Source organism: Pantoea dispersa, assembly GCF_019890955.1.
In the GTDB taxonomy this organism is placed as follows: Bacteria; Pseudomonadota; Gammaproteobacteria; order Enterobacterales; family Enterobacteriaceae; genus Pantoea; species Pantoea dispersa.
Map to the genome: position 1 here is coordinate 3,021,865 of NZ_CP082346.1, position 56,262 is coordinate 3,078,126.

The following is a 56,262-nucleotide window of genomic DNA, read 5'->3' on the forward strand; positions in this document are numbered from 1 at the left end:
TGCAGTATCCCGATCTCAACCCCAAAACGGCGGCGGTCGGGGCTTATCTGTTGTTTATGGCACTGAATATTCTCGGCGTGAAGCTGGCCGCGATGTTCGAACTGGTGGTGACGGTGCTGGCAGTGCTGGAGCTACTGGTGTTCATGGGCGTGGTATCGCCGGGTTTCAGCGTCGCTAACTTCGCCGCCAACGGCTGGGCCGGCAGCGACCATTTTGGCATGCCAGCGCTGTCCGGCATCTTTGCCGCCATCCCGTTCGCTATCTGGTTTTTCCTCGCCATTGAAGGCGCGGCCATGGCGGCCGAAGAAGCCAAAGATCCGAAGCGCACCATCCCAAAAGCCTACATCAGCGGCATTCTTACCCTGGTGGTGCTGGCGATTGGCGTGATGCTGCTGGCCGGCGGCGCGGGCGACTGGCGCAAGCTGTCGGACATCAACGATCCGCTGCCGCAGGCGATGAAGATGATCGTCGGGGAGCACTCTAACTGGATGCATATGCTGGTGTGGATCGGCCTGTTTGGCCTGGTCGCCAGTTTCCACGGCATTATCCTTGGCTACTCGCGTCAGTTCTTTGCCCTGGCGCGCGCGGGCTATCTGCCGCCCAGCCTGGCGAAGCTGTCGCGCTTCCAGACGCCACACCGCGCCATCATCGCCGGCGGTGTCATCGGTATCGCCGCCATTTACAGCGACGGACTGATCAATCTGCAGGGCATGACGCTGACGGCCGCGATGATCACCATGGCAGTGTTCGGCGCGATCGTGATGTACCTGATGAGTATGCTGAGCCTGTTTAAGCTGCGCCGCAGCGCACCGGACCTGGAGCGCAGCTTCCGTGCGCCGGGCTATCCGTTGGTTCCGGGCATCGCACTGGTGTTGTCGCTGGTGTGTCTGGTGGCGATGCTGTGGTTTAACCCGGTAATCGGCGGATTGTTTGTGGCGATCATGGTGCTCGGCTACCTTTACTTCCTCGCCACCAAAGCCCAGCGCGAGCGCGCACCGCAGGATTCCATGCTGGTCGGCGAGTAACAAACGCATTGCCCCTGCCCTTCAGGCAACGGAGGCGGGTACACAGAGCTCTTTGTGTACCCGTCTCTTTCTGCCCCACGCACTCAATCCATCCCACCACAGCACCGCTCCGGTCTTGCTGCTGTGATACCTTTTTTGCATGACGAAAATGACAATTCATTACGCGTAATCGGGGTGCAACAATCAAAAAAACCACAAAAGGAGCCACTATGCACACCCGACATTTATCGCAAACCCTGTCTGTCAGTTCGATCGGCTATGGTGCCATGGGACTGAGCGAATTTTATGGGCAGACAGACGACCACGCTTCACTGCAGCTGTTACACACGCTTATCGACCTGAATATCACGTTTATCGACACCGCGGATATGTACGGGCGGGGCCATAATGAGCGGCTGATTGGCCACTTTCTTGCCGGTCTGGATAACACCACGCGTGAGCAGTTTAACATTGCCACCAAGTGCGGAATCGATCGCCCTGCGGACCAGGCTTATGCCCGGACGATTAACAACCAACCTGACTACATCACCCGCTGCTGTAATGAATCGCTTAAAAGGCTTGGCGTTGAGCGCATCGATCTGTTCTATCTTCACCGCGTGAGCCAGGTTACGCCGATTGAAGAGAGCATGGAATGCCTAAGCCGCCTCGTTAAAGCGGGTAAGATCAACCACATTGGCCTGTGTGAAGTTTCTGCTTCAACCCTGCGCCGGGCCCATGCCGTCCACCCGATCGCCGCCCTGCAAACCGAATATTCACTGTGGACGCGCGATATCGAAGCTGAGATTCTGCCGGTGGTGAAAGAGCTGGGTATAGGTTTAGTTCCCTACTCTCCGCTGGGCAGAGGGTTTCTGACCGGAAAGTATCGTCATAACAGCGACTTCGCTGAGGGTGATTTCCGCAAAAATAATGCGCGCTTTAGTCAATCCAGCCTCGACCATAACGCCCAGCTTCTTGACGCGGTGCACCCGCTCGCTGAAAAGTACAGCTGCACGCCAGGGCAGATTGCGCTGGCCTGGCTACTGGCGCAGTACGACAAACTGATCCCCATTCCGGGAACGAAACAGACCCGCTATCTGGCGGAAAATGCGCAGGCCGCCGATATCGTGCTAGAGCAGGCAGATATCGCCTTACTGAACGCTATCCACCAGCATATTGAGATCAGGGGCGAGCGCTATTCTCAGGAAGGGATGAAAAGCATTAATGCCTGAAGCCATAACCGGGTAACGCCCGGTTATTTTTTCGGACGTCGCGCCGCCAGCCTGCTGCGCGTCCAGACCGATTAACCCCATATCCTGCTGATCTTTCGCGGGGTAGAATAACGTCTTTGATTACCCGGATGGACTCTATGGCGACGGCAGAGCACCTTATCAGCAACCATCTCCCCAGCGTGAAACAGCTTCAATGCTTTCTTGCGGTTGCGCACGAGCTGAACTTTCGCCGGGCCGCCGAACGGCTCAGAATGACTCAGCCTCCGCTAACCCGACAGATTAAGCGCCTTGAAGCCGTGCTGGAGCAGCCGTTGTTTAGCCGCAGCACCCATGACGTTAGTCTGACGGACGCTGGCCGGGCGCTGGTAATCAAAGCGGAGAAGATCCTTCAGGCGCTGAATGAACTCAAGCCTGGCTCGCTTTCTTCAGAAAAGCGCCTGCGTATCGGCCTCACCCGCACGCTGAATTTTGCACTGATTGCGCCCATTCACCAGCAACTGCTGAAACTGGACGCCGCCGACGATGTGGAAACGCCCAATCTGACGTCTGCGCAGTTGCTGCAGTGTCTGGCAAAAAACCGCCTGGACCTGGTACTGACGGGCGAAAGGGCAACCGGCCACGAAGATACCGTTCAGTACCAGTGGATCGGTCGTGAGCCGTTGCTGGTAGCAATGCCGGCCAGACATCCGGCCAGCCTGAAAGAAAAAGTCTCGCTGGAAGCGATCGGTGATTTACCGCTGTTCTGGTTTGCCAGAAGCGCCAATCCGTCGTTCTACGATAAATGTGAACGCTTGTTTTCACAGCTCCACACCCCGCTTAAAAGAGTTAAAGAGCCCGATGATTCACTGGTTATGCTGACACACATTGCCCGAGGAAAAGGCTTTGCCCTGATGCCGCAGTCGAAATGTACCTTTCATCAGGAAGGGTTGTGTTATCGCGCACTGGCTGACGATGAAGCGCAAAAACTGCATATCGATATTTATGCCGCCATCCGACTGAATGAAAACCGGCCAGCCGTGCTGCATGCGCACGATATCGTGTGTCACACCGGTCAGTTAAGCCAACACTGACCCGCTTCGGCCCCCTCTTCCGCTGGAAGAGGGGTAAGCACGCATAAAGCGTCGTTACGCTACCCTTTCACCGGCCACAGCCAGGCGGCACCGCGCACGCCGCTGGAGTCACCGTGCACCGCTTTCAGCACCGGCGTTTCGCACTCGCGGCCGAACACCCACTGTTTCATCAGCGTCGGCACCGTCTGGTACAGCCGATCGTTGTTGCTCATGCCGCCGCCGAGCACGATCACATCCGGATCGAGCAGGTTAACCACCTGCGCCAGCGATTTGGCCAGCCGCGTTTCATAACGGCTCATCGCCAGCTCGGCTACCGGATCCTGCTGCTCGATCAGCCGGATGATCTCCGCGCCCTTCAGCGCCTGTCCGCTGAGACGCTGATAATCAATGGCGAAGCCGGTGCCGGAGACAAACGTCTCAATGCAGCCCTGCAGCCCGCAATAGCACGGCACTTCCGCGCGATAGCGCAGTTCATCTTCATCCATCCACGGCAGCGGATTGTGCCCCCACTCGCCTGCGTTACCGTTACCGCCAATGCGTGATTCTCCGTTGATGGCCACGCCTGCGCCGGAACCGGTGCCAATGATCACCGCAAACACCAGCGGCTGGCCTGCGCCTGCGCCATCGACCGCTTCGGAAACCGCCAGGCAATTCGCGTCGTTGGCGATGCGCACGTCACGATTCAGCGCACGCGCCAAATCTTTGTCCAGCGGCTGGCCGTTGAGCCACGTCGAGTTAGCATTTTTTACCCGCTGGGTATAAGGAGAAATCGTGCCGGGAATGCCGATGCCGACCGTTCCCTGCTGCCCGGTCTGCGCTTCCGCCAGCAGGACTAAATCGACAATCGCCTGCACCGTGGCCGCGTAGTCGTCACGCGGGGTATTCACGCGGTGGCGAAACAGCTCCTCGCCCTGGTCAGACAGCGCAATCACTTCAATTTTGGTGCCGCCTAAATCAATACCGATACGCACGATTTATTCCTCATTATTCGTTCAGGTGACAGATACAGTAGAAGGCTGAATCGGGAAAGGCAATGAAACCACTCCGATGTTTCGCTATCATGCGCGCTGACTGTTTTAGACTTGTGCGCCCGATCGCACCCACGGTAAGGAATCCTGATGTTGTGGTTTAAAAATATGATGGTTTATCGTCTGAATCGGGACATCCCGCTGTCCGCAGACGATCTGGAAAAACAGCTCGACGCCTTCACCTTCACGCCGTGCGGCAGCCAGGACATGGCCAAAACCGGCTGGGTCTCGCCGATGGGCAACCGCAGCGAAGCGCTGACGCATGTGATTAACGGTCAGATAGTGATCTGTGCCCGCACCGAGCAGAAAATTCTGCCGTCGCCGGTGGTGAAGCAGGCGCTGGAAGCCAAAATTGAGAAGCTGGAAGCGGAACAGAGCCGCAAGCTGAAAAAGACCGAAAAGGATTCGCTGAAAGATGAAGTGCTGCACAGCCTGCTGCCGCGCGCCTTCAGCCGTTTCAGTCAGACCTTTATGTGGATCGACACCGTCAACAATCTGATCATCGTCGACTGCGCCAGCGCGAAGAAAGCGGAAGATACGCTGGCGTTACTGCGTAAGAGCCTCGGCTCGCTGCCGGTGGTGCCGCTGACGCTGGAAAATCCGATCGAGCTGACGCTGACCGAATGGGTGCGCTCCGGTGAATTGCCGGCGGGTTTCACCCTGATGGACGAGGCTGAGCTGAAGGCGATACTGGAAGATGGCGGCGTGATCCGCTGTAAAAAGCAGGATCTGGTTTCCGACGAGATCGCCACCCACATCGAAGCCGGTAAAGTGGTCACCAAACTGGCGCTCGACTGGCAGGAGCGTATTCAGCTGGTGATCGCCGATGACGCCTCGGTGAAGCGTCTGAAGTTCAGCGACACGCTGCGCGAGCAGAATGACGATATCGATCGCGATGATTTCGCCCAGCGTTTTGATGCCGATTTCATTCTGATGACCAGTGAGCTGGCGGCATTGATCAGCAATCTGGTGGAAGCGTTAGGCGGCGAAGCGCAGCGTTAAGCGGGCATCGCCGGCTGGAAGGATAGTACGGATGTGTTTAACGGTCGCCATGAATGGCGCCCCTGCAAATATGCTGATTCATACCTGTAGGGTCAGCATTTATGCTGACCGCAGCCCACACCCCATTCTGGCGCATAAAAAAAACCGGTAACGCCGCACAGGCTTTACCGGTTGATAATGGATGCTGCTTTAACGCTTAAAGATAGCGGCACAGGTAAGACGTTGGCTCCGCCACCTGCAGGTGGAATTCGCTGTGGCCCGGCACGTTAAATACCGATCCGGCTTCGTACCATTTCCACTCGGCTTCGCCCGGCAGCAGCACTTTCAGCGCGCCGCTCACTACCGTCATCTCTTCTGGCTGGCCGGTACCAAAGGTGTATTCGCCTTCCGCCATCACGCCAACGCTGGCCCGGCCAATGGTCACGCTGTCGAAACCAATGGATTTCACTTTTCCGTCGAAATACTCACTTACGTTGAGCATGTTACTTCCTCACAGCACATTAGGGTTACCGGCAGATTACAAGGGAACTCGCTGATCTGTCACGCGAATTAGCGCCGCCCGTCGCAAGTTGTGATCGGCCTCGATCAGACGATCAGTTCAGCCGCCAGTTTCGCCACCAGCACATTCGACAGCAGCACCGGAATGCCCAGCATGTTCTGCAGGAAATCGCGGTGTTTCTGGTGATAACCGATACAGTCGAGCACCACCACATCAGCGCCCTGCTCCTGCAAAGTCAGTCCGGCTTCCATCAGTTCGCTCTGCTGCGCCAGGTATGGGCTGGCGACGGCAAAACAGGGCGAGCTTTGCAGGTTACGCCATTTGCTGGCCTGCTCAGCGATCTGCTCCTCAACCGGCACCACGATACCGATTTTGTGCGCCTGTACGATGGCGCTGACCAGCGGCGGAATGATGCGATCCGGCTCCAGCAGCAGCGCCGACGTGGTTTTTAGCGTGCCGAACTCACCGGTACACAGCAGCAGAATGGTGTCGTAACCCTGCTGCTCCAGCGCGGTAATTTTACGCTGCAGTCCCTGTTCGACGGTGGCCGCCGCCAGCCGTACCTGTTCGCCGCTGCTCATGCGCGAAACCAGCACTTTATCGCCCGGCGCGGGAGCGTATAACTGCTCCACTTCGGCCAGCGTCAGGCCATCCAGCAGACCGGCATGCGCGACGGCGTCGGCGGGCAAATGCTCCTGCAGCAGCGGCAAAATATCGCTACGCGGTGACTGGCCAATGGTTAAGGTTACTAGCGACGGTTTCATCATCAGGCTTTCCGGCTGCGCAGGTGGCTGAGGCTACCATACAAAGATAGCAGCAGCGCGTACTCCTGCGGGTCATAAAACTGGCAGGTCTCACGGCCAAACTCTTTAGCCACTTCCACCGCAAAGCGCACGGTCGCCGCGATGTCCACTTCATGGCTGGCGCCGGTGCCGCAGCCAGGCACCACGGATTGCGCACAAATTGCGACGCCCACCACTGGCACATCGGTGGCGGTGGACGGTTGCAGGATGCTGTTGAGGTGATACACGCCGTTGCCGTAAGGGGTGATGTCCTGTGTAGTGATCGGGAACGTCACCGCAGGCTGACCGCTGGTCATCTCCATGATGCGCAGCAAATCTTCCGACACGCGCAGGATGTAGCCCTCTTTCACCGTGGGAGACAGCGCATAGCCCTTATGGTTGAGGATGCGGTTTCCTTTAGTGGTATCGATAGAGAGAATCGCGTCGACGCCCGCAACCACTTCGTTGTCATTCATGGTGATGTCGTCACAGGGCGAATCCATGAAGTCCACCGGCTCGTGCGGCCGGGTCGGCGCATCCGGACAAATATGGGTGGTTACGATCACGTCGCCAGCCAGCACGTCGCCTTTGGTTTGCATCTGTGCCAGCTTCAGCGCGCTGCTCACCGCAGCAACCGCACCGTCGGCGTCGGACACCATGCCGATGCGCGTCGGGCGCGCACCGATGCCGCCGAGACGGCCAATGATCCCCAGCGTCGGCGCGCTGCCGCCCCGGCTTTTGCCCTGGGCGCCCGGAATGTCGATGCGCACAAAATCGGTGCGCCCTTTTGGCCCGCTGACGCGCTTAAAGCTGGCTTGCACGCCAGGATAGGCGGCGAACAGATCGACCACCTGCTGGCCATCCACGCAGGCGCTGTCGAGTAACTCAAAAACCTGTAGTGTCTGCTGTAAACTCATCGCTAAATCCCTGGATTATTTCTTACTGCTACTGGCAAAAAGTGAGTGGAAGAAGCTGTACAGCGCGTCGCCCGCAATGAATCCAGCGGCCATCACCTCCATCGGTGAACGTCCACGCTCGCCCCACACGCGCAGGATCAGGACACGTAACGCAATCCCGACCAGCACCGCCCAGCCTGCGGCGGCGTTGTTGATTAACAGACCGGTGGCTAACAGCACGCCGAGCTGGCGCTTAGGCCCGCCGATCAGCTGAATAATCGCCCCCGGAATCGCCCACATCAGCAGGCTGCCGGCAATGCCCGGTTCAGCGCCGGCCTGAATGGTTTTGGCGTAAACGCGCGCCACCGGCGGCAGCAGGTTGTCGACAAAGAACAGGTTATGCGCATACCACACCACCGGAATTGCGATGACGAAAGCGATCATCGCGGCGATCAGCTGGATGCGGCGGCCCCACAGCTCCTGCTGCACATCGGCCCCGTTACCGCGCAGAATAAAGCCGGCCTTCAGGTCATAGCCCATATCAGCAAAGGCCGGACCGGTGGCCGCGGTGAAGCCGCACAGCAGGCACAGCGCCAGCGGCGGGAAGCCGAGCAGGATGCCGAGGATCAGGGTGATCAGCGCCACCGCGAAGGCCGGAAACCAGCCCGAGTGCATGGCGGCGATGCCGACAATCAGCTCATGCACAAAGGCGGCAAAGGCCGCGTAAATAATAAACAGCAGCAGCATCGGCAGGCCCATCTCGCTCCACAGCCCGCCACCCAGCGCCAGCAGTGCCGAGATTACGATATAGCCGACAGTCCCCAGGCCGAGCGCGCGTTTGACTTCGCTGTCGCTGCGGCTGACGTTGAGGTTGTCGTGACGGCGACTGCGAATCACCTGCACCACCTGAATCAGCGCCACCAGACCGGCTCCGACCATGACGCCGTGCGGAATGTACAGCGCATTAATATCAATACCGGCAACCGGTTGCGCATAGGCACGCAGCAGGAAGCCGATGCCGAGCATGGTCAGCGCCCAGATATTGCCAATGAATGCCGTACCAAAGGCGGACATCGGGATTTTCAGCATCGAGCCCGCGACGCCGCCCACGATTCCAGCCACCAGCAGCCACGCCTGGCGACCGCCCTTATCACCGGCTTTGATCGCTTCTGCCGCTGCCACGCCCGGTGGCCATGCATTGCTGGCCGGGAACACGCGCGTGTCGAACAGACGATACAGCAGCCACGCATCCAGCAGCATTGCCGCGCTGACGCCGACAAACAGCGGCAGCACCAGCTGCGGCTCACCCAGCGCCCACGGCACGGCAATCGGCATCAGCAGGCTGTTGGCAGCGCCGAAGGTGGCGGAAGAGATGGCGGTCTGTGCAAGGTTTTGCACTTCAACCGAACGGTAGCGGCGAAACCACTGCAGTGGAATGCGCGCCAGCAGCATGGCAAATAGCGCGCCGATAATAGAAGTATTGGGCGTTACCCCAATAGTTGTGATCAGCTGTACCCCAATGATGGCCCCTGCAACTGACAGCAGAACCAGCATCAGGCCCACGCCAATATTTTTTATTGGATTATCCAGACGCATATTATCCCCGTATTTTCACCCTGTAGAAAACGCGCAATGACATTGTGCCCGACACGCGGAACCTCAACGTTTTATTCATCGTTCCCTGATTATTGAAATAAGCAGGTCCGAAGACCTGCTATTTCCCCGGTGTGGCGCGAAGTATTACGCCTTGAAATCAAATTAGGGTTGTCCTGTTTTATTCAGGACGCTGCGCCGTATTTTTCGGCCATCAGTGCAGCCGTTGCGCGCAATTCGCTGAGCAGCGCTTCCGGATAACCCGGGGCCGCTTCCTGCGAAAGAAATGAGAGACAAAGTGCGGCACTTTCACCGCGGTGTTTATTGGTTACCGCTACGGCAAGCGAACTAATGCCAGGCAGCGTTTCATTGCGGGCCAGTGCCCAGCCCTGCTGACGAATCAATGCCAGCTCTTTGCACAGTGCATCGATGTTCAGCGGTGAATTGATCGACGCGGTTTGCCAATTATCGCTGAAGCGCGCGCGCACCTCGTCATCGCTCAGCTGCGCTAACAGCACGCGGCCGGTCGACGTGCCGGTAACCGATACCCGTGTACCAGGCGGCGTCACCAGCTGGGTAAAGAAGCGACCGTGGTACATGCGCATCACCAGCACATCGTCCCCGTCCAGCACCGAGATATAGCCCATGCAGCCGCTGCTGGCCGCCAGGCGCGCCATTGGCGCCGATGCGCTGTCAATCAGCGGTGTCGAAAGATAATGCCCGGCAACGGACAACAGCACGCGGCCAATCTGAAAACAGCGGCTGTCGGGATCGCGCTCCAGTAAACCTTCGCTTTCCATGGTCGCCAGCAGGCGCGACACGGTACTTTTCGGCAGCCCCAGCGCCTCCACCACCTCGGTAAAGGTCAGGCCGGGATGGCCCTGCGCCACGCCAAAGCGCTGAAACAGCTTAAGCACGGCGGCGGCATTTTCGAGTGTGGTCATGGCGCTGGTTTCACTATATGGAACTGAGTTCCTGTATCGATAACCTGAAAGTAAAACGCGACGGTTTATCGGTCAAGCGCAAATTTTGCACCGGACAAAACGCAGGCTATTTAAGGCAGCAGAAAATAAGGGCTAAAGGCAAAATAAAAAGACGTTATCAGGCAGGAGAGCGATTAAACAGAAAAGACGGCAGCTTTTATCGCCGTAATTAGCGCATCAGGGAAAATAAAAAATCTATTTAGCGACCGGACGTAATTAAGCTAAAGCGGGCATCCCTGCCCGCCGGGATTATTCTTTTTCCACATCTTCATAGCGGTCTTTGGCATCCTGCGCTTCCGCTTCCGATTTATGTTCGCTAATTAAGGTATCCGGACGTGGATGGTCGGCCCGTAATTCATACCAGGTGACGGTATTGCCCGCCTGCCCTTTTTCAACGGCAACAATGCGCGCTTCTCGCGGATAGGGTGGTCTGGTTGGCATCGTTTTCCCTCTTATGTCAGGTTTCCACACAGACAGCGATGATCCTCTGCCTGCTATTCAGTATAGACAATCGAGGATCGCTGTAAAAAAGAGGGAGAATTCTTAGGCAGTTAGCTGGCGCGGGCGAGAGACAGCGATTGCAGAATATGTTCCACCACCTGCTCCGGTGCCTGCATCGCGTTGACTTCATGGTGCGCGGCCTGACGATAGAGCTGCGCGCGTTCACGCAGGATATCTTCCATCTCTTCCGCGATGGGCCGGCCGGTCAGGGTCGGACGCTGTGCCGCTTCTGGCTGACGCTCCAGCCGATCGGCCAGCACGCCAGAGGGCGCGTTGAGCCAGATGACCTGGCCATGCTCGCGCATGAAGTGGCGATTGACATCAGCCAGCACCATGCCGCCGCCGGTGGCGATTACGCTGGCAGGCGCGGTAACCGCCCGCAGCGATTCACTTTCACGCGCGCGAAAGCTGTCCCAGCCTTCCGTCGCCACAATCTCTGCCACGCTGCGCTGTGTGGTGAGCTGCAGGTGGTGGTCGGTGTCACGAAAGGCATAGCCCAGCGCTTGCGACAGCGCCTGGCCAATGGTGGTTTTACCGCAACCGCGTGCGCCGATCAGATAGATGGGTAATGACATCCGGGCTCATCCTCCGCCGTAGTCTGCCGCGCGGGCAACGTCATCAGGTCAATAATGCGTCGCATGATACCTGGATTTTATTTTATCAGCCAGCCGCGAAGCACGAATTACGCGTATTTCAGCGATAGCTAATGCCATTATTTTGATTTTTAACGGGAAAACGATGCGCATTTCGTGCATCAGGCGATTTGTAAGCGCGGGGCAACATTTGCTTACCAGGCCGCTGATTTACTTTCTGTCACGCAGCCCGCATATACGCTTTATAGTTCAGGCAACGGACGTCCTGTTGGTCGCCTGAAGAACAACACGCTATGCCTAACCGGAGGTTCACCATGCAGAGCCAGGAACAACAACTTATTGAAAGCCTGTTCAGCCGTCTGAAACAGGCAGAAAGCCAGAGCGGCCCGCGTGATGCCGGTGCCGAACAGTTAATCAATCAGCATTTACAGAGCCAGCCCGGTGCGCCCTACTACATGGCGCAGGCGATCCTGATTCAGGAAGCGGCGATGAAAAAGCTCAACGCGCAGGTATCGGAGCTGGAGAGCCGTCTGGCGCAGGCGCAGCAGCAGGCCCCGCAGCAAAGCAGCGGCGGTTTCCTGTCGAGCCTGTTTGGCGGCGGCTCACGCCCGGCGCAGCCGCAACAGCCGGCATGGAACAGCGCACCGCAACAGCCACAATATGCCGCACCGCCTCAGCAGCAGTATGCTGCACCGGCGCGCGGTACCGGCTTCCTGGGTGGCGCACTGCAAACGGCTGTCGGCGTGGCCGGCGGTGTGGTGATGGCGGACATGCTCACCAGCCTGTTCCACCATTCGCAGCCGGAAGAGATCGTCAATATCATCAACGAACCGGCGCTGCCGCAGGTGGATGATAATCTGGACACCTTCAACGGCAATGACAGCAACAATGCCTTCCTGAATGACAATTCAGGCTGGGACAACAACAGCTTTGCCGATAACAATGATTTCAACGATTTCGGCAGCGGCGGTGATTTTGACGACGACGACAGTTTCGTCTGATTAACGCTGACGTAACCATTTATCCAGTTCGTTAGCAAACTGCTGGCGGTCACGTGGGCTTAATGCCGACGGGCCGCCGCTCTGAATGCCGCTGGCGCGCATCGTTTCCATAAAATCGCGCATGGTCAGACGCTGGCGAATGGTATCGCTGCTGTAACGCTCCCCGCGCGGATTCAGCGCTGCCGCCCCTTTCTCCAGCACTTCTGCTGCCAGCGGAATATCGCCGGTAATCACCAGCTCGCCCGGCTGCACGCGTTTCACAATCTCGTTATCGGCCACATCAAAGCCGGCAGCTACCTGCAGCGTTTTCAGAAACGGCGACGGCGGTACGCGCAGCGGCTGGTTAGCAACGAAGGTCACGGTGACTTTGGTGCGCTCAGCGGCGCGATACAGCACCTCTTTGATGACATTGGGACACGCATCGGCATCCACCCAAATCGACATGTTTAATCCTTATTAACGGGCAATGCCTGCGATCTTGCCGCGCTGGCCGCGAATGGCAAATGTTATTTGTGCGCGACTTGTTATTCACCGCCGCTGACGTAAGCTAACCCACTGAGAAAACCGAACCACGTTAAGGATAAAGCGATGCTGGAGAAGAAAATCGGGTTTGTCGGCTGCGGCAATATGGCGAAAGCCATCATCAGCGGCCTGGTGAACAGCGGGCAGATCGCCCCGGCCAATATCTGGGTGCACGATCGAAAACCCGACACCAACCAGGCGATGGCGCAGCAGTATGGCGTGACGGCGGCGGAAAGCGTCGAGAGTCTGGCCCGTGAAGTGGACATTCTGTTTGGCGCGGTGAAACCCAACGTGATTCTCAAAGTGCTCAAGGATCTGACCGGCCAGCTGAAGAAAGATGCGCTGGTGGTGTCGATTGCTGCAGGTGTGACGCTGGATTCGCTGGCGGCGGTGCTCGGCCACGACCGTAAAATCATCCGCGTGATGCCGAATACGCCGTCGCTGGTCAATGAAGGCATGACCTCTATTACGCCGAACGTGCTGGTGGAACCGCAGGAAGTGGACGAGGTGGTGACCATTTTTGAGAGCTTCGGCAAAGCGGCGGTGGTGAACGAGTATCTGATTCATGCCGTGGTGGGTGTCAGCGGCTCGGCACCGGCTTACGTGTTTATGTTTATCGAAGCGATGGCTGATGCCGCCGTGCTGGGCGGCATGCCGCGGGCGCAGGCTTATCAGTTTGCGGCGCAGGCGGTAAAAGGTTCCGCCCAGATGGTGCTTGAGACCGGCAAACATCCTGGCGAACTGAAAGATATGGTGTGCTCACCGGGCGGCACCACCATTGAAGCGGTGAAGGTGCTGGAAGAGAAAGGCTTCCGCGCTGCGGTGATGGGCGCGATGCAGCAGTGCATGGCGAAGTCCGAGGCGCTGAGTAAGCAGTGATGGTGCGGGTTTCCCCTCACCCTAACCCTCTCCCGCAGGCGGGAGAGGGAACTGTTGGGTGCTGGCTTTGACCTTAACCCTGATACGCTTCAAACAGCGCCAGGCCTTGTTCCAGCGTCATTGGCTGCTGCATCTCGTGCACCAGCGCGGCGGTGAGCGTATACATGCCGGCTGAACACACTGCCGCAATCATGCCCTGCTGGCAGTAAAAAGCGATGAAGCGTTTGTCCTGCAGCGATCCCAGCAGGCGATAATCATCCCACTCCTCTGCATGCCCCAGATACTCATAGCGAGTGCCGTAATGCGCAGTCCAGAAGAACGGTACGCGATCGTACATGATGCGTTTGCCCAGCATATTCAGCGCGGCAATGCGCCCCTGCTGATGCGCCACGCGATAGTGCTCAATACGCTGCACGCCACGCGGCGTGAGATAGCTGGCAATATCCCCCGCGACCCAGATGTTTTCACTGACCCGCAGCTGACTGTCGGCCAGCAGGCTGCCATCCTTCTGTAAGGGCAGGTCGTGAATAAAATGGGTGGCCGGCACAATGCCGGTGGCAAACAGCACCTGGCTGGCTGGCACGGTTTTGCCACCTTTGAGCCGCACGCCACTCACTGCGCCTTCGCCGCTCAGCGCTTCCGGTTCACCCTCGACAAACTTCACGCCGTTGCTGCGGTGCAGCTCATAAAAATGACGGCCAATCTCTTCGCCGAACTGGCTGGCAAACGGCAGCGGATGACGCGCCACCACCGTGACATCAATGTCACGGTTTCGCAGCGCACCGGCCACTTCCATACCGATAAAACTGTTGCCGATAATCACCAGCTGCTGCGCCTCATCCACCTGGGAAATCAGCGCATCGGCCTGGCGCAGTGAACGCAGCAGGTGCACGCCATCCAGATCCTTGCCCGGGATATCAAGCGGCTGCGGCACGCCGCCGGCCGCGATCAGCAACTGGTCAAACTTCACCTGCTGCCCGTCTTTCAGCACCAGCGTCTGCTCCTGCGCCTTCAGCTGCACCACCTCCCCCTGCAGCCACACCACCGGGCCCAGCACATCCTGTTTCAGCAGCTTGGGTACCTCGTCGATGGCCATCTTGCCGGAGGGGACAAATTTACTCAGCGTGGTGCGATCGTAAGGGGCGTCGCTTTCACGCTCAATACGCACAATCCGGCCGCTAAAGCCTTCATCGCGCAGCGTCCAGATCGCGGCACTGCCCGCCGCCCCTGAGCCGAGAATCACGCATACTGGCGCTTCACCCTGGGCCACCGGCGCGCTGGCCGGCGACATCGCCTGCGGATTGATCAGCACCTGCCCCTGTTCAATGCGCACCGGATAACGTTTGAGATTGGCCAGCGCCAGCGGCTCGCACATTTTGCCATCGCGCAGCTCAAACACCGCCTTATGCCACGGACACACCAGTTTGTCGCCGCACACTGCGCCCTGCTCCAGCGGTGCGCCCGCGTGCGGACATTTTGCCTGCAGCGCCTGCACGCGGTCGCCGTCGCGAATCAGCACCATATCCGTTTCGCCGACGGTCACTTTAGTGGGTTTACGCTGCGCCAGCGCCTTGAGTTCCACGACAGATTGATAGCTCACGGTTCGCCTCCTTCGGGGTTATTCGTCTGATACAACAATTCCTTACAAAGAGTAAGTGTGGCAAAGCGTGAGGATTTAGCAGGAGAAACAAAGCGAAACGGCGGTTAACTGACTGTTAAACCGCCGTTTTAAGCGACACGAAAGGATCAGAAGAACACGCTGGGCACGATGATCAGCGCGAAAATCGCCACAATCAGTCCATGTTTGACCCAGTAATACAACCGGCGATTACGTTTCTTCAGGTTCTGACCGGCATCGCGCAGCGCATAAACGTATTTGAAGATGCGGTTGAGGAAGCCGGTACGATCGTTTTCGTCGTTGGGCGACGCCGCTGCTGACATTAACGTCGAGCCCACCCAGTGATTGACCGCCTGCGCCCAGCGCCATTTCATTGGCCGCTCGATATCGCAAAACAGGATGATACGCGTCTGCTCGCTTTCATTCTGCGCCCAGTGCACGTAAGTTTCGTCGAAGATCACCGCCTGACCGTCGCGCCAGCTGTGGCGCTGACGATCCACTTCAATAAAGCAGCGATCGTCGTTCGGCGTTTGCAGCCCGAGGTGATAGCGCACCGAACCGGCATAAGGATCGCGGTGTTTGCCCAGATGGCTGCCCGGCGGCAGTTCAGCAAACATGGCCGCTTTAACGCCGGGAATGTTGCTCACCAGTTCGGTGGTTACCGGACAGAGTTCGCGCGCTGACGGATGTGCATCGCTATACCATTTTAAATAGAAACGCTTCCAGCCACGCCTGAAGAAGGTATTAAATCCGGCATCGTTATGCGTCTGCGCCGCTTTAATGTGATCCTGCAGGCGAATGGCTTCATCGCGAATCACCTGCCAGTTATCGGTCAGCTGACGCAGTTCAGGAAAATCCTCAACCGGAAAATAGGGCTGTTTAGCCGGCAGTCGCGACAGCCCGGTCATAAACATATTGATCGGCGCCATAAAAGTGGAGTGATCAAATAACTGACGGGAAAACTTTTGCTTTTCCACGCCGCGTGAGTGGGCGTAAAGCACACTAATAATAAATACACCAATAATGATCGCAGCGACCATACAACAGGTTCCTTATGTTGCACGTAAAGCCGCTCTGGCCACGGTTAAGCGTCAGAGAGACTGGATGGGGAGAAATGGAATTTTATGTAAGGATTTTGTAAAGTTTTGGCAACGCGTGCCGTTTATGACAGAAAAAATACCTCGCGCGTTAACCCTGCGAGTGCGGACACAAAAAAGCGGCCCGCAGGCCGCCAGAGGTTTAAGCACTCTTCTTCAGACAGCTGCTCATAAAGGTTTTACGCGCATCGCCGCTGAGTTTTTTCTCTCCTGCTTCGCTATTACAGCTTTTCATTTTCATCTGCTGCGGCGTCATATTGCCCATTTTGCTGTCTTTCTTCAGGCATTCGCTCATAAAGCTTTTACGCGCATCGCCTTTCAGATTTTGCGCGCCTGCATGCTGATTACACAGCGTCATTTTTTCCTGCTGCGCGGTTTTCTCCGCCGCGCCTGCACCGCCAGCCAGCAGCAGGCCTGCTGCCATTATTGCCACAAGACACGATTTCATTGCCGGTTTCTCCGTGTGATTATTGCCTGTTAAGCATGGCACGGAATAAGCAAAGCGGAAAAAAATCTATGCGCGTACGGCGGGATTATTCACGCGGGTGGTTGAGCAACTTTTCGACGTAATTGCGCAGCATCAGCGCGTCCGGATTTTCCTGCACGGAAGCGGCGGGCGGCATCGCGCGATCAATACCCGCCGCGATGTCGCTAACCTGGGCGGCATCCAGTCTGCGCAGCATGGCGGTGAGCACGATTTCCAGCGCCTCAACCTGGACCACTAATTCTTTAGACTCTTCTTCTTTTTCTGCCAGCTTGAGCAGGAGTTCCGCAATCAGGTTTTTCATGCGATGGACTCAGTCAGAATGGGAAAACAAAAATTAGCATTGGCAGGATTAAAACAACAAGAATTTTTGCCGGCCAGAGGAAAAATAATGGTTAGCCGAAGCGTAAAAAAAGTGGCTGAAATTCAATATATAACGGCGAAACGTTTCACTGACAAAATACGCCGCAGATAAAACGTTTCGCATCGCTGCATTAATTATGCACTGGCGCTAAATTAACGCGGACCCTGATACCCATGGCCGGGACCGCCACCGCCAGGACCACCCCAACCTCCGCCGCCGCCCGGCGGCGGAAAAAGACAACCGCTTAACGCGGACACCAGCGCTACAACAGCAGCGAGCTTAACGATACGGATCATATTGACCTCAGGTTGCTGAAATTGCGCTGAGTGTATGAAGCGGCGGTTAACACGACAATACAGAATGCTCCGCAACCCGGCGCTATTCATGCCTGCTCACCACGCTTAACGTTTTAGTGGCAAGAAACCGCTAAAAAAGCCTCACAGACCGCTCAATCCATCAGCTTAAGTTACAGCCAACGCTATGCCGCAAACGTCAGTGCTGCTCGCTGTGCGCGCAGTAACAAAATTGCGCGCTGCGTCTTTACAGCTAACGCCCTTTCACGCAATGTGAGCGCAATACAATTAATGAGATCTCACTATGACCTTAGCGGCTGTTTCTCTGAGTGAAGTGCTGGCGCGCCGTGACTGGGAAAACCCGGTTATTACCAACCTGCATCGCCTGGACGCGCATCCACCCTTTGCCAGCTGGCGCGATGAAGTCAGCGCGCGCGATGGCCATTCCTCACCTGCGCAGCAGCGGCTGAATGGTCAGTGGGCCTTCAGCTATTTTACCGCGCCGGAAGCGGTGCCGCACAGCTGGCTGCTACAGGACTTACCGGACGCCGCAACGCTGCCGGTGCCTGCCAACTGGCAGTTGCACGGCTACGACGCGCCCATTTATACCAACGTGCAGTATCCCATTCCGGTCAATCCCCCTTTGGTGCCACGTGAGAACCCCACCGGATGTTACTCGCTCACATTTAAAGTTGATGACGGCTGGTTAAGCCAGGGACAGACGCGCATCATCTTCGATGGTGTCAGCTCGGCCTTTCATTTGTGGTGCAACGGACAGTGGATGGGCTATTCGCAGGATAGCCGCTTACCCGCCGAATTTGATCTCAGCCACGCGCTGCAGCCGGGAAACAACCGTCTGGCGGTCATGGTGCTGCGCTGGAGCGACGGCAGTTATCTGGAAGATCAGGACATGTGGCGCATGAGCGGCATTTTCCGCGACGTGACGCTGCTGCACAAACCGGACACCCGCCTGAGCGATGTGCAGCTCGAAACCGCGCTCAGCCCGGAATATCTGCGCGGCGATTTACGGGTGAGTGTCAAAATCCATGCCGGCACGCGCCCGCTCAGTCAGTGTCGGGTACGCGTCACGCTATGGCGCAACGGCGACTGTATTGCGCAGCACGAACAGCCGCCGGGCAGCGCCATCATTGATGAACGTGGCCACTATCCGGAACGTACCCTGCTGGTGTTGCCGGTGCGGCAACCGCTGTTGTGGAGCGCCGAAACGCCTCATCTCTACCGCGCGGTAGTCACGCTGCTTGATGATGCCGGCGAGGTGATTGAAGCCGAAGCTTATGATGTGGGTTTCCGTCGCGTCAGCATTGAGCACGGCCAGCTGTGCCTCAACGGTAAGCCGCTGCTGATACGCGGCGTTAATCGTCATGAGCACCATCCCGAACGCGGTCAGGTGGTGGATGAAGCCAGCATGCGTCAGGACATTGAACTGATGAAGCGCCACAACTTTAACGCGGTGCGCTGCGCTCACTATCCTAACCATCCGCTGTGGTATCGGCTGTGCGATGAGTACGGCCTGTACGTGGTTGACGAAGCCAATATCGAAACGCACGGCATGCAGCCGATGAACCGCCTCTCCGACGACCCGCGCTGGTTTGCCGCCTATAGCGAACGCGTAACGCGCATGGTGCAACGCGATCGTAACCATGCCTGCATCATCATCTGGTCGCTGGGCAATGAGTCCGGCCACGGCAGCACGCACGATGCGCTGTACCGCTGGGTGAAAAGCAGCGATAGCACGCGCCCGGTACAGTATGAAGGCGGCGGTGCCAACACGGCGGCCACCGATATTCTGTGCCCGATGTATGCGCGCGTCGATCAGGACCAGCCCTTCCCGGCGGTGCCGAAGTGGTCACTGAAAAAATGGATCAGCCTGCCGGATGAAGCGCGTCCGCTGATTCTGTGTGAATACGCCCATGCGATGGGAAACAGCTTTGGTGGCTTTGCCAAATACTGGCAGGCATTTCGCCAGTTTCCGCGGCTGCAGGGTGGCTTCGTCTGGGACTGGGTCGATCAAAGCCTGACGCGCTATGACGAACACGGCCAGCCGTGGCAGGCGTACGGCGGCGATTTCGGTGACACGCCCAACGATCGCCAGTTCTGCATGAACGGGCTGGTGTTTGCCGATCGCACGCCGCATCCGGCGCTGTTTGAAGCACAGCGCGCCCAGCAGTTTTTCCGGTTTACGCGCGATCCCGGCGATGCGTATCGCGTGACCGTCACCAGCGAATATTTATTCCGCCGCAGCGACAACGAACGGCTGCGCTGGTGGATTGAGCAGGACGGTGTAACCCTCGCGCGCGGTGAATGGGTGCTGGATCTCGATGCCGAAGGCAGCCACACCTTTACCGTGCCCGCGCCTGAAACGCTGCAGGGTGAAGCGTGGCTCAACCTCGCGGTGCATCAGATCGCCGCCACGCCCTGGTCTGAGGCGGATCATCGCGTGGCCTGGGATCAGTGGGCGCTGCCGGCCGCACTGCCGGTTACGTTGCCGCCGCTCAGCGCCTGCGCGCCCCAGCTGGAAACCAATCACAATCTGGTGGCGGTGGTGCTGCCCACGCAGCGCTGGCACTTCTGTCGCCGCAGCGGCGCGCTGCTGCAGTGGTGGGTGAACGATCGTGAAACCATGCTGACACCGCTGGAGGAGTGCTTTATTCGCGCACCGATCGATAATGATATCGGCACCAGCGAAGCTGCCAATATCGACCCCAACGCCTGGGTCGAGCGCTGGAAACGCGCGGGCTATGATCGGCTGCAAACAGAGCTGCTGGCGATGCAGGTCGACAGCCTGCAGCACGGCGTGCAGATTGAAACCTGGCATCGCGTACTGGGTGAGGGTCAGCACCTGTTTACCAGCCATAAGCGTTATGGCATCAGCGGCGATGGCGAACTGACTATCAGCGTCGATGTACAACAGGCCGCTGGTCTGCCGCCGCCCGCGCGCATCGGCCTGCGCTGCCAGCTGGCTCAGGTCCCGCACCAGGTGAGCTGGCTGGGACTGGGGCCTCATGAAAACTATCCGGATCGCCAGCTGGCGGCGCAGTTTTCACGCTGGCAGCTGCCGCTGGCGGCGCTCAGCACCGGCTACGTCTTTCCGGGTGAGAATGGCTTGCGCTGCGGCACGCGCCAGCTGGATAGCGGCAGCTGGCAGATCAGCGGCGACTTTGCCTTCTCGCTTAGCCGCCATAGCCTTGAGCAGCTGCGCGCCACCTCGCACCGTCATTTGCTGCAGGACGAACCCGGCTGCTGGCTGCATCTCGACGGCTTCCATATGGGCGTCGGCGGCGACGATTCGTGGAGCCCGAGCGTCAGCCCGGAGTTTTTGCTTTCTCAGCGGCGCTGGCACTATGCGCTGACGCTGCGTCAGCCGGCTTAGTGGCGGCCGCCGGGCTAAGGGGTTTCAGCTCGGTTTTTGGCCGGCGATAGAAGCGCTGCAGCAACAGCACATTGAGCAGGACGACGACCGCAGTAGCGAAGAATACCCAGCGGTAACCGGTGGCGGCTGAGACCGCTGCGCCCAGCAGCGGTCCGGCGACGTTACCGAGGTACATGAACGACTGGTTATAACCAAAAATACGGCCGGTGACGTTATCGCGTGAATGACGCACCAGCAGGGTTTGCACCGCCGGCATCATCGCGCCATCGGCAAAGCCGAGCAGAAAGCGCAGGACGCCCAGCTGCGTGGCGCTGGTGACAAACGACATGGCAATCAGCAGCAGCAGCGAGGCGATCATGGTCGCCAGCAAAATACGCTGGGTACCGATGCGATCGCCGAGTTTGCCGAGACGCGGTGCGGCGATGAGTGCCGACACGCCGGGCAGCGCGGCAATCACACCACTGAGAAACGCGATATTCTGCGCATCCGGCGCCAGCTCACGCACGAACAGCGTCAGGATAGGATTCACCGAGCCGTTACACATCTGAATCACCATGGTGGTGACGAACAGGCAGAACATCAGGCGTGGATTATCGAGGCTGCGCATCACCTCGCGTCCGCTCAGTTTGTCCTGCTTGCTCACCGGCGTGTAGCCGGTCTCCTTAATCAGAAACAGCGTCACCAGAAAGCTGACCATCAGCAGTACCGCGGTAACGATAAACACCATGCGCAGGCCCAGCCAGTCAGCCAGCAGACCGCCAATCATCGGCCCGAGGATCACGCCGCCAATTTGTCCGGTCGACACGCAGCTCAGCGCCCAGCCGCTGCGCTCACGCGGCACCTGCGCGGCCACCAGCGCCATGGCGTTGGGAATATAACCGGACGTCAGTCCCATCAGCGCGCGCAGCAGCAACAGTTGCCACGCCTGGGTGACAAACGCCTGCAGCAGAATCACCGCGCCCATGCCAAACGAAGCGCGCAGTAGCATCAGCTTGCGCCCTTTGCGATCGGCAAGGCTGCCCCACAGCGGCGCCACGGCGGCAGAAACAATAAAGGTGACACTGAAGGTCAGGCCTGACCAGATACTGAGCGCGTTGCCGCCACGGATACCCAGCTCTTCCACGTAAAGCGGCAGGAAAGGAATGATCTGACTAATGGCCAGGCCGGTAAAAAAGCAGCCAAACCAGACGGATATCAGATTGATCTTCCAGGATTCGATGGAGCGTAGCATGAGCGCAGATGTCAGAAAAAAATGAAACGAGGGTTCAGTCTAACAACCTCGTAACATTACCGGACGGCAAAACATGGCATGCGGATGAAAACGCAGTTTTTCGCTGCCGGGCGTGATTCTGCTCACAGCAAATAGGGCGATGTCTCACTTTTGTAGTGTCTTTATGTGCGGTTACCTGGCCTAAGGCCCGATAAGCGCATCGCGAGAGACGGCAAACGTGAAAAAATATGACGATTCGTTACTGACAATATTCCACACCGCATCTATGTTTAAAAAATCACCAGTCATCACTGGCGAGGCGCTGCCCGTCCTGGACAGTCCGCATGCTTAATTCAGGTTTTCAGTTGCTGCCCGTCGAGGGTGGCAGGCTTCGTTGTCTCTGCGGAGGTCGGCTATGAGAACGCACCATGACAGCGCCAGTCGGGCGATTACCGACTATTTCAACAGCCCCGCCTGGCACGCGCCGCACGAGAGCGATTTGCTGGCCGCCATCATGCGCGAGCTGATGGATGATGGCCAGCCCGCCACCAATAAAGCGGTGATTGCCCGCGTGATTACCCGGCTGGAAGTGGAAGGCGATGAACAGCGCCTGCAGAGTTACCGCAACCTGCTGGCGCAGCTGTTAGAAGCAGGGCCGCAAAAATAGCGGCCCCGGAGATTATTTCACCACCCGCAGCTGGTCGGCTTCGCTGACCACTGCTTTACCGCTCTGACGCTGATACAGGCACAGTTCCCGCCCCAGCTGATTTTTCATGTGCTTTTGCGGATAGCGGCCTTCCAGCAACAGCGCATCGTAGCCAACGCTGTCGTCGTACATGATCGGCTTGCCCACCACTTTCACCGCTTTCAGACCGCTGGCCTGCACACATGCCTGCTGCAGGTTTTTATCGTGCTGCTGCCATGCCGCCTCGCTTGAGGCCTGCGCCAGCGGGCTGAGCAGCAGCGTCAAACACAGCGTTCGGGTCAGGTATTTCATCGTCACTCCTGTAAGGTCAGTCTGTTATTGCTGCCTGTACGCCTGACGCCGCAGAACCGCGATTAAACGCGCGCTTTGGCGGGGGCAATATGGCGCAGCAGGCAGGTTATAGCGAAAAAAATTCCCGCCGTAGCGGGAAGAAACAAGACGAGCATTGCATATTCGAGAGTGACGAGGAAATCTCCGTAATGCGCAGCTATCCTCGCCCGCCGCCGTGACAGCCCGATGACAATGCCGTGTCCGTTTGGTGTTACCCGCAGTAAACCCGGGAAATTTTCCCGTTCTGATCGCCGAGGAAATTCAGGCGGCGCAGATTGAAGTCCATGGTGGCGGCACCGTTCCACGGAATCGCGCGCACCGGTACGGCAAAGCGCTGGGTATCAAGCGCGCTCAGCGGCTGACCGAGGTAGTTCTGATACTGCGAGGCACCGCACTGGTCGGTTTCCGGATCGTGGCTGACGGCGTGACTGCTGTCAGTTTTACTGGCTGACTGACAGGCCGTTAAGGCGAGCATCGCCGTCAGCAGCAGCGCTTTTCCATAATGGTTCACAATTTTCTCCTCCTGGATAATGAACAAGCGGGTTCCTGAGAGTAACAAAGCGTGCCGCCGATGCGAAAATTTTTCCAGCAGACTGGTCGCATTGCGTGACAAAAGGCGCGATTTCCTGCTCACATTTTCGGATTAATCGCACGCTGTGTCTAAAAATCACCCGGGCAGACGCTACAATTATCTAAGACTTTTCTGAGGAGATAATGATGGAACTGGCTATTTTTATCGGCTTCGCCATCGTGATGACCTTCGTGGCCGTCCGGGTGCGTTAAGCCTCGTTAATTTTCTCTCTGCCGTTGTGCACCAAACGGTGCCAGCGGCATCCTCCGCGCCAGATAAGTGATTCGATGCCCTCTCCGCCTGCTCGTCAGCGATGAAAGCGCAAGCTACCATGCCGCGCATCGTCTGCGATGAGGCGGTCGGTTAGCGCCGCGATTGTGACGTATCTGAACCGGTGAAAATCTCCGCAAACGCACCTCGACAGCACCGATCGCCGTTGCTACTATGCGTCTTCCTCTGCCCGCTGAGTCGCCTATGGACACCCAATCCGACAAAGTTACGTTGACCCTGTTTTACGTCGGTAGCTTTGTGGTTTATTACCTCGTGACCATGCTGATTACGCTGTTTCCCAATTACGGGACGCTGCGCAATAACGGCTTGCTGGTGCCAGTGCTGTGCCTGTTTGAATTTGCCGTGATTTATCCCCTGTACCGTTTCTACTGCCAGCGCCGCAGCGACATTCCTCTGGGCTTTCTACGTCCCGGCCAGGCACTGCTGTTTATCGGCGCGCTGTTTGTGCTGATGGTGGCGCAGACGCAGTTCCTGCAGCCGGAAGGCTGGCTGATTGAACAGAGCCAGCAGGGACGCAGCTCAATGCTGATTCTGCTGCTCACCGCCGTGCTGCTGGCGCCGGTGTTTGAAGAGGTGCTGTTCCGCGGCTTTCTGCTGCAGGCGTTTTTGCTGTGGGCGCCCAAAAGCCGTTTTGCCTGCATGTTGCTCACATCGCTGCTGTTCGCCGCGTTGCACACGCAGTACGTGCACTGGGAAACCATCGTTGCGCTGACGCTGTTCTCGCTGCTGCTGTGCTACGCGCGTCTGCGCAGCAACAGCCTGGCGCTGCCGATTTTTCTGCATACGCTGAATAACCTGATCGCCATCCTGCCCGCCTGGTTCTACGCCTGATCCCCCTCACTGTTTGCTAACGATGCCATTAATTTCCCTGCATTTTCAGGTACTATCGCTTTTTAGCCTGCAGGAATGATGGTCGAAGCGCTGATGATTACTATGCTGGATGTGGCCCGCAAAGCGGGCGTTTCTAAAGCCACCGTGTCGCGCGTGCTGGCGGGCAACCGCTATGTCAGCAAATCCACGCAGCAGAAAGTGTTTCAGGCGATTGAAGAAACCGGCTACCGCCCGAATCTGCTGGCGCGCAGTCTGGCGACGCAAAAATCGCAGAATATCGGCCTGATCGTCACCCATTCGCTGTTTAACGGCCCCTATTTCAGCGAGCTGCTGTACCAGACGGCCACGCTGACCAATAACTATGGCCGCCAGCTGATCCTCGCCGATGGCAAAACCAGCGCTGACGATGAGCGCGCGGCAATTGAGTTTCTGCTCGATCTGCGCTGCGACGCCATCATTATCTACCCGCGTTTTCTCGACACCGCCGCGCTGGAAGCGATCATCGACCAGCACGATATCCCGATCATGGTGGTTAACCGCCGTCTGACGCAGCACGCGGCGAACTGCGTGTGGGCTTCGCACCAGCAAAATACCCGTGATGCGGTGAACTACCTGATTACGCGCGGTCACCATGACATCGCGTTTATCACCGGACTGGCGGGATCGCCCACCGCCGCCGCGCGTCTGGCTGGCTATCAGCAGGCGCTGGCCGATCATCAGCTGCCTTATGACGCAGAGCGCGTACTGCCGGGCGCGTGGACGCCGGAGAGTGGTCAGGCGGCGGCACGCCAGCTGCTGAGTGCCGGCGTACCGTTCAGCGCGCTGATGGCCAGCAATGACGATATGGCGATTGGTGCCGCGCTGGCGCTGAATGCGGCGGGCAAACGGCTGCCGCAGGATGTATCGCTGATGGGCTTTGATGATATTCGCATGGCCGAATTTTTCCTGCCGCCGCTCACGACGGTTCACGTGCCGGTGGCGGAAATGATTCAGCACACGCTGGCGCAGCTGGTGGCGATGCTCGAGGGCGAAGCGATTGCGCCCCTGCCGCCCTTCAGCGGACGGCTGATTGAGCGCGCTTCCGTGGCCGATGGACCGTTTCGCCGCTCATAACGCCTCGCCAGCATCCTGCGTGATCAGCCACTGCTCCAGCTGCTGTAGCGTAGCAGCCTTAACGCTCTCCTGCGGGCGCACCAGGTAATAGGTGTGCCGGCCACAGTCCAGCTGGTAATCCTCCATGGCGATCAGCGTGCCCGCCTTCAGCTCCGCTTCCACCAGCACGCGCTGCGCCAGCGCAATCCCCTGCCCTTCAAGGGCGGCCTGATAGGCTAGCGCCGAACTTTCCATCTGCCGCCGGTGCGGCAGCGCGTCCATTTCCACGCCAAATGCTTCGCACCAGCGCTGCCAGTCATCAGGACGTCCGCGCACCAGCAGCAGGGTATGCTGCGCCAGCCCGGCCAGATGCATGCTGGCGCGCCGGTCAGCCGTCGGACGGCACACCGGCACCATCACGTTTTTCACCAGCGGCGTGGCGTGCTGCTGCGGCCACGTACCGTCACCAAGCCGAATCGCTGCGTCGCAATCCACCGTATCGTCCCATTCCGACGCGGTCGTCAGGCGCACGTCAATCGCCGGATGCGCCAGCTGAAACTGTGCCAGCCGCGGAATAAGCCAGCGGGTGGCGAAGGTGGTGAAGGAGTGCAGCCGGATGACCGTGCGGCCGGCATTGCGCTGCAGCGTGGCGCTCGCCTGGCGAATACCGTCGAGGTGCTGGCTGATTTGCAGAAAATAGGCATTGCCGGGCAGCGTCAGTACCAGCCCGCGCCCCTGACGCTGAAACAGCGCCGTGCCAAAGTACTCTTCCAGCAGACGAATCTGACGACTCACCGCGCCTGGCGTCACCGACAGGCCATCAGCCGCTGCCCGCACGCTGCCGCTACGGGCGACATATTCAAACGCCAGCAAGGCATTCAGGGGTGGCAAATCACGCATCAGTTAACCGTTCAGTTTTTCTCAATGATGGAGCAATTTTAATCGATTGTGGCGAAAAGGCCAGACGCGCATCATTTCTGCACAGCGGCAGCCAGCCCGATAACGCTGACTGCCAGGTTGTCACATTGATTCTGACACTGGAGCACACTGGAATGATTAAAGTCACCAATCCTGCCGACGGCAGCCTCGTCGGCGAAGCACCGTTCATGCGCCACGACGAGGTCGCGGCCGCTATCGATCGCACCTGTGCCGCGTTTCCGGCATGGGCGGCAAAAAGCGCGAAACAGCGCAGCGACCTGCTGCGTGGCTGGTACGATCTGGTACGCGCCGATAAGCACCTGTTTGCTGAACTGATGGTCAGGGAGAACGGCAAATGCCTGAGCGAAGCGCTGGGCGAAATCGAGTACGGTCTCGGCTTTATTGAGTGGTATGCGGAAGAGGCCAAACGCGTCAACGGTGATACCCTGCCGTCGCACGATGCTAACGCCTCCGTGCTGGTGGTAAAAGAGCCGGTCGGCCCGACCGCGGCCATCACGCCGTGGAACTTCCCGTTTATGATGATCACCCGCAAAATTGCTACCGCGCTGGCCGCGGGCTGCACTATGATCATCAAACCGGCAGAAGAGACGCCGCTTACCGCGTATAAACTGCTGGAGTATGCACGTCAGGCCGGTATTCCCGCTGGCGTGTTTGAGATGGTGACCGGCGATCCGCAAGCCATCGGCGAAGCTTTTACCAGCGATACGCGCATCCACAAAATCTCCTTCACGGGATCTACCCGCGTCGGCAAACTGCTGGCGCAGCAGTGCGGGGCCACGCTGAAAAAGATGACCATGGAGCTGGGCGGCAACGCGCCGTTTATCGTGTTCGCCGACAGCCCGCTGGAAGAGAGCGTGGCCGGGCTGGTCAGCGCCAAACTGCGTAACTCCGGCCAGGTGTGTATTTCGCCTAACCGCATCTTTGTGCATGACGCGATTTACGATGCCTTTGTGCAGCAACTGGTGAAAACAGTCAGTGAGATCCGTGTCGATCAGGGTATGCAGCAGGAATTTGTGGTTGGCCCGCTGATTAACCGCATGGCGCTCGATAAAGTCACCGCGCTGGTGGATGATGCAGTAGCGCAGGGGGCGACGCTGCGCCTCGGCGGCAAGCCACACGCGAAGGGCGGGCTGTTCTATGAGCCGACCATCCTGTGCGATCTGGACGCCTCGTTTGCCGTGCACAACACCGAGATTTTCGGACCGGTATTTGCCCTGTACCGTTTCAGTGATGAAGAGCAGGTGATTCGCTGCGCTAACGACACCGAATACGGTCTGGTGGCCTATGCGTGGACGCGGGACGTTGGCCGCGCTTTCCGCCTGTCGAAAAAACTGGAAGCCGGCATGGTGATCCTCAATTCCGGCTCAGTCGGTACGGCATCAGTGCCGTTTGGCGGTATCAAGCACTCCGGCTACGGCCGTGAGGGCGGCCATTACGGTATTGAAGAGTATGTGCAGGTAAAATATGTGCTGATGGCGGGACAACACCACTAATCACGCTGCTGGCGCGGCGGCGACCCAGTCGGGATGCCGCCGCGCCGCGCGTTAGTATTCCACCTCCGCATCAGGCTGTGCACCGTTATTGCGGATCAACTGCTGATACCAGAAAAAGCTCTTCTTGCGATAGCGCGCCAGATCGCGCAGATCGTGTTCATCGCGGTTAACGTAGATAAAGCCGTAGCGTTTGCTGATGCCCTGATGGGTGCTGACCAGATCGATGGCCGACCACGGACAGTAGCCGAACAGCTCGACGCCATCGGCAATTGCCAGCCGCAGCTGAGCGATATGCTCGCGCAGATAGGCAATGCGGTAGTCGTCATACACCTTATTGCCCGCCTCCAGCGTGTCGAACGCGCCGAGACCATTTTCTGTCACAATCAGCGGCAGCCGATAGCGCGCGTAGATCTCGCGCGCGGTAATGCGGAAACCGACCGGATCGATATACCAGCCAAACTGATTCTGCTGCAGATGCGGATTGTTGCAGCCGACGTACACCGATTTGTCGATGCCGGCCATCTGCTGGTCGGCCTGCTGCTTGCTGTTCAGCTCACCGCGCGCCACCTCAGGCATGTCAGCACTGACGGTGGCCGATGCATAATAGTTGAAGGCGATAAAGTCCGGCTGGCCGGCGGCGATGGTCGCCATATCCTCCGCCTCAATGTGCGGCAGCCAGCCGCGCTGCTGCAGAAACGCCCACACCACGTTGTTGTAATGGCCGTGTACCGCCAGGTCGAGGTAGAGCCAGTTGCGGATCGCTGAAAAGTTATCGGCGGCCAGCACATCTTCCGGTCTGGCGCTGGCGGCATAGATACAGGAGATGTTCGGTGCCGGGCCAATTTTGGCCTGCGGCAAGCGCTGGTGACAGGCAATCATCGCTTTAGCCTGCGCCAGCATCATATGGTGGTTCTGCTGATACAGCGTTTTCTGCGCATCCACCGTGCCGGCCGGCAGCGTGCCAATCACCTCGCCTTTGAGGATCATCATGTTCTGTTCATTGATGGTCAGCCAGTATTTCACCCGGTCGCCATAGTGCTCGAAACAGGTGATGGCGAAGCGCTCAAAAGCGGTCACGGTGCGCCGGTTTGACCAGCCGCCATCCTGCTGCAGCGCCCACGGCAGGTCGAAGTGATAGAGCGTGACCAGCGGCTCAATGCCGTGGCGGCAAATTTCATCAATCAGTTGCTGATAAAACGCAATGCCCGCCGGATTCAGCTCGCCGTCACCCTGCGGATAGATGCGGCTCCAGGCGATGGAGAATCGATAGGTTTTCAGGCCCAGCTCCGCCAGCAGCGCGATATCTTCCCGGAAGCGATGATAGTGATCGCTGGTGACGGTGAAATCCGTCATCCCCTCAGGAAAATGGCCTTTATCGATCACCGACGGCCCTTTGCCGTCTTCGTTCCAGGCACCCTCGACCTGATACGCCGAGGTTGAAGCGCCCCACAGAAAGCCGTGCGGAAACGCACCGGGGTTAGGATGTTGCATACTGCCTCCTTGTTAGTCCGCAGCCAGCTCGCGCCGCAGCTGGATGATCTCTTCCGCCAGTTCACGGCACAGCATGGCGTTCATCAGGTGATCCTGCGCATGCACCATGATCAGATTGACCGGAATTTTGCCGCAGCCTTCGTCAGCACCAATCAATTCGGTCTGGATACGGTGCGCGGCTCTGGCCGCCTCGCTGGCTTCGCTCAGCAACGCATCGGCGCGTGGCCACTCTTTGCGCCGCGCCGCGCACAGCGCTTCCATTGAGCAGGAGCGCGCTTCTCCCGCCTGAATAATCAGTTCCATGACCGTGCTCTCATCAATTTCCATCATGCCTCCTTAACCGGTTGCGCTGCAGCGGCCTGCTCAAGCTCCTGCTGCAGCAGTTGCCGCTCATAAATTTTGAAAAACGGGTAGTAAATCAGCGTGGCGATGGTTACCAGCACGGCAATCAGCACGATGACGCGCCAGTCCCAGCCGGTCGACCAGGCCGCCCCGATCGGTGCCGGCGTGGTCCAGGGGGCCAGCGACACCACGTGGTTAATCAGGTGGGTTTTGGTGGCTGTCCAGGCGAGCGTGGCGTTGACTAACGGCGCGCAGATAAACGGAATGAACAGAATCGGATTCATCACCACCGGCGAACCGAAGATGACCGGCTCGTTGATGTTGAACATGCTGGGCACAATGCTCAGCTTGCCAATCGAGCGCAGATGCGCCGAGCGGCTGCGCAGGTAGAGCAGCACCAGCCCCATGGTGGAACCGGAGCCGCCAATAACGATGAAAAACTGCCAGAACGGCTCGATAAACACGTGCGTGATCGGCTCACCTGCGTTAAGCGCCTGCTGGTTGAGACCGAGGTTAGTCAGCCAGAACGCCTGCAGAATGCCGCCGACAATCACCGCACCGTGAATGCCGGCGAACCACAGCATGTGGCACAGCAGCACCGCCACCAGCACCGCCGGTAACGAATCCGAGGCGGAGATAATCGGTGCGAACAGCGCCATGATCGCCTGCGGCAGCAGCAGGCCAAACTGCGCCTGCACCCACAGGCTGAGCGGAAACAGCGTGATGAAGATGGCGATGATCGGGATCAGCAGATCGAACGACTGACGAATTTTGGGCGGCACCTGCTCCGGCAGCTTAAAGCCGATGTTGTGCTTTTGCAGGAAGTGCATCAGCTCAGTGGCGAACAGCGCCACCAGAATCGCGGTGAAAATGCCCTCGCCGCCGAGTGAGCCAACCGGCAGCGTGCCGTTGCTCTGGGGCGCGGCCACCACCAGAAACGCCATCAGCGCCAGGCTGGCCGCCATAAAGCCGTTCATTTTGTAGCTGTTCGCCAGGTTATAGGCGATGGCGCTGGCGATATACAGCGCCATGATGCCCATGGTCATGTTATAAGGCATCATGATTTGCGCTTCATGCGCGCGCACCATACCGAGCCACCACTGGGCAAACGCCCATGAGCTGTCAGCTGAGAACGGCGGATGGGCAAACAGCAGCATAAATGAGCCCACAATCAGAAACGGCATCGAGGCGATGAATCCATCACGGATGGCAATCACATGGCGCTGGCTGGAGAGGCGTCCGGCCAGCGGGCTGATGCGGTTTTCAATCACACCAAATAACGATTCGCTTATGCTGCTCATCGGCGAGCTCCTTGCATCAGGCAACAACAGAATAAGCCTGTGCAATAGCGCACAGGCGTAAACAATTATTTTATTTTCGGAACAATCGTCAGGCGTGAATCAGCTTTAGCGAATCATCTAATATTTTCGCGCCATTCATCATGCCGTAATCCATGCTATTAATCACAGTGATAGGCTTATTTAGCTGCTGCGCCAGCGGCTGGAAGTCCGCCAGTTTGTATTTAATCTGCGGCCCGAGCAGGCAACAGTCAAAGTTCGCGATCTGATCGTTAAACTCTTCAATGCCAACGGCTTTTATCTCAACCTCGACGCCCTTCTCTTTGGCGGCCTTCTCCATTTTCTGCACCACCATGCTGGTGGACATTCCGGCGGCGCAGCAGAGTAGAATCTTTGGCATCATTCAATCCTCAGTGTGGGGTTTAATTAACGAATACCCGCGCTAAAGATTTTCTGCAACCGGTTTCAGATTTGCGTTACGGATCTGTGAGAAATATCAAAAAGCGCACTGCAAATTTAATCGGGATGCAATAATAAACGGAAGAGATTATGTGAAAGTCGGGGAACAGTGGCGCGGCCAGACACAGCGCGCCACCGGGGGCAGATCGTCAGGAGATGGCGGAATCTTTTTGCTTGTCGGCTTCGAAGTGTGCCTTGAACTGTTCGTAGATGGAGATCATATTGGAAGCATCGCCGTGCAGCGGGCTCAGTTTACCGGCGCGCACCAGTTCGATGACCAGTTGCAGGGCGGCCTGTTTTGGGCTGCTGGCCGGATGGGCAATTTCATGAGACATCAGATATCACTCCTTATTGTTGTCAGTGCCGCACAGTTTAGCCCAGATTGTGCTGCTAATGGGCGTGGCGCTGGTTATCATCATTCTGTTCGGACAAAAAAGCCGCTCAGGCTGTTCATTGACGCCTGAGGCGTTTAGCTATACTGGATCAAAAAAAGGAACACACAGCCACACATTCCGTACCACGGGAATGGTGCAGAAGGAGTCGGTTATGTTGATTGGTTTTGTCTTGTTAGTGAGTGCCTGCGGCCACGATGCCTGTGATGCCCTGCCGGTGTCGGAGCGGATTTACCCCACGAAAGTGGCCTGCGAACAGATGGCCGATCGCATCCATAAAGTCCGGCCGAACGTGGTGCTGCTTTGTGGGGAAGTGCACCGTTAATTCGGTGCCAGTGTGTCATCAATTGCATAAAAAACAGCCAGACGGCATTGCAACCTGGGCCCGCAGCGTTCAAAATATAAGCTGCTTTACACTATTACAGTTGTGAATCCCATGAAAAAAACTCGCCCCCGTCGTCCCAACGGACGCTGGGTTTATTACATTTTGTATGACGGCATTCTCTGGCCCTGTCCGGTGCGCTGGGAGTGGGAGAGCGGCTTCGGCGGCTGGCTGCCGTTTTACTATTCGCCCACCTTTGAATTTGTCGCGGGCGATCCGCGCAAGGCCTACCGCATTGCGCGCAGCAGCGTGCGCAATCTGCGCCAGCATGAGCATGACGGCGAATATGCCTGAGGCGTCAGAACTGCCATGGCAGCCACGAGGCCGTCAGCAGGTAGTGCACCAGTTCCAGCACCAGAATAATCATCACCAGCACCCCGAGCTTGTGGCGGCATACCCAATCCTTTAGCCCCATATCATCGCCGCCCAGCGAATCAGCATCAGCGCGCCGCAGATGCACAGCAACACCACAATCATCTTCCAGTGTTTTGTCGCAGCCAGTTTTTTTGCCACGTCTCCTCCAGACAGCAGAAAGCAACGATGCGCCCGCAGGCGCATCGCATAGTCTACCGCTGGTCACCCGTGAGGGCGATTAATTATTCAGCGTATAGTCGAGGGTGATTTCGGCATTCAGCACCTGAGACACCGGGCAGCCGGCTTTGGCTTTCTGAATGATTTCATCAAATTTGGCATCATCGATGCCCGGCAGCGCAATGGTGCTGTTGAGGGCAATTTTGGTGATGGCGAAGCCGTCGCCCTTTTTGTCCAGTGAAACATCGGCGGTGGTGTCGATGCTTTTCGGTGGATGACCGGCCTGGCCCAGCATCAGCGACAGCGCCATGGAGAAGCAGGCGGCGTGTGCCGCGCCAATCAGCTCTTCCGGATTGGTGCCCTTCTCGCCTTCAAAACGGGTGTTAAAACCGTATGGCTGGTTGCTGAGCACGCCGCTTTCAGTGCTAACCGTGCCTTTGCCTTTGATGTCGCCTTCCCAATGGGCCGATCCTTTCTTATGAATGGTCATGTCATTCCTCCTGTTAGTCAGACAGCTATTCAGTATAGACAAGAGCCGGCGCTTTGCCTGGCTTAGCGCACCGCGTGCGGGCGCGCCGGGCTGAGTCCGGCTTCGCTCAGCAGCGCATTCGCCTGCACCAGCGAATCCTGGGTGATGTCCGCAATGGTTTTCGCGCCGGTCAGCGTCATCGCCACCCTCATCTCTTTCTCAACCAGACTCAGCAGATTCTCCACGCCGCGCTGGCCGTGCGTCGCCAGCGCATAGATAAACGCGCGTCCCAGCAGCACGCTGTCAGCCCCCAGCGCAATCATGCGCACCACATCCAGCCCGTTACGAATGCCGCTGTCGGCCAGAATGGTGATGTCGCCCTTTACCGCGTCGGCGATGGCCGGCAGCGCGCGCGCCGACGACAGCACGCCATCCAGCTGACGTCCGCCGTGGTTGGAGACCACGATGCCATCGGCGCCAAAACGCACCGCATCGCGCGCATCTTCCGGGTCGAGAATGCCTTTGATCACCATCGGCCCTTCCCAGAATTCGCGAATCCACTCCAGATCCTGCCACGAGATCGACGGGTCGAAATTGTTCGCCAGCCAGCCGATATAATCTTCCAGTCCGGTAGGGTTACCAAGGTACGTGGAGATATTGCCGAGATCGTGCGGACGCCCGTGCAGCCCGACGTCCCATGCCCACTGCGGATGGGTGACCGCCTGCCAGTAACGGCGCAGCGCGGCATGCGGGCCGCTCATGCCGGAGTGCGCATCGCGGTAGCGCGCGCCCGGCGTCGGCATATCGACGGTGAACACCAGCGTCGAGCAGCCTGCCGCTTTGGCCCGCTCCAGCGCGTTACGCATAAAGCCGCGATCGCGCAGCACATACAGCTGAAACCACATCGGACGGTTAATCGCCGGTGCCACCTCTTCTATCGGGCACAGCGACACCGTCGACAGGGTAAACGGAATGCCGCGATTGGCTGCCGCACGCGCCGCCTGCACTTCACCGCGTCGCGCGTACATGCCGCACAGGCCGACCGGCGCCAGCGCCACCGGCATCGACAATGTTTCATTAAACAGCCGCGTTTCCAGACTCAGCTCAGCCATGTTTTTCAGCACGCGCTGGCGCAGCGCCACGTCAGAGAGATCGGCCACGTTGCGCTTCAGGGTATGTTCTGCGTAGGCTCCGCCGTCCAGATAGTGAAACAGGAATGGCGGCAGGATACGTTGCGCCGCGGCGCGATAGTCACTGGCAGCAGAAATAATCATCAGTTGTCTTCCTTACGGGTAGCCTGCGTGGCGCCCGGTAACCGCGTGATGCGGGCCTGGCGCGCTTCGTCTTCATGCAGCGTTTTCATGGTGGTGTGAACAAAGCCGAGGTGATCCATCGCCGCCTGACGCGCCGCGTCGGCGTCGCCCGCCATCACCGCATCGAACATCGCCTGATGCTGGGCGTTGAGCTGGTTGAAGATCACCGGCTGGGTGTACATACGCTGGCGGCTGTGCAGCACGGAGGATTGCAGCAGATCAAAAAATCCGCGCATGGTCTGCAGTAGCACCAGATTATGCGAGGCTTCGGCAATGGCGAGGTGGAAGCGCAGATCCGCCTGCGCGGCCAGTTCGGGATCGTCGCAGTCGTTCATTTGTATCAGCGCGTCAAAGGCATAGCGCAGCCGCTCTTTATCCGCCTCGGTGGCGCGTTGCGCGGCGTGCCAGGCGGTGCTGGCCTCAATCGCGTGGCGCGCCTCAAGAATATCCCAGCGGTAGTCAGGATCGGCGGCCAGCAACTGACGAATCGGCTCGACGATGCGCTGTTCTGACCACGGCTCCTGCGGCTCGCACAGCCAGGTACCGCCGCCGCGTTTACTGATCAGCACGCCACTGCTGATCAGCTGCTGGATGGCCTCACGCACCGACGAGCGCGACACGCCGAAGCGGGCGGCCAGCGCACGCTCCGAAGGTAAACGCATGCCGGGTTTCAGCTGATGCTCTTCAATCCAGGCGCCAAGACGCGCGCGCAGCGTATCCGCCAGCCGCGGTGTGGGTTCAGTCATGGAATCATCCAGGTAAAGACATACGCCTGCAGCGTGGTGATCACGCCGACCATACAGGTAAAAATCAGGCTGTGTTTAACGGTAAACCGGAACAGATCGGACTCGCGCCCCACCAGCCCCACGGCGGCGCAGGCGATGGCGATCGACTGCGGCGAAATCATTTTACCGGTGACGCCACCGGTGGTATTGGCGGCCACCAGCAGCACATCCGACACTCCAATCTGCTGTGCGGTGGTCGCCTGCAGCGCGGCGAACAGCGCGTTGGAAGAGGTATCGGAGCCGGTCAGAAAGACGCCCAGCCAGCCGAGGAACGGCGAGAAGAAGGTGAAGGCCTGGCCGGTGTGCGCCAGCGCCAGGGCCAGCGTGGCCGACAGCCCGGAGTAGTTTGAGATGAACGCAAAGGCCAGCACCATGCCGATGGAATAGATCGGCAGCGCCAGTTCCTTCAGGGTTTCGCCAAAGGTGCGCAGCGCCGCCGCCGGCTTCATACGCAGGAAAATCACCGAAATCACCGCCGCCAGCAGAATCGCAGTGCCGGTGGCGGAGACCACGTCAAATTTGAACAGCGCCGCATACGGCGTTGCTGCGCTCACTACCGGCGGCATGCGTGCCACCAGCTCGTGCAGCAGCGGCACTGGCACGCTAAACACCCAGTCATACAGCGCGCCGCCTTTAGCGAACAGCGCTTTAAACGGCGGAATACTCCACAGCGTTACGGTCGCGGTAAGGAACAGGAACGGCATCCAGGCACGCACAATCTGCCCCAGCGTGTAGCGTTGCGTCCCTGAGGGCGCAGCCTCTGGCGCGGGCTCTTTAAAGCGGAAGATGCGCACCGGCTGCCAGCGGCGCAGAAACAGCGTCAGGCAGATCAGCGAAGCCAGCGACGAAATGATGTCCGGCAGCTCCGGGCCAAGGAAGTTAGAGCTGAGGTACTGGGCGATGGCAAACGAGCCGCCGGCCACCATCACCGCCGGCCAGGTCTCTTTGATGCCGCGCCAGCCATCCATGATCGCCATGATCCAGAACAGCACGATGAGGGTGAGAAACGGCAGCTGGCGTCCCGCCATCTGGCCAATCTGGAAGCTGTCCAGCCCGGTGACCTGACCGGCGACGATGATCGGAATCCCCATCGCGCCGAATGCCACCGGCGCGGTGTTGACGATCAGGCACAGGCCGGCGGCATAGAGCGGGTTAAAGCCCAGCCCGACCAGCAGTGCGGCGGTGATCGCCACCGGTGCCCCAAAGCCTGCCGCGCCCTCTAAAAACGCGCCAAACGAGAAGCCGACGATCAGCATCTGCAAACGCTGGTCTGGCGTGATGGAGAGAATCGAGGCGCGAATGATATCGAACTGGCCGGTTTTCACCGAGATCTTGTAGACAAACACCGCCGCCACGATGATCCAGGCAATCGGCCACAGGCCGTATAAAAAACCATACGCCACCGACGCCAGCGCCTGGGGCACCGGCATGCCGTACAGCAACAGCGCCACCAGCAGCGCCAGCACCACGGTGATCGTACCGGCCTGATAGCCCTTCAGCTTGAGCTTAATCAGCGCGAAGAAGAAAAAAACAATCGGGATCACCGCCACCAGGCTGGATAGCCACAAATTGTTGAGCGGATCGTAGTTTTGTTGCCACACCTGCATGCCGTTTCTCCAGAGGTCACCAGAGGGATGCGGCGCATCGGCAAAAGCAGGCGTGCGCCGCAGATTGTTGCCCGGTTCCGCACCACAATTGGTAGGACCACATTGCGGCTGACGGGCTTTCTGGCTCCAGATAGTTAATGCATTGTTAACCCAAAGCAACGCGGCAGGCGTGATTTTTCGTGTTATGTGACCATGTGGCTACATTTTTATAACATTGGTAGGACCAATTAGCGTACAGCAGAACCAAAGGCGCGTGCATAGCTGCGCGGGTGAAAGCGCAGATTGAGCCCGATCAGCCCCAGCGTCACGACGCCCTGCATCAGCCAGACGCTGGCAAAGCTGTGGGTGAGCACCTGCAACTGACCGGCAATAAACGGCATGCAGCCGGCGATGATGAATCCTGCGCCCTGCATGAAGGCCACCAGCCGCGCGCCTGCCTGCGGCTGCGGCAGATGATCGAGCGCCAGCACCATCGCCAGCGGGAACGCGGCACCGAGACCGAAGCCGGCGATGGCGGCCCACAGCCACGGCGCCAGCAGTGGCGCAAAAAGAAACCCGCTCATCCCGGCCAGCTGGCACAGCAGACTGACAATCAGCTGCGGACGGCGATCGGCACCGCGCGCGAGCAGCGGCATCAGCAGCGCGCCGGCAACCTGGCTCAGAATCATCACGCCCAGCAGCGAGCCGCCGGCCTGCGCCGACCAGCCCAGCCGGTGATACGCATCCGGCAGCCAGGCCACGCAGGTGGCATAGCCGCCATTGACCAGGCCAAAGCTCAGCGCCAGCGACCAGGCGCGCGGCTTACGCCACAGCGGCGGCAGCGTTACCTGCGCGGCATCCGGCGCGGCAGGCACGCGCACCCGTAGCCACAGCAGGATAGCCAGCAGCACCGGCAGCGCCCAGCCGCTGAGCGCCAGCGGTACGCCAAGCTGCGCGCTGAGCCACGGCGACAGCGCCGCGCCCAGTCCGCCGCCGCCCATCAGTGCGCCCGCCCACAGCCCGGTGACCGCCGCGCTGCGCCGGCTAAAACGCTGACGAATCAGTCCCGGCATCGCCATCTGCACCACGCCGACGCCGATGCCGGCGAACAGCGCGCTGAGCACCAGCCCGCTGCCACTGTCGATCACGCCGCGCGCTGCCAGCGCCAGCAGCAATAGCGTCAGCCCGGCCAGCAGCAAGGGCTTTAAGGCCACGCGCTGCATCAGCCTGGCGCTGAACAGCGCCACCGCGCCCATCATCACCATCGGCACCGCCGGCAGCAGCGAGGCGGCCAGCCCTGACAAATGCAGGCTGTGGCGCAGCTGGCCCAGCAGTGGACTGACCGAGGTCAGCAGCGGGCGCATGTTCAGCCCGGCCAGCACCAGCGCAGCCAGCGTTAACGTATTGGCATGTCGGTTCATAACCCATCCTGCAGTGAAAAGGTTGTCAGCATCGCAGCAGACAGTACTATTTGGAAATGAAATAACACCATGATGGGCAGTGGATAAATGAATCGTCAGCCAATGTTTACGCCGCAGCAGCTATTGAGCTTTGTGGCGGTGTGCGAGACCGCCAGCTTTACCCGCGCCGCCGAGCGTGTGCATCTGTCGCAGTCGACAGTCAGTCAGCAGGTGCGGCGGCTGGAAGAGATGGTGGGTAAAGCGCTGTTACAGCGCACCTCACATCAGGTGGCGCTGACCGAAGAGGGAGAAAAATTGCTCGGCTACGCGCGGCGCATCATCGCCCTTAACGGCGAAGCGCACGATGTGCTGAGCGATAAGTGGCGCGACGGCATTGTGCGCATTGGCGTGCCGGAGGATTTTGCCGCCCCGACCGCCAGCCTGCTGGCCGGATTCAGCCGACAGCATCCGCAGCTGCGTCTTGACGTGATGAGCGGCATGTACGTCGATTTGCATCGCGCATGGCAGCGCGAAGAGCTGGATCTGATGCTGATCAAGCAGCCGGGCGGCGATCGCCCGCTGGCCGCCCGGCCCGAGCCACTGCTGTGGCTGGACAGTGCCGAACACCCCTGCTTTGACCAGACGCCGCTGCCGCTGGTAGTGTTTCCGCAGCAGGGGCTGTATCGCGAAGAGATGTGTCAGACGCTGGATGCGCTCGGCCGTAGCTGGCGCATCAGCTACAGCAGCGCCAGCCTGGTGGCCCTCGCCAGCGCCAGCGCCGCCGGTCTCGGCCTGACGCTGCTGCCCGCCAGCTGCCGCCTGCCCGGTCACCGCGTGCTGGGCAGCGCTGAGGGATTACCAGTGATCAGCCATTTTGAGCTGGCGCTGTTCTGCCGTAAGCCGCAGGATGCGCTGCAGCAGGCACTGGCCGCTGCGCTGGTGCAATTCTGCCAGCTACAGTGGCAGTGATTTTTCCACTGCCAGGCAGTGGGAAATATCGCAGCGTGGCGGCGTCGGTTTTGCCAGATTAGGTTTTTTCCTTTTGCCTGGAGTTTCCGATGCCTCTGACCGCTTCCAGCCGACGTGATTTTCTCAGCCACGGCGTGCGCCTTACTGCCGCAGGCAGCCTGATGATGGCTGGCATGAGCAGCGCCGCCCGCCCCGACACACCGCCGGTCTCGTCCACCCCGCCGCCTGCCGTGGCGCACTGTCAGCTGCTGAATGTGCGCCTCGAAGAGGGATTTGAGCGCGACGGCGCGGAGATTGTCGCCACCCGCACCGCGCTGTACGACATCACCATTAAAGAAGGCAAGTTCAGCGCCATTAGCGCCGCCGGCCAGGCGCGCCAGCCTGCCGTGCCGCAGTGGGATGCTGGCGGTGCGCTGCTGCTGCCGCGCACGCGGGACATGCATATCCATCTGGATAAAACCTTCTACGGCGGACCGTGGCAGGCACCGCGTCCGCGGCAGGGCAAGACCATCATGGATATGATTGCGCGCGAGCAGGTGCTGATTCCCCAGCTGCTGCCAACCTCGCAGGCGCGCGCCGAAGCGCTGATTGGCCTGCTGCAAAGCAAAGGCAGCACCGAAGCGCGTAGCCACTGCAACATCGATCCGGTCAGTGGCCTGAAAAGTCTCGAACATCTGCAAATGGCGCTAGCCAACCATCCGGCGTTTCGCTGTGAGATCGTCGCCTTTCCGCAGCATGGTTTGCTGCATTCGCAGGTCGATGGTCTGATGCGTGAGGCGATGCAGCTCGGCGTGCAGTATGTCGGTGGGCTGGATCCCACCAACGTGGATGGTGCCATGCAGGCTTCGCTTGATGCGATGTTCCGCATCGCGCTCGACTACGATCGCGGCGTGGACATTCATCTGCATGAGACCAGCGCCGCCGGCGTGGCAGCCATTCAGTACATGATCGCCACCATCGCCCGTAATCCGCAGCTGAAAGGCAAAGTGACACTGAGCCACGGTTTCGCGCTCGCCACGCTGGAAGGTAAGGCGCTGGATGAGATTATCGCCGGCATGGCCGAACAGCAGATGAGCGTGGCGTCAACGATTCCGATTGGCAAGCTGACGATGCCATTGCCGCAGTTGCAGGCAGCGGGCGTGACGGTGATGACCGGCACCGACAGCGTGATCGATCACTGGTCGCCGTTCGGTACCGGCAGCATGCTGGAGAAAGCCAATCTGTATGCCCAGCTGTATCGCGGATCGGATGAGTTTGGCCTGAGCCGCGCGCTGCATATCGCCACCGGCGGCATTCTGCCGCTCGCCAATAGCGGTGAGCGCCAGTGGCCGCAGCTGCAGGATGAAGCCAGTATGATGCTGGTCGACGCCAGCTGCTCGGCGGAAGCCGTGGCGCGCATTGCGCCGGTGCGCGCTACGTTCCAGCGCGGCACGCCGGTATTCAGCGCCTGAAGGCGCATCGCAGCCAGCACCAGCACGCCAGACCCGGCCAGAAAAAAGCCTCCCGCAGGAGGCTTTGGAAGGTGACACCGGCGCGGCAAGCCCGATGATAATGCTGGATTTAAGACAACATCTGAATCGCCAGCGCATACAGGCGCTGGTGCTCATCGTCATTAACAGGCTCTTCTTCCGCATAACAGGCAATCATGGAGCTGACTTTATCGGAGGATAACGTCTCTCCATGCAGATGCAGCGTTAGCACGGCGCGGCCGACGATTTTCAGAACGTCTTCGTTTTGTCCCTGGACATAGTGACTCAATGAGGTGACCTCTGAAGTAATTATTAATTGCCAAATGGCGCGCTAAATATAAAGCAAAGCGGTTAGGATTTTTACTCAGATTTTCCGCGTAACAGGTAACATATAAGCGAAATCTTACTGAAAATAGCCGTAACATGCGGCGATATTGCCGCTTACCTGCCGCTAATATCATTTTTTCCCTCGAAAAAGCGTTTTTACCGTTCGTGCTGCCTGGTGTGAAATTCGGAACATTCATTAAAACTTTGCGATAGTTGCACCTCATCATTGACCTGACAAAGCGCAACGACTGACTAATTTCACAACGTGATTATTATCGCAATTGCCGTTGCCGATAGGCCGCCTTTCTGCCAGACTGGCCGCCGCTATTCCTGCTACTACCTGAGATGCTCCTGTGACTGCTTTTTCTACCCTGACGCAACTGCCTGCCAGCCAGCTCGACAACCTGCGCGAGATGGGCTTCGACGCCATGACGCCGATTCAGGCCGCTTCCCTGCCGGCCATCCTTAGCGGACGCGATGTGCGGGCGCAGGCGCAAACCGGCAGCGGCAAAACCGCCGCCTTCAGTATTGGCGTGCTGAACCGCATCGACAGCGGGCGTTTTCATACCCAGGCGCTGGTGCTGTGCCCGACGCGTGAACTGGCCGACCAGGTCAGCAACGTGCTGCGTCAGCTGGCGCGCTTCACCCGCAACATCAAGATCCTGACGCTGTGCGGCGGCCAGCCATTGAGTGCGCAGCGCGACTCGCTGGTGCACGCGCCGCATATTGTGGTCGGCACGCCGGGGCGCATCCTCGATCATCTCAAGCGTGACAATCTCGATTTAAGTCAGTTGCAGAGCCTGGTGCTGGACGAAGCCGATCGCATGCTGGAGATGGGTTTCCGCGACGATATGGAAGCTATCATTGGCTTTACGCCGGATTCGCGTCAGACGCTACTGTTCTCCGCCACCTGGCCCGATACCATTGCCAGCCTGAGTCAGCGCTTTCAGCGCGATGCGCTGGCAGTAGCGACCGAAGCGCAGTCGGAACTGCCAGCGATTGAGCAGCAGTTTATTGAAGCCAGCGCCAGCGAGCGTATCAACCTGCTCAGCGCCCTGCTCAGCCAGCAGCAACCGGCTTCCTGCGTGGTGTTCTGTAACACCAAACGGGAATGCGATGAAATTGCAGCCGCGCTCAACGATCGCCAGATCAGCGCGCTGGCGCTGCACGGCGATCTGGAACAGCGCGATCGCGAACGCGTGCTGATTCGCTTTGCCAACGGCAGCATCCGCGTGCTGATCGCCACCGACGTCGCCGCGCGCGGCCTCGACATTAAATCGCTGGCGCTGGTGGTTAACTTCCAGCTGGCGTGGGATCCGGAAGTGCACATTCACCGCATTGGCCGTACCGGCCGCGCCGGCGAACAGGGGCTGGCGGTCAGCTTTGTGGCGGCCGACGAAATGGTGCGCGCCCATGCGCTGGAAGATTACCTGCAGCAGAAGCTCAACTGGCAGCCGGCCAGCACGCTGAAAGGCAAAGGCGCACAGCCGCTGCCGGCGGCAATGATGACGCTGTGCATTGACGGTGGGCGTAAAGCCAAGATGCGTCCCGGCGATATTCTGGGCGCCCTGACCGGTGAAGCCGGTTTCAGCGGCGATCAGATCGGTAAAATCGATCTCACCCCGACCCATGCGTATGTCGCCATCGACGCCGCACAGGCGAAGAAAGCACTGATCAAGCTGAAAGAGGGCAAGATCAAAGGCAAAAGCGTGCGCGCGATTCTGCTGAAGTAACTGTCGTGAGCGTGAGGGCGATCGCCCTTACGCTAAATTTTCATCGCCCTTCCCTTCATTTTTTTCCTCCGCTGCCGATAAGTTAATCATGGCGCTATTGCCCTGCCCTTTACTCCGCCCAGATTCTGCCCCGAGGCCACAATGGATAATTTTCAGAAAGAGATCGATGAACGCGCCAACCTTGCGCTTTCTAACAAATTCGAACTGCTGCTGTTCCGGCTGGGTTCCGATCGGCTGAAAGGCAAGTCTGAGCTGTACGGCATCAACGTATTTAAACTGCGTGAAATTGTGCCAATGCCGACGATTACCCGCGCCGCCGGCATGAATTCACCGCTGCTCGGCATGGCCAGCATTCGCGGCCAGTTTATTCCGGTAATCGACCTGCCGGCAGTAACCGGTTGTAAACCGGAAACCGGCCTCAACCTGCTGCTGGTCACCGAATACGCGCGCAGCACCCAGGCATTTGCTGTGGAATCGGTGGAGAACATTGTGCGTCTCGACTGGAATCAGGTGCACACGGCGGAAGCAGGCATCGGCAGCCGTAACATCACCAGCATCGCCTGTCTGGACACCGACGGTCAGAGCAACAATCTGGCACTGGTGCTCGACGTCGAGCAGATTCTGTATGACATCATTCCGTCGGTGCGTGGCGTTGAGCCGAGCGAAGAGACGGCGAAGAATTTCAACCTTAAACCCGGCCAGGTAGCGATTGTTGCTGAAGACTCTAAAGTGGCGCGTCAGCTGCTGGAACAGGGGCTGAAAAGCATGGGCATTCCGGCCATCATGCACAATACCGGGCTTGAAGCGTGGATAAAAATCAGCGAGATGCAGAAAGAAGCACAGGCTAACGGCGAGTCGATTCACGACAAAATCGCGCTGGTGCTGACCGACCTCGAAATGCCGGAGATGGACGGCTTTACCCTGACGCGCAACATCAAGCGCGACGACGCGCTGCGGCAGATTCCGGTGGTGATTCACTCGTCGCTTTCCGGCAGCGCCAACGAAGATCACGTGCGCAAAGTGGGCGCTGACGGTTACGTCGCTAAGTTTGAAATCAACGAGCTTTCCAGCGTGATTTATCGCGTGCTGGAGAAGAAGCGCTAAGCGCTTGCCCCGATTATCCCCTCAGGCGCGATGTTCGCGCCTTTTTTATGCCCGCTCGCCAGCCTTCAGCAGCGTTACCGTAACGGCGTATTTATCCTGTCTTACTGATCTATTAATCGTCTGAGGTCACCATGAATGGTGACCCTACAGGGCCTCTGCGCGTTTTTTGCAGGGTGCAGTTTATTGCGCATTCCGCCACGGTGCGGAAAATGAAATGCGCGATGAATCGCGCCGCTACGGTTTGTGCGACGGGATAATGCAGATATCGCATCCGCAATGAATCATGATGGCGCGACGTGTCACGCAGATATCCCTTTCATAGGATGTCGCTGATAACCGCACGGGTAACGGATATTCCTGCCATGTGATGCCGCTGATAACCGCACGGGTGGTAGCGGCGCAATTTATTGCGCATTCCGCCATGGTGCGGGACATGAAATGCGCGATGAATCGCGCCGCTACGGTTTGTGCGACGGGATAATGCAGATATCCCATCCGCAATGAATCATGATGGCGCGACGTGTCACGCAGATATTCCTTCCATGTGATGCCGCTGATAACCGCACGGGTGGTAGCGGCGCGATTTTTTGCGCATTCCCCACGGTGCTGGAAATGAAATGCGCGATGAATCGCGCCGCTACGGTTTGTGCGACGGGATAATGCAGATATCCCATCCGCCTCTGCGCGTTTTTGTAGGGTGCGCAATTTGGTACGACCGGGCACATGGGTAACAGATCAGACCGGGCACACAGGTAACACTTTTTGTGGTCAGTCGATCCGGATAATACGCTTTTCTGCCCGGTCATAATACGCAAGGATGAGCCTGTCGAAGAGGATGACGTCAATGCCGTCGTCCACTTCCAGGAACCGCACGTATTCCCCCCGTAACGCCGCGCTCAGGAAGGTTCGCCCGTTCAGCCTCAGGTCGCCTTTTTCACCGACTTTGTACAGCTTCGCCCCCTCCGGATAGCCCACCTCCGGCACTTTTCCGTCCCATCTTCGCGGTGAAGGCGTCCATATTTTCGCGGGCGGCTGCTGCCCGTGCGCCTCATGCGGCTTTTCCTGATTGAACTCGTTCCGCCATCCGCTGCACCACGCCTGCTGCTCCGGCAGCGAGCCAAAGACGTCGTGGTGGCTCATGGCGACCTTCAGCGACCGGTGCATCCGCTCGTGGCGGGCGTTCTGCCCCGGACAGCCCGGCGCGGTTCTTTCCGGCTGTATCCCCAGCTTTATCAGCCACACGCTCAGCTGCGTCAGCGCGAGAATGCCCGGCGCAACGAAGGGCGAGCCGTTGTCGGTGCGGATAACGTCGGGCAGCCCGCCTTCCAGGAAGGCCCTTTCCATGCAGCCGCGCACGAACACCGTGGTCTCCGACGTGCCCGGCTCGCAGGACAGCAGGTAGCGGCTGTGGTTATCGGTAAGCGTGAAGGGGCGGCACCAGCTGCCGTCTTTCAGGCGGAAGCGCCCTTTAAAATCAGCGCTCCAGACGTGGTTATTCCTCACGGGCGTCGTGAGGCTGCGCAGGTTGCCCGGCGTTCGCTTGCGCGGCGTCCGCGGCTGAACCATTCCCGCCGCCTTCAGCAGGTCGCCGATAGTGCTGGCGGCAGGGACGCTGAAGTCAGCGCCGTTGCTGAGGAACCAGTGGCGGATTTTTTTTGGCCCCCAGTCGGGGTGCTGCTGGCGGAACTGAACGAGGCGCGCGGTGATGTCGGGGGCGATTTTATCGGGCTGGAGATGGCGGGCGCGGGAGAGATTTTCAAGCGAGGAGAGCTCGCCGGGGTTAAAGCGGCTGAGCCACTTGTAGCCGGTTTTGCGGCTGATGCCGTGGCGGTGACACAGCTGCGTCATGGATTCCCCGCCTGCCTGGCAGGCGAGGATGAATTCAAGGCGTTGCATGGTAACAGTCTCAGTCCAGGGCATAGTGAGTCTCCTCTGCTATGCCGTTTATAACTGTTACCCATGTGCCCGGTCTAAAGTGTTACCTATGTGGCCGGTTTGTACCATTTTGCGCACCGACATAGGCCGTGATGCCACCTAATTACGACCAGTGATTAATCAACCTTAAGCCCTCTTAACCGTTTTGTGACGAATCCCTAAAAAATTAAAGTTAAAACATTAGCAACCGATAACTTTAGCGCCTGCGCTGGTGGCGCCAGACCCGTCTCGCCGCAACGGCAAAAAATCTTTCCTTTATACATCATTGACATATTGCAGACCCGTCGTCTGCGTTTCCGTTTTAACACAACAGCATTCTGGCATTGCGGGGAGATCCAATGTTGAGCTTAAAGAATATGAAGGTCGGCGTCCGCCTGGGCATCGCCTTTGGTTTAGTGGTGGCACTACTGGTGGTGATTGGTATCACCTCAATCATGAAGATCAACAACATCAAGAGCGGCATTACCTCGATTGTGGAAGATCGCTATGTAAAAGTGCGGCTCGGCTTTGACGTGCGCGATGGCGTCAACGATCAGATCAAATACCTGCGCGGCATCGTCATCGATACCACCCGACCGCAGTTTAACGTGCAGCGCTTTCAGCAGCTGGCAGACGCCACCGCCCGCACCAATGCGGCGATGAAGAAGATCGAAGCGATTCAGATTACCGCCGTAGGCAAAAAGAAAATTGCCAGCCTGCTGGCTGCCAGTCAGCAGTTTGAACAGCAGAAAAATGAGGTACTGGATCTGGTGCGGGCCGGTAAAGCCGATGACGCCAGCTACTACGTATTGAAAAAAATTACCGCCGTGCAAAATGCCTACCTCGACCTGGCGGTGGCGTTTGCTGATTCCCAGTCCTCGCAGCTCCAGCAGGAAGGCGCCGGCATTATTGATGATGGCACCACGGCGATTGAAGTTACGCTGGTGTTCTCCGCGCTCGCCATTCTCGCTGCCGTGGTGATGGGCTGGCTGCTGACCCGTTCGATTGTGCATCCCCTAAATGAAGCGGTGACCATCGCCAGCAAAGTGGCTGCCGGCGATCTTAGCTCGCGCATTGAAATACGCAGCAAAGATGAAACGGGCGCGCTGATGCAGGCTCTGCAGGCAATGAACGATAACCTGCTGACCATTGTTTCCGATGTACGCGCCGGCTCCGACACCATCGCCGTGGCGTCCAACCAGATCTCCAGCGGCAACATCGATCTCTCTTCGCGCACTGAACAGCAGGCCAGCTCGCTGGAAGAGACGGCGTCCGCGATGGAGCAGATGACCGCTACCGTGAAGCACAACGCCGACAATGCGCGCGAAGCCAACTCGCTGGTGGCGAAAACCTCCGGCGTCGCCAAAGAAGGCGGTGAAGTGATGGAGCAGGTGATTGTGAAGATGGAGGCGATTGCCCTCTCCTCGAAGAAGATTGTCGACATCATCAGCGTGATCGACTCTATCGCCTTCCAGACCAACATCCTGTCGCTCAACGCGGCGGTCGAAGCGGCGCGCGCCGGTGAACAGGGTCGCGGATTTGCCGTTGTCGCTACCGAAGTGCGTAACCTGGCGCAGCGTTCTGCCTCCGCGGCGAAAGAGATCAAAGTGCTGATTGAAGACTCGGTGGCGAAGGTGGATGAAGGCAGCCGTCTGGTGACGCACGCCGGTTCAACCATTGGTGAGGTGGTCAACAGCGTAAGCAGCGTAGCGGAGATCATGAGCGAAATCACCATCGCCAGCAGCGAACAGAGCAGCGGCATCAGTGAAATCAATCAGGCCATTACGCAGATGGAAGCGGTGACACAGCAGAACGCCGCGCTGGTACAGGAAGCGTCCGCTGCGTCTCAGGCGCTGCAGGAACAGGCCGACCGTCTGGCGCAGTCGATGAGCGTGTTTAAAACCGCTGCGGTTTAAAACAGACAGCCCCGTTCTGCATGCGTCAGACGGGGCCGTTCAGTGTCGCTGGCGTTGTCATGGCGGTGCGCATCGGGTCCGGCGCACCGCGTCCTGCTGTTAATTCATCAGCGAATAAGCGATGGATGAAATCGCCAGAATCCCCACCAGCGCCACAAACAGGTTGCTGATTTTGCCGCTGTACTGGCGCATCGCCGGGACTTTATGAATAGCGTACATCGGCATCAGGAACAGAATCATCGCAATCACCGGCCCGCCCAGCGTCTCAATCATGCCGAGAATGCTCGGGTTCAGAGTAGCAACCAGCCAGGTGGTCAGCAGCATAAACAGCGTGGTCAGGCGATTCATTTTCTGCGGCGTGATGGTTTTGCCGCGGCTGCGCAGCGACTTCGCCACCATGCCGTTGAAGCCTTCACGCGCGCCCAGATAGTGGCCGAGGAACGATTTGGTGATCGCCACGATGGCGACAATCGGCCCCATCCAGGCAATCATCGGCACGTTAAAGTGGTTCGCCAGATAGGACAGAATGGTGATGTTCTGCGCCTTTGCTGCCTGTAAATCGGCGGGCGACAGGCTCAGCACGCAGCTGAACACAAAGAACATCACGGTCACCACCATCATCAGATGGGCGCTGGCCAGAATGCGTGAACACTTCTTCTCCGCGCCGGCGCCATACTCGGCGCGTTTCGCCACGGCAAAAGACGAGATAATCGGCGAATGGTTGAAGGAGAACACCATCACCGGAATCGCCAGCCACAGCGTCATCCAGATACTGCTGTCGCTGCCGCTTTGCGCAAACGATAAGGTCTCCAGCGCCGCGCCGTGCCAGTGCGGCACCAGATACGCAGCCAGCAGCATCAGCACCGCCACAAATGGAAACACCAGCACGCTCATCGCTTTGACAATCATCTGCTCGCCGAAGCGCACCACCGTCATCATGCCAGCAATCAAAATCAGCGACAGCAGCGCACGCGGCGGCGATACCAGCCCGAGCTGGTGCACAATAAAGCTGTCCACGGTATTGGTGATCGCTACGCTGTACATCAGCAGGATCGGGTAGATGGCAAAGAAGTAGAGCAGCGTGATGATCTTACCGGCGCCGACACCGAAATGCTCTTCCACTACGTCCGTGATATCCGCACCGGGATTTTTGCCGGAGAGCACAAAGCGCGTCAGCGCACGGTGCGCAAAGAAGGTCATCGGGAAGGCGAGAATCGCCATGATGAGTAATGGAATCAGCCCGCCCGCGCCGGCGTTAATCGGCAGAAACAGCACCCCTGCGCCAATCGCGGTGCCGTACAGGCCCAGCATCCACACTGTATCACTCTTGCGCCAGCCGGTTGCTGCCGCCTCCACCGTACCGAGGGTACCGGTTTGTGAGTTATCCATCTGTCTCTCCAAAATTGTCTCAAATGCAGCCGGAACGACGGCTAAAAATTCGCGGCGGCCTGCAGCGTGCGGTCGCTTCACAAAACGCGCCTATGCTACCCGTTTTTGCCCGGCGTGGATTGCCGCAACGCAAGACATGCATCACAAAGGCGGTAAAAATGCGCGAGATGGCGATAAAAGCAACAATAACGCACGAAACACGCACGCAATCGATTGCCTGTGCGCTATTTGACCTGAGAAGCGTCAGGAGTGCAAGACTCAGCGCGAAGTGGACATGAGCGGGAGAATGAAGTGCGGGGATGTTGCCAGCAGCAGAGCGCTGTGAAGGAAACTCCCCCGGCAGCTAGCCTCGGGCAATGCTTTACTTCGCCAGAGGATAACGCCGGGAGAATTGAAAATCAGAACGCCCGCATTCTGTAGAGGGCATAAAGGAAATAGTACGCTGTGATAGTATTCAAATTCATAATCATGTACTTCAGTTTTTCATTTTTATTCAGCAGCGTAAAAATACCTTTAGAATATTTTCCGCGCTTGATTTGATTAATTTCCTGCGCAATATCAGCAGGTGAAAACGAGGCGTGATACATAGCGGTGACAATCTGCATATCCAGTGCCAGCACGCGTTTCGAGATTGCTTTTAAAAAATGGTCGAGATTACCCGACGCGTACTTTTCCACAATCGAATCGTACAAATCGGTAAGCGACTGTTTACGCACTTTCAGTTCGCTGTACTGCACTTTACGTTTCGACAGCGATCCCGCCACATCCTCATAGTGATAAGCCGCGCCTGGGGTGATCAGAAAATTACTGACGCAGCTGAAAAACTTCAGGTTAAACAGCAGATCTTCACTCATCGAGACGCCTTCCATGAAGCGCAGATGAAGATCGTCAATAATCTGGCGGCGATAACATTTATTATGCAGATAGCCAATGTTGTCGCTCATCTCCAGCTCGCCCAGCACGTAAGGAATATCCTGCTGACTGAAGAATCCCGCCTGCGAGACTTTGCCGATACGGTTGTCGTTGAGATTGCCGACCATTAAGTCCACCGATTCGGCCGGCCAGGCATTGAGATTGAGTTTGAAACTCATCAGGAAGTTATCGTCAACCCAGTCATCCGCATCGAGAAACAGGACATATTCCCCGCAGGCCTGCTGCAGCCCGCTATTGCGTGCCGCACTGACGCCTGCGTTAATTTGATTAAGCACCGTAACCTGCGGATAGTGCGCAAATTCCTGCAAAATTCTGGCACTGTTATCGCGACTGCCATCGTTGACAACAATTATTTCATAGCTACTGAAGGTTTGATTTAATACGCTTTGCAGCGTACGCCGGATAGTGTTTTGCGCGTTATAGACGGGAATGATAATACTAAATAGCGTTTTTTCATTCATGATAAACTCTCTTTACTGTCTGAGGTTTTGATAGTGCTAAAGAGCTGCCATAGTTTCCTGGGGTTGAAAAAGATCAGATGAATACGCATGACCGGCTGTGCCGGGAAAAAGTAATTCAGCAGGGAGAACGATAAAAACTCGGTTAATACCACGCTCATGGCGGCACCGGTTAAGCCGAAATGCGGCACCAGCAACAGCGACGACAGCAGGCAAATCACTAATACCGCGAAGGTTTTCTTCACCAGATAGCGATAGCCGTTATATTTAATGATGAAACGATCCATCACGCTGCTCAGCACCGCGCACATCGCACCGAGGCTGAGTAATAACGTCGGCGCGACGGCATCAAGATATTGCTCACCGTAGAAGTCACGAATAAACCAGCCCGACAGCAGCCAGATCGCCACAATTACCGCAGCGGAAACGCCAATCACCAGCAGATGCAGTTTCTGCGCTTTGACGATCGCCTGCTGGTCATTCCGCTCGGCAAAAAATGCCGGATAAAACGACGCCAGCAGCGCGCTGGGTAAAAATACCCAGGCGGTCGACAACGTCAGCGCCACGGAAAAAATGCCCGCCTCTTTCACGCCGAGAAAATAAGAGACGCTGATTTGATTCACGCGGGTATAGAGCGCAACGGCAATCGCAGAGAAGATCAGCGACATGCCGGAAACCAGCATGTAGCGCGAATACTTTTTCACGTGGCGCAGCGCCGGAAGCGGTGCACGCCGCTCATACAGCAAAAACAGCGTTAACTTGATGGTGAAAGGAATAAAGGTGGCGAGCACAATCGGAATCGCCAGCCAGGCTGGTTCCAGCTGGTAATAGGAGATCAGAAAGCGCACCGTCAGGCTGATCGCCAGGCCAATGACGTTGGCAATCACATTGAGACGCGCGTTGAGCCTCGCTTCGTTGTAAATATTGACCAGGTCAATGGATGAGAACAGGCAGGCAATGGCTGCCGCGCAGATAAAGACCAGCGCGTCGGCGCTCCACTCCTCTTCCATAATCGCCATGCCGACAATCGACAGCACGCAATACAGCACCAGCACCAGCAGGAAGGTCGCCATCATCAGGCGCAGGCCGGAGTGATGATTCTGCGCGATGCGTTTCAGCAAAATCACATCGCTGCCCATCAGTGCGATGGTCTGAATAAACTGAAATACCAGCATGGCGATGGAGATAATGCCGAAGGTGGTGGGCCCGACGTATTTCGCCACGTAGGAGGTGACAAAGATCAGGCCGAATACCGCAATCAGCTTTTCGGCAATCATCCACATGGAGTTTTTTAATTTGTCTTTCACAACGCCTCCGGTGCGATTATTTCTCTGCCAGCCGGCGCAGCCGTGAAACCAGGCGCGGGCTAATGAAAAACAGCGCAAAATACAGGCTCCACGGATTAAGTAGCGGTCCGGCGGTGCACCAGCTGCGGAAACTGCGGCGATAGAGCGTGATGTATTCATCAATGAAGGCGCGGCTCAGGCTGTCGCTGTGCAGCCCTTTGTGGATGTAAGACGCCGTGACTTTTAAATAGAGGTGGTAATAGCAGCGATAATGCTGGCTCGATAAAAACGCCTTCATGCCGCTGAACGAGCGGGCAAAAGAGAAATGTTTTTCCCGCAGCGCCGAACGCGTGGCGGAGTGCGTGGATTTGACGTAGTGATAAACCACCCGCTGCGTCATCACTACCTGGCGATCCTGTTGCAGATGCAGGTAGTTCATGACAAACAGCAGGTCTTCGAAATTGGCGATCTCTTCGTTGAACCGCAGCCGGTGCTGACGAATGACATCGCCGCGAAACACCTTGTCGCAGATACCGTGGCGCGGGTGGTAATAGAGCAGATCGTTAATCGCCGCCGATACCGACAGCACGTGCGCCTGTTCACGGTTGGCGGGAAAATCCAGCGGTGCGCCGTCCGGGTTGAAGTGTTGTGACTCACCCACCACCATCGCCGTTTCATCACTCATCAGCCGCACATACGTAGAGAAGGCCTGGGGCGGCAGGAAGTCATCGGCGTCTAAAAAACACAGCAGCCGGCCGCGCGAGGCGCGAATGCCCCGGTTGCGCGCCGCCGAGACGCCCGCGTTGGCCTGGCTGATAAGGTGGAACTGCGGATAACCGGCGTAACGCTGCAGGATCGCCAGCGAGTCATCGCTGGAGCCATCATTAATAAAAATGGCCTCAAAGCGAACCTCATCCTGCTGTAGCAGGCTGTCGATGCATCTTTCCAGATAAGCTGCGGCGTTATACACCGGCACAATGACGCTAATCAGCACGTCGTTAACGGGAGTTTGCATATGACCTCAAAACATAATTTATCGCGGGTTAAACCCGCCGTGACAAAATAAAAATCGATACTGAACCGTTATACTTAACGTTTAGCGGCCCATGCTTTCATCCGGCTTAACATTAATACGCCGCTGTTTTCAGAGTTTCCTCAGCAAAATATGACCGCCGGAACACGTCTATTTTTTGCTGGAACCAGATAAGAATTTCGCTATATATTCAGGTCAGGTTTATCTGGCGATTTAAAGGATAAAAACCGCAGGCTACCGCCCCTGGCTTACAGCGACCAGCGTGCTGGAATTCTCTTTGGTGCATTTTCAGGCGTAAGGAAGGGGCGCTGCACTCCGCAGAGTTCAGTGATTTATCAGCCAGTTAGCCCCAACACTTCCTGCACAGCAACGTATTTATTGCGTTGCTGCCGGGTAAAACATTTATCAGATAGAGGTTTATTCGTTATCCTGATCGGCACTACCTCTCCAGCTATTTTTTGCCGCATCAGGAGAACGGGAACTGCCGACCGCGGTTGAAAAGGTGCATCTTTCGACGGGCCTTCGCAACGAGCGTCACGACATTAACGATATTTGCTGTATGCCCTGCACTTTTATTACGCCGCGATGTGTGTTGCGCGGCGCGGGGTGCAAGTGGCGTTAATTCAGTCCGGCTATCGCAGTCGGACTGCAAATGGCACAAGGCCAAAAATTGCGATCTGATTCAAAACTTTTACCGCATTCTTACCAGGCGCAGTTATAAGGTCAATGCCTTCCAGACCAAAACGGAATTTACTCACCCGCCCCGCCGCCTTATTTCGCGCTGACTGATTAGCATGGATAAAGCGCGACCGCGGCGATTGATAAGGGCGGCGCGCGCTGCTGACCAGGAATAAGAGCAGGGAAACCGGCGGATAAGTCCAGTAGCATCCTAAGCGGTTGTTATCGCAATGGGTTACGTCCTCGCCGTCCCGCTTAAGCAGTAATAATCTTTATTCATTCTGCTGACCTGCTATTTTTAGTAGTCGTCAAGCCCTGCCTCTATAAATTAGCGCCGTGCGAAAAAATACAGATCCTTACCGCAGCACAAACTCAACTTAGCGAGATTTAATGCTGCTTATTTTAACAATCAGCGCTTCACTGACGTGACTTAGGCCAAATATTTTTTTAAAGAAAGCCGGTAAATGCCGATAACGCTATCAGTGTATTTATCAGTGAGCCCGGAAATGATCAGCCTGCAAACCAATCTGTCTGCCCTCAACGCCAGCAAGCAATCTGCCAGAAGTGGCGCGGCGCTGGGCGATGCGATCCGCCATTTATCGTCGGGTATGCGCATCACCAGCGCGCGTGACGATGCGGCAGGTCAGGCGATTGGTAACCGTTTTAGCAGCCAGCAGAACGGCCTGGCGGTGGCGCAGCGTAATACCGGTGACGGCCTGTCACTGGTCGAAACCGCGGAAAGCGCGCTGGATGAGATCAATAACCGCCTGCAGCGGATTCGCCAGCTGGCGGTTCAGGGATTAAACAGCACCAATTCGCAGAGCGACTCAGACGCCATTCAGGCGGAGATTAACCTCAATCTGAAAGAGATTGACCGGCTCAACACCAGCAGCAGCTTTAACGGCATCAGGCTGCTGGATGGCAGCGCCGGTAAGCTGGGATTCCAGGTGGGCGCTAATGACAACGAGAAAATCAGTCTCGACCTGTCGGCGCCCGGCTTCAGCGTGGAGGCACTGGGACTTAAGGATTTGGTGATCAGCGGCATCAGCGGCAAAGTGACCAATGTCACCACCCTCACCGGCCTCGCCACCAATATGGCGTTCAGCAACCCGGCGATTACCGTGAACTATCTGCCCGCCAGCGGCTCACCGCAGCTGGTGCGCAGCAGTGGTGATAACCGCCAGTACGTGCAGAGCAGCGACGCCGACGGCAAGCCGGTCTATTATCTGGCCGCCGTCAGTGCGCGCTGGGATACCGCCACGGCTGCCGGTAACGTCTCGATTAGCCGCAGCAATCCGGCGCCGCTGTACAGTAACGTCAGCAGCATTGCGTCGCGCACCATCCCGGCGGTTAATTTTCAGGACAGCGGCGGCAGCGCGCTGAGCACCACGCCCGCAGCCACGTTAACGCAGGATAATGGCCAGTATTATATTGAGCAGAACAACAGCTGGTATCCGGCCACACTCAGCTTTGGCAGCAGCGGTGCGGTAACGGCACGCATGACCGGCGGTGCCGCCAAAACCGACAGCGATTTCGCCACCCTGCCGACCACGGTGACCGACACGCCGGCGATCGACACCAGCACCGCTAGCTTTAGCTTCAGCGATGCCAGCGGTAATGCGGTGAGTAATGGCCGTCTGCTGCGCAGCGGCGGGCAGTATGTAATGGAAGTGGATAACGGCGGCGGCAACTACCAGTATTACAACGCCGCCGTCAGCGCGACCTCGGATGGCACCAGTAATGCCCTGAGCATCGTCGCGACCAGCGCCAGCAGCATTAACAGCTTCAGTGCGGTAAACAGCGTGACCGGCACCTCCTACATCACGCTCGATCCGGCCAATGTGGATGTGCGCTATACCGATGTCGACGGCAACAGCAGTAATGATGTGCTGAAACTCGACGCCGACGGCAATTACTACATGGATGTGCCGAACGGCAATCTGGATAAAACCGCCACCTTCGTCCGCAGCGACAGCAGCGGCAACCTGATGCTGAAAACCCTGCAGGGCGTGGGTGACGTGCAGATTTACTTCCAGGCGGCGTTGTCGTCAGTGACCGATGCCTCCACCAACTTTACGACGCTGCGCGTGGCCGAGACCGGTTCAGAGATCCGCCTGAAGCATCCGGACGATCCGCTCGCCACGCTGGATCGCGCTATCGGCCAAATCGACAATCAGCGCACCCGTCTGGGCGCCGTTGCTAACCGGCTGCTCTCGGCGCAAACGCTGCAGGGCAACGCGACCGCCGCCATTGCGGCATCGCGTTCCCGTATTGAGGATGCGGATTACGCTACGGAAGTCTCCAGCCTGTCGC

General features: G+C 58.0%; 56 protein-coding genes (2 of these 56 cut by a window edge). 21 read left to right on the forward strand and 35 right to left on the reverse strand.

Annotated features, from left to right (window positions below; translation table 11 throughout):
* The 3 genes from eat to K7H94_RS14225 all read left to right on the forward strand — a co-directional run.
* Positions 1–1,025 carry the 3' portion of an ethanolamine permease gene (eat, locus tag K7H94_RS14215; RefSeq protein WP_058758051.1) on the forward strand. The gene continues 340 nt to the left of window position 1, outside the view, so the window shows 1,025 of its 1,365 coding nt (coding positions 341–1,365); its start codon lies off the left edge, out of view; it ends in the stop codon at positions 1,023–1,025.
* A 209-nt stretch (positions 1,026–1,234) separates the two neighbouring features.
* A complete protein-coding gene (locus tag K7H94_RS14220) occupies positions 1,235–2,233 on the forward strand; it encodes an aldo/keto reductase (protein WP_058757982.1) in 999 nt (332 codons plus the stop codon).
* Positions 2,234–2,370: 137 nt separating this feature from the next.
* Positions 2,371–3,303, forward strand: a complete 933-nt coding sequence (locus K7H94_RS14225) for a LysR family transcriptional regulator (protein WP_222951219.1) — start codon at positions 2,371–2,373, stop codon at positions 3,301–3,303.
* A gap of 59 nt (positions 3,304–3,362) precedes the next feature.
* On the opposite strand, the gene mak is transcribed toward K7H94_RS14225, so the two are convergent.
* Complete coding sequence (mak, locus tag K7H94_RS14230; RefSeq protein ID WP_021507130.1) at positions 3,363–4,274, reverse strand: fructokinase; 912 nt, start codon at positions 4,272–4,274, stop codon at positions 3,363–3,365.
* Between the two features lie 147 nt (positions 4,275–4,421).
* On the opposite strand from mak, the gene rdgC reads away from it, so the two are divergent.
* On the forward strand, positions 4,422–5,333 hold the full coding sequence (gene rdgC / locus K7H94_RS14235) for a recombination-associated protein RdgC (protein WP_021507129.1): 912 nt from the start codon (positions 4,422–4,424) through the stop codon (positions 5,331–5,333).
* Between the two features lie 196 nt (positions 5,334–5,529).
* Here rdgC and ppnP read toward each other — a convergent pair whose 3' ends face one another.
* The 5 genes from ppnP to K7H94_RS14260 form a co-directional block, all read right to left on the reverse strand.
* A complete protein-coding gene (gene ppnP, locus K7H94_RS14240; RefSeq protein ID WP_010616577.1) occupies positions 5,530–5,814 on the reverse strand; it encodes a pyrimidine/purine nucleoside phosphorylase in 285 nt (94 codons plus the stop codon).
* A gap of 104 nt (positions 5,815–5,918) precedes the next feature.
* On the reverse strand, positions 5,919–6,596 hold the full coding sequence (locus tag K7H94_RS14245; protein WP_058758052.1) for an AroM family protein: 678 nt from the start codon (positions 6,594–6,596) through the stop codon (positions 5,919–5,921).
* 2 nt (positions 6,597–6,598) lie between these two features.
* On the reverse strand, positions 6,599–7,531 hold the full coding sequence (locus K7H94_RS14250; protein ID WP_058775205.1) for a DUF1177 domain-containing protein: 933 nt from the start codon (positions 7,529–7,531) through the stop codon (positions 6,599–6,601).
* A gap of 15 nt (positions 7,532–7,546) precedes the next feature.
* Entirely contained in the window at positions 7,547–9,106 is a 1,560-nt protein-coding gene (locus tag K7H94_RS14255) for an OPT/YSL family transporter (RefSeq protein WP_104092635.1), read from the reverse strand.
* A gap of 182 nt (positions 9,107–9,288) precedes the next feature.
* On the reverse strand, positions 9,289–10,047 hold the full coding sequence (locus tag K7H94_RS14260; RefSeq protein WP_058757986.1) for an IclR family transcriptional regulator: 759 nt from the start codon (positions 10,045–10,047) through the stop codon (positions 9,289–9,291).
* Between the two features lie 17 nt (positions 10,048–10,064).
* Between K7H94_RS14260 and K7H94_RS14265 the strand changes: the two genes are divergently transcribed.
* Positions 10,065–10,259, forward strand: a complete 195-nt coding sequence (locus tag K7H94_RS14265; protein ID WP_222951220.1) for a hypothetical protein — start codon at positions 10,065–10,067, stop codon at positions 10,257–10,259.
* A 76-nt stretch (positions 10,260–10,335) separates the two neighbouring features.
* Here the strand turns inward: K7H94_RS14265 and K7H94_RS14270 are convergent, their stop codons facing one another.
* Positions 10,336–10,527 (reverse strand): YaiA family protein, encoded by a 192-nt coding sequence (locus tag K7H94_RS14270; RefSeq protein WP_021507229.1) that lies wholly within the window; start codon positions 10,525–10,527, stop codon positions 10,336–10,338.
* Positions 10,528–10,637: 110 nt separating this feature from the next.
* Positions 10,638–11,162 carry a shikimate kinase AroL gene (gene aroL / locus K7H94_RS14275; protein ID WP_021507230.1) on the reverse strand — a complete coding sequence of 175 codons (525 nt, stop codon included), beginning with the start codon at positions 11,160–11,162 and terminating at the stop codon, positions 10,638–10,640.
* 332 nt (positions 11,163–11,494) lie between these two features.
* Between aroL and K7H94_RS14280 the strand changes: the two genes are divergently transcribed.
* Complete coding sequence (locus K7H94_RS14280) at positions 11,495–12,181, forward strand: DUF2076 domain-containing protein (RefSeq protein WP_058775202.1); 687 nt, start codon at positions 11,495–11,497, stop codon at positions 12,179–12,181.
* On the opposite strand, the gene K7H94_RS14285 is transcribed toward K7H94_RS14280, so the two are convergent.
* Positions 12,182–12,625: a YaiI/YqxD family protein gene (locus K7H94_RS14285; protein ID WP_010616571.1), complete on the reverse strand. Its 444-nt coding sequence runs from the start codon at positions 12,623–12,625 to the stop codon at positions 12,182–12,184.
* A 144-nt stretch (positions 12,626–12,769) separates the two neighbouring features.
* Here K7H94_RS14285 and proC point away from each other — a divergent pair, with 144 nt between their 5' ends.
* The gene (gene proC, locus K7H94_RS14290) at positions 12,770–13,582 is read left to right on the forward strand and encodes a pyrroline-5-carboxylate reductase (protein ID WP_222951221.1); all 813 of its coding nucleotides are present in this window, start codon (positions 12,770–12,772) and stop codon (positions 13,580–13,582) included.
* Positions 13,583–13,655: 73 nt separating this feature from the next.
* On the opposite strand, the gene K7H94_RS14295 is transcribed toward proC, so the two are convergent.
* The 4 genes from K7H94_RS14295 to iraP all read right to left on the reverse strand — a co-directional run bounded on the left by K7H94_RS14295 (position 13,656) and on the right by iraP (position 17,085).
* Complete coding sequence (locus K7H94_RS14295; protein ID WP_222951222.1) at positions 13,656–15,182, reverse strand: FAD-dependent oxidoreductase; 1,527 nt, start codon at positions 15,180–15,182, stop codon at positions 13,656–13,658.
* A gap of 146 nt (positions 15,183–15,328) precedes the next feature.
* Positions 15,329–16,240, reverse strand: coding sequence for a lipid A hydroxylase LpxO (gene lpxO / locus K7H94_RS14300; RefSeq protein ID WP_222951223.1), 912 nt, complete (start codon positions 16,238–16,240; stop codon positions 15,329–15,331).
* Positions 16,241–16,439: 199 nt separating this feature from the next.
* Entirely contained in the window at positions 16,440–16,745 is a 306-nt protein-coding gene (locus K7H94_RS14305) for a PsiF family protein (protein ID WP_058757988.1), read from the reverse strand.
* Positions 16,746–16,830: 85 nt separating this feature from the next.
* Entirely contained in the window at positions 16,831–17,085 is a 255-nt protein-coding gene (gene iraP / locus K7H94_RS14310; RefSeq protein ID WP_021507236.1) for an anti-adapter protein IraP, read from the reverse strand.
* Between the two features lie 18 nt (positions 17,086–17,103).
* Here iraP and K7H94_RS14315 point away from each other — a divergent pair, with 18 nt between their 5' ends.
* Both K7H94_RS14315 and K7H94_RS14320 read left to right on the forward strand, forming a co-directional pair.
* Complete coding sequence (locus K7H94_RS14315) at positions 17,104–17,256, forward strand: hypothetical protein (RefSeq protein WP_155519908.1); 153 nt, start codon at positions 17,104–17,106, stop codon at positions 17,254–17,256.
* Positions 17,257–17,742: 486 nt separating this feature from the next.
* The gene (locus tag K7H94_RS14320) at positions 17,743–20,829 is read left to right on the forward strand and encodes a beta-galactosidase (protein ID WP_222951224.1); all 3,087 of its coding nucleotides are present in this window, start codon (positions 17,743–17,745) and stop codon (positions 20,827–20,829) included.
* Here K7H94_RS14320 and K7H94_RS14325 read toward each other — a convergent pair.
* Positions 20,762–22,060 (reverse strand): multidrug efflux MFS transporter, encoded by a 1,299-nt coding sequence (locus tag K7H94_RS14325; RefSeq protein ID WP_058775196.1) that lies wholly within the window; start codon positions 22,058–22,060, stop codon positions 20,762–20,764. The two genes, K7H94_RS14320 and K7H94_RS14325, sit on opposite strands and share 68 nt — an antisense overlap.
* Positions 22,061–22,454: 394 nt before the next feature.
* On the opposite strand from K7H94_RS14325, the gene K7H94_RS14330 reads away from it, so the two are divergent.
* Positions 22,455–22,706: a biofilm development regulator YmgB/AriR family protein gene (locus tag K7H94_RS14330; protein ID WP_021313231.1), complete on the forward strand. Its 252-nt coding sequence runs from the start codon at positions 22,455–22,457 to the stop codon at positions 22,704–22,706.
* Positions 22,707–22,718: 12 nt separating this feature from the next.
* On the opposite strand, the gene K7H94_RS14335 is transcribed toward K7H94_RS14330, so the two are convergent.
* Both K7H94_RS14335 and K7H94_RS14340 read right to left on the reverse strand, forming a co-directional pair.
* Positions 22,719–23,036, reverse strand: coding sequence for a hypothetical protein (locus tag K7H94_RS14335; protein ID WP_021507239.1), 318 nt, complete (start codon positions 23,034–23,036; stop codon positions 22,719–22,721).
* Between the two features lie 250 nt (positions 23,037–23,286).
* Positions 23,287–23,586, reverse strand: a complete 300-nt coding sequence (locus K7H94_RS14340; protein WP_058758053.1) for an I78 family peptidase inhibitor — start codon at positions 23,584–23,586, stop codon at positions 23,287–23,289.
* Positions 23,587–24,120: 534 nt separating this feature from the next.
* Here K7H94_RS14340 and K7H94_RS14345 point away from each other — a divergent pair.
* On the forward strand, positions 24,121–24,768 hold the full coding sequence (locus K7H94_RS14345; RefSeq protein ID WP_021507241.1) for a CPBP family intramembrane glutamic endopeptidase: 648 nt from the start codon (positions 24,121–24,123) through the stop codon (positions 24,766–24,768).
* A gap of 93 nt (positions 24,769–24,861) precedes the next feature.
* A complete protein-coding gene (locus K7H94_RS14350) occupies positions 24,862–25,881 on the forward strand; it encodes a LacI family DNA-binding transcriptional regulator (protein WP_150058576.1) in 1,020 nt (339 codons plus the stop codon).
* On the opposite strand, the gene K7H94_RS14355 is transcribed toward K7H94_RS14350, so the two are convergent.
* Positions 25,876–26,760, reverse strand: a complete 885-nt coding sequence (locus K7H94_RS14355) for a LysR substrate-binding domain-containing protein (protein ID WP_222951225.1) — start codon at positions 26,758–26,760, stop codon at positions 25,876–25,878. The two genes, K7H94_RS14350 and K7H94_RS14355, sit on opposite strands and share 6 nt — an antisense overlap.
* Before the next feature lie 152 nt (positions 26,761–26,912).
* Here K7H94_RS14355 and K7H94_RS14360 point away from each other — a divergent pair, with 152 nt between their 5' ends.
* Entirely contained in the window at positions 26,913–28,292 is a 1,380-nt protein-coding gene (locus K7H94_RS14360) for an NAD-dependent succinate-semialdehyde dehydrogenase (RefSeq protein WP_222951226.1), read from the forward strand.
* A 51-nt stretch (positions 28,293–28,343) separates the two neighbouring features.
* On the opposite strand, the gene K7H94_RS14365 is transcribed toward K7H94_RS14360, so the two are convergent.
* The 5 genes from K7H94_RS14365 to K7H94_RS14385 form a co-directional block, all read right to left on the reverse strand.
* Positions 28,344–29,783: a glycoside hydrolase family 1 protein gene (locus K7H94_RS14365; RefSeq protein ID WP_222951227.1), complete on the reverse strand. Its 1,440-nt coding sequence runs from the start codon at positions 29,781–29,783 to the stop codon at positions 28,344–28,346.
* 12 nt (positions 29,784–29,795) lie between these two features.
* Positions 29,796–30,110, reverse strand: a complete 315-nt coding sequence (locus K7H94_RS14370) for a PTS lactose/cellobiose transporter subunit IIA (RefSeq protein WP_222952055.1) — start codon at positions 30,108–30,110, stop codon at positions 29,796–29,798.
* On the reverse strand, positions 30,110–31,426 hold the full coding sequence (locus tag K7H94_RS14375) for a PTS sugar transporter subunit IIC (RefSeq protein WP_021507246.1): 1,317 nt from the start codon (positions 31,424–31,426) through the stop codon (positions 30,110–30,112). Before K7H94_RS14375 ends, K7H94_RS14370 begins: the two co-directional genes overlap by 1 nt.
* An 88-nt stretch (positions 31,427–31,514) precedes the next feature.
* A complete protein-coding gene (locus K7H94_RS14380; protein ID WP_031279665.1) occupies positions 31,515–31,823 on the reverse strand; it encodes a PTS sugar transporter subunit IIB in 309 nt (102 codons plus the stop codon).
* A 208-nt stretch (positions 31,824–32,031) separates the two neighbouring features.
* The gene (locus tag K7H94_RS14385; RefSeq protein ID WP_021507248.1) at positions 32,032–32,217 is read right to left on the reverse strand and encodes a hypothetical protein; all 186 of its coding nucleotides are present in this window, start codon (positions 32,215–32,217) and stop codon (positions 32,032–32,034) included.
* Between the two features lie 58 nt (positions 32,218–32,275).
* Here K7H94_RS14385 and K7H94_RS14390 point away from each other — a divergent pair, with 58 nt between their 5' ends.
* Together K7H94_RS14390 and K7H94_RS14395 are read left to right on the forward strand one after the other, a co-directional pair.
* A complete protein-coding gene (locus tag K7H94_RS14390) occupies positions 32,276–32,599 on the forward strand; it encodes a hypothetical protein (protein ID WP_222952069.1) in 324 nt (107 codons plus the stop codon).
* 111 nt (positions 32,600–32,710) lie between these two features.
* Entirely contained in the window at positions 32,711–32,950 is a 240-nt protein-coding gene (locus K7H94_RS14395; RefSeq protein WP_021507249.1) for a hypothetical protein, read from the forward strand.
* A gap of 111 nt (positions 32,951–33,061) precedes the next feature.
* Here the strand turns inward: K7H94_RS14395 and yniD are convergent, their stop codons facing one another.
* The 6 genes from yniD to K7H94_RS14420 all read right to left on the reverse strand — a co-directional run bounded on the left by yniD (position 33,062) and on the right by K7H94_RS14420 (position 38,761).
* Positions 33,062–33,169 (reverse strand): small membrane protein YniD, encoded by a 108-nt coding sequence (gene yniD / locus K7H94_RS23015; protein ID WP_021507251.1) that lies wholly within the window; start codon positions 33,167–33,169, stop codon positions 33,062–33,064.
* 79 nt (positions 33,170–33,248) lie between these two features.
* Positions 33,249–33,677 (reverse strand): OsmC family protein, encoded by a 429-nt coding sequence (locus tag K7H94_RS14400; protein ID WP_021313986.1) that lies wholly within the window; start codon positions 33,675–33,677, stop codon positions 33,249–33,251.
* A 62-nt stretch (positions 33,678–33,739) separates the two neighbouring features.
* Positions 33,740–34,930, reverse strand: coding sequence for an FMN-dependent L-lactate dehydrogenase LldD (lldD, locus tag K7H94_RS14405; protein ID WP_058769356.1), 1,191 nt, complete (start codon positions 34,928–34,930; stop codon positions 33,740–33,742).
* Complete coding sequence (gene lldR, locus K7H94_RS14410) at positions 34,930–35,715, reverse strand: transcriptional regulator LldR (protein ID WP_222951228.1); 786 nt, start codon at positions 35,713–35,715, stop codon at positions 34,930–34,932. Before lldR ends, lldD begins: the two co-directional genes overlap by 1 nt.
* Positions 35,712–37,361: an L-lactate permease gene (lldP, locus tag K7H94_RS14415; RefSeq protein ID WP_021507254.1), complete on the reverse strand. Its 1,650-nt coding sequence runs from the start codon at positions 37,359–37,361 to the stop codon at positions 35,712–35,714. The genes lldR and lldP overlap by 4 nt, the downstream gene beginning before the upstream one ends.
* Positions 37,362–37,588: 227 nt before the next feature.
* A complete protein-coding gene (locus K7H94_RS14420; protein ID WP_222951229.1) occupies positions 37,589–38,761 on the reverse strand; it encodes a cyanate transporter in 1,173 nt (390 codons plus the stop codon).
* Positions 38,762–38,848: 87 nt separating this feature from the next.
* Here K7H94_RS14420 and K7H94_RS14425 point away from each other — a divergent pair, with 87 nt between their 5' ends.
* A complete protein-coding gene (locus K7H94_RS14425; RefSeq protein WP_031279666.1) occupies positions 38,849–39,709 on the forward strand; it encodes a LysR family transcriptional regulator in 861 nt (286 codons plus the stop codon).
* Positions 39,710–39,798: 89 nt separating this feature from the next.
* Positions 39,799–41,160: an amidohydrolase family protein gene (locus K7H94_RS14430; RefSeq protein ID WP_222951230.1), complete on the forward strand. Its 1,362-nt coding sequence runs from the start codon at positions 39,799–39,801 to the stop codon at positions 41,158–41,160.
* A 109-nt stretch (positions 41,161–41,269) separates the two neighbouring features.
* Here K7H94_RS14430 and K7H94_RS14435 read toward each other — a convergent pair whose 3' ends face one another.
* Positions 41,270–41,467, reverse strand: a complete 198-nt coding sequence (locus K7H94_RS14435; protein WP_010618157.1) for a hypothetical protein — start codon at positions 41,465–41,467, stop codon at positions 41,270–41,272.
* Between the two features lie 391 nt (positions 41,468–41,858).
* On the opposite strand from K7H94_RS14435, the gene dbpA reads away from it, so the two are divergent.
* Together dbpA and K7H94_RS14445 are read left to right on the forward strand one after the other, a co-directional pair.
* The gene (gene dbpA, locus K7H94_RS14440; protein ID WP_222951231.1) at positions 41,859–43,238 is read left to right on the forward strand and encodes an ATP-dependent RNA helicase DbpA; all 1,380 of its coding nucleotides are present in this window, start codon (positions 41,859–41,861) and stop codon (positions 43,236–43,238) included.
* 141 nt (positions 43,239–43,379) lie between these two features.
* Positions 43,380–44,342: a chemotaxis protein gene (locus K7H94_RS14445; RefSeq protein ID WP_021507259.1), complete on the forward strand. Its 963-nt coding sequence runs from the start codon at positions 43,380–43,382 to the stop codon at positions 44,340–44,342.
* Between the two features lie 234 nt (positions 44,343–44,576).
* Here K7H94_RS14445 and K7H94_RS14450 read toward each other — a convergent pair whose 3' ends face one another.
* On the reverse strand, positions 44,577–45,047 hold the full coding sequence (locus tag K7H94_RS14450) for a hypothetical protein (protein ID WP_222951232.1): 471 nt from the start codon (positions 45,045–45,047) through the stop codon (positions 44,577–44,579).
* Positions 45,048–45,110: 63 nt separating this feature from the next.
* Entirely contained in the window at positions 45,111–46,238 is a 1,128-nt protein-coding gene (locus tag K7H94_RS14455) for a DDE-type integrase/transposase/recombinase (protein WP_227746447.1), read from the reverse strand.
* Positions 46,239–46,615: 377 nt separating this feature from the next.
* Here K7H94_RS14455 and K7H94_RS14460 point away from each other — a divergent pair, with 377 nt between their 5' ends.
* Positions 46,616–48,172 (forward strand): methyl-accepting chemotaxis protein, encoded by a 1,557-nt coding sequence (locus K7H94_RS14460; RefSeq protein WP_058758001.1) that lies wholly within the window; start codon positions 46,616–46,618, stop codon positions 48,170–48,172.
* 99 nt (positions 48,173–48,271) lie between these two features.
* Here K7H94_RS14460 and K7H94_RS14465 read toward each other — a convergent pair whose 3' ends face one another.
* From K7H94_RS14465 to K7H94_RS14480, 4 genes are all read right to left on the reverse strand, one after another.
* Positions 48,272–49,561: an HAAAP family serine/threonine permease gene (locus tag K7H94_RS14465; RefSeq protein WP_222951233.1), complete on the reverse strand. Its 1,290-nt coding sequence runs from the start codon at positions 49,559–49,561 to the stop codon at positions 48,272–48,274.
* Positions 49,562–49,959: 398 nt separating this feature from the next.
* Positions 49,960–50,955 carry a glycosyltransferase family 2 protein gene (locus K7H94_RS14470; RefSeq protein ID WP_222951234.1) on the reverse strand — a complete coding sequence of 332 codons (996 nt, stop codon included), beginning with the start codon at positions 50,953–50,955 and terminating at the stop codon, positions 49,960–49,962.
* On the reverse strand, positions 50,952–52,259 hold the full coding sequence (locus tag K7H94_RS14475; protein ID WP_058758004.1) for an oligosaccharide flippase family protein: 1,308 nt from the start codon (positions 52,257–52,259) through the stop codon (positions 50,952–50,954). The genes K7H94_RS14470 and K7H94_RS14475 overlap by 4 nt, the downstream gene beginning before the upstream one ends.
* 16 nt (positions 52,260–52,275) lie before the next feature.
* Positions 52,276–53,253, reverse strand: a complete 978-nt coding sequence (locus tag K7H94_RS14480; RefSeq protein ID WP_141496667.1) for a glycosyltransferase family 2 protein — start codon at positions 53,251–53,253, stop codon at positions 52,276–52,278.
* A gap of 1,202 nt (positions 53,254–54,455) precedes the next feature.
* Between K7H94_RS14480 and K7H94_RS14485 the strand changes: the two genes are divergently transcribed.
* Positions 54,456–56,262 carry the 5' portion of a flagellin N-terminal helical domain-containing protein gene (locus tag K7H94_RS14485; RefSeq protein WP_222951235.1) on the forward strand. Its footprint extends 89 nt past the window's final position, so 1,807 of the gene's 1,896 nt are visible here — the first part of the coding sequence; its start codon is at positions 54,456–54,458; its stop codon lies off the right edge, out of view.

Coding starts and splice junctions, on each gene's coding strand:
- K7H94_RS14220 (WP_058757982.1), top strand. CDS start 1,235: ATGCACACCCGACATTTATCGCAAACCCTGTCTGTCAGTTCGATCGGC.
- K7H94_RS14225 (WP_222951219.1), top strand. CDS start 2,371: ATGGCGACGGCAGAGCACCTTATCAGCAACCATCTCCCCAGCGTGAAA.
- rdgC (WP_021507129.1), top strand. CDS start 4,422: ATGTTGTGGTTTAAAAATATGATGGTTTATCGTCTGAATCGGGACATC.
- ppnP (WP_010616577.1), bottom strand. CDS start 5,814: ATGCTCAACGTAAGTGAGTATTTCGACGGAAAAGTGAAATCCATTGGT.
- K7H94_RS14245 (WP_058758052.1), bottom strand. CDS start 6,596: ATGAAACCGTCGCTAGTAACCTTAACCATTGGCCAGTCACCGCGTAGC.
- K7H94_RS14250 (WP_058775205.1), bottom strand. CDS start 7,531: ATGAGTTTACAGCAGACACTACAGGTTTTTGAGTTACTCGACAGCGCC.
- K7H94_RS14255 (WP_104092635.1), bottom strand. CDS start 9,106: ATGCGTCTGGATAATCCAATAAAAAATATTGGCGTGGGCCTGATGCTG.
- K7H94_RS14260 (WP_058757986.1), bottom strand. CDS start 10,047: ATGACCACACTCGAAAATGCCGCCGCCGTGCTTAAGCTGTTTCAGCGC.
- K7H94_RS14265 (WP_222951220.1), top strand. CDS start 10,065: ATGGAACTGAGTTCCTGTATCGATAACCTGAAAGTAAAACGCGACGGT.
- K7H94_RS14270 (WP_021507229.1), bottom strand. CDS start 10,527: ATGCCAACCAGACCACCCTATCCGCGAGAAGCGCGCATTGTTGCCGTT.
- aroL (WP_021507230.1), bottom strand. CDS start 11,162: ATGTCATTACCCATCTATCTGATCGGCGCACGCGGTTGCGGTAAAACC.
- K7H94_RS14280 (WP_058775202.1), top strand. CDS start 11,495: ATGCAGAGCCAGGAACAACAACTTATTGAAAGCCTGTTCAGCCGTCTG.
- K7H94_RS14285 (WP_010616571.1), bottom strand. CDS start 12,625: ATGTCGATTTGGGTGGATGCCGATGCGTGTCCCAATGTCATCAAAGAG.
- proC (WP_222951221.1), top strand. CDS start 12,770: ATGCTGGAGAAGAAAATCGGGTTTGTCGGCTGCGGCAATATGGCGAAA.
- lpxO (WP_222951223.1), bottom strand. CDS start 16,240: ATGGTCGCTGCGATCATTATTGGTGTATTTATTATTAGTGTGCTTTAC.
- K7H94_RS14305 (WP_058757988.1), bottom strand. CDS start 16,745: ATGAAATCGTGTCTTGTGGCAATAATGGCAGCAGGCCTGCTGCTGGCT.
- iraP (WP_021507236.1), bottom strand. CDS start 17,085: ATGAAAAACCTGATTGCGGAACTCCTGCTCAAGCTGGCAGAAAAAGAA.
- K7H94_RS14315 (WP_155519908.1), top strand. CDS start 17,104: ATGGGAAAACAAAAATTAGCATTGGCAGGATTAAAACAACAAGAATTT.
- K7H94_RS14320 (WP_222951224.1), top strand. CDS start 17,743: ATGACCTTAGCGGCTGTTTCTCTGAGTGAAGTGCTGGCGCGCCGTGAC.
- K7H94_RS14325 (WP_058775196.1), bottom strand. CDS start 22,060: ATGCTACGCTCCATCGAATCCTGGAAGATCAATCTGATATCCGTCTGG.
- K7H94_RS14330 (WP_021313231.1), top strand. CDS start 22,455: ATGAGAACGCACCATGACAGCGCCAGTCGGGCGATTACCGACTATTTC.
- K7H94_RS14335 (WP_021507239.1), bottom strand. CDS start 23,036: ATGAAATACCTGACCCGAACGCTGTGTTTGACGCTGCTGCTCAGCCCG.
- K7H94_RS14345 (WP_021507241.1), top strand. CDS start 24,121: ATGGACACCCAATCCGACAAAGTTACGTTGACCCTGTTTTACGTCGGT.
- K7H94_RS14350 (WP_150058576.1), top strand. CDS start 24,862: ATGATTACTATGCTGGATGTGGCCCGCAAAGCGGGCGTTTCTAAAGCC.
- K7H94_RS14355 (WP_222951225.1), bottom strand. CDS start 26,760: ATGCGTGATTTGCCACCCCTGAATGCCTTGCTGGCGTTTGAATATGTC.
- K7H94_RS14360 (WP_222951226.1), top strand. CDS start 26,913: ATGATTAAAGTCACCAATCCTGCCGACGGCAGCCTCGTCGGCGAAGCA.
- K7H94_RS14365 (WP_222951227.1), bottom strand. CDS start 29,783: ATGCAACATCCTAACCCCGGTGCGTTTCCGCACGGCTTTCTGTGGGGC.
- K7H94_RS14370 (WP_222952055.1), bottom strand. CDS start 30,110: ATGGAAATTGATGAGAGCACGGTCATGGAACTGATTATTCAGGCGGGA.
- K7H94_RS14375 (WP_021507246.1), bottom strand. CDS start 31,426: ATGAGCAGCATAAGCGAATCGTTATTTGGTGTGATTGAAAACCGCATC.
- K7H94_RS14380 (WP_031279665.1), bottom strand. CDS start 31,823: ATGCCAAAGATTCTACTCTGCTGCGCCGCCGGAATGTCCACCAGCATG.
- K7H94_RS14385 (WP_021507248.1), bottom strand. CDS start 32,217: ATGTCTCATGAAATTGCCCATCCGGCCAGCAGCCCAAAACAGGCCGCC.
- K7H94_RS14390 (WP_222952069.1), top strand. CDS start 32,276: ATGGGCGTGGCGCTGGTTATCATCATTCTGTTCGGACAAAAAAGCCGC.
- K7H94_RS14395 (WP_021507249.1), top strand. CDS start 32,711: ATGAAAAAAACTCGCCCCCGTCGTCCCAACGGACGCTGGGTTTATTAC.
- K7H94_RS14400 (WP_021313986.1), bottom strand. CDS start 33,677: ATGACCATTCATAAGAAAGGATCGGCCCATTGGGAAGGCGACATCAAA.
- lldD (WP_058769356.1), bottom strand. CDS start 34,930: ATGATTATTTCTGCTGCCAGTGACTATCGCGCCGCGGCGCAACGTATC.
- lldR (WP_222951228.1), bottom strand. CDS start 35,715: ATGACTGAACCCACACCGCGGCTGGCGGATACGCTGCGCGCGCGTCTT.
- lldP (WP_021507254.1), bottom strand. CDS start 37,361: ATGCAGGTGTGGCAACAAAACTACGATCCGCTCAACAATTTGTGGCTA.
- K7H94_RS14420 (WP_222951229.1), bottom strand. CDS start 38,761: ATGAACCGACATGCCAATACGTTAACGCTGGCTGCGCTGGTGCTGGCC.
- K7H94_RS14425 (WP_031279666.1), top strand. CDS start 38,849: ATGAATCGTCAGCCAATGTTTACGCCGCAGCAGCTATTGAGCTTTGTG.
- K7H94_RS14430 (WP_222951230.1), top strand. CDS start 39,799: ATGCCTCTGACCGCTTCCAGCCGACGTGATTTTCTCAGCCACGGCGTG.
- K7H94_RS14445 (WP_021507259.1), top strand. CDS start 43,380: ATGGATAATTTTCAGAAAGAGATCGATGAACGCGCCAACCTTGCGCTT.
- K7H94_RS14455 (WP_227746447.1), bottom strand. CDS start 46,238: ATGCAACGCCTTGAATTCATCCTCGCCTGCCAGGCAGGCGGGGAATCC.
- K7H94_RS14460 (WP_058758001.1), top strand. CDS start 46,616: ATGTTGAGCTTAAAGAATATGAAGGTCGGCGTCCGCCTGGGCATCGCC.
- K7H94_RS14465 (WP_222951233.1), bottom strand. CDS start 49,561: ATGGATAACTCACAAACCGGTACCCTCGGTACGGTGGAGGCGGCAGCA.
- K7H94_RS14470 (WP_222951234.1), bottom strand. CDS start 50,955: ATGAATGAAAAAACGCTATTTAGTATTATCATTCCCGTCTATAACGCG.
- K7H94_RS14480 (WP_141496667.1), bottom strand. CDS start 53,253: ATGCAAACTCCCGTTAACGACGTGCTGATTAGCGTCATTGTGCCGGTG.